We start from the raw sequence: 56,703 nt of genomic DNA, 5'->3' as shown, positions 1-56,703 counted from the left end.
GGCCCATGGCGTCGGTGATGGACAGGTGGAGGGTGTGGGTGTCGAGGCTGTAGTCGTAGGTGTCGCCGGCGATGTCGGAGGCCGGGACGAGGGCGGCGGCCAGGGTGAACTCGGGGGCCTCGCAGCAGGAGGCGGAGGGCAGGAGCTGGCGCTGGATCTCCGCGGAGAGGCTGACCGGTCCTGTGCGGTTGCCCCAGTGGTAGAGATCGGTGAAGCGGCGGTCGGTGACGATGATGTACGCCAGCGCGTGCGCGGCCTCCTGGACCTGGGCACGTACTTCTGGTGAGGCCTGGGTGAGGAACAGCTCCAGGACGCCGATGGTGTCGCCGCGGTTGGTGACCGGGGCGAGCACCCGGTGCCCGTCCTGGCCGTCTGAGGACACCACGAGCTTCTGGCTGCGCAGCACGTCGTCATAGATGCTGCTGCCCGCCAGAGGTACCTGTTCGGCAGGCTGCTGCCCTGGCTCGGCTGCTGTGTCGTGGACCCGCAGCAGGCGTCGGCCCACGATGTCGACGAACAGGAATGACACGTACCTGGCGTCGAACCGGTCGCGTAGATTGCGCGCCACCACATCGAGAGACCGTACGGGCGCGGCGCTCTCGGCTGCTGCCAGCACCTGGCCCAGCCCGATCCGATCCCCCGCCACGGCAGCCTCCCGGAAGACGGCGGCCTCTTCTGCCTGCGGGGCAGGAGTGGGCCAGGCGTAAACGGTCAGTAGCTGGTGCACCCCGCTCAGGCGTAGCAGGCGGGCGACCGGGCGGCTGAGGGCGGTCAGTACGAGCGACTTTCCGGCCTCCAGGGCAAGCCGGTTAAGGTCCAGCAGGATGTGCAGGCCGGTGGTGTCGCAGAAGGTGACGGCGGACAGGTCGATGTCGAGGCCGTCGCGGCTCGAGTTCAGAGCCGCGATGAGGTCCCCGCGCAGGCCATGGCCATCGTCCATGTCGATCTCGCCGCGCACGCGGGCCAGGACCCGCTGCGGTCCCGGTACGAAGACCACACCGGTGGCCGAAGGGTGCGTGGTGCCGCTGATGTGGCCCGCCGCATGGACGGGCAGCTGGTCGGGAAGAGCGGTCATGGCCGGCTCCCTTCAAACCCCGATGCCTCGGGAAGAGGCCTGGCAGCGGACGGCGGCACGGTGGGCGCGGGTCCCGCACCGTCGCGGGGGTCAGCTGTGTGGTTCGCGCTCACGGTGGTCACCGTCCGTGGAAGGGGGGCCGGTCGCTCCGGCCCGGGGGTCGAGGTCGACCAGCAGGTGCAGGAGGTCCGCGATCTCGTGGTGGCCCTCGGCCGGATGACGGAAGAGAGTCCCGGGCGTGACCTTGTAGTGGTTGCGGCGCCCGCGGCGTACCCGGGTGAGGTATCCCGCGCCCTCCAGATCGCGGACGATGGCCCCAGCCGCTCGTTCGGTGAGCCCGCAGCTCCCGGCCAGGTCACGCAGCCGGATCTCCGGATCACGCAGGATCATCGCGAGGATCCGGGCGTGGTTCGTGACGAACGTCCAGCTGGTCCGAGGCTCCAGCGACTGCATGCCCCGAATTATACGATTTGCGATTCCGGTTTCGCCAGACCTGAACCCGGAATCCTGCGAGGCACCTCGAGGGAAGTGCTGATCGCTCATCCCGGCCTGAGGTGTGATCCGCACTTTCGAACGCGAAGGGGCCAGCCGCGGAAGTCCGAGAACAGAACACCGCAGCCAGAGCGCAGATTCTCCAGAACTCCGCCGACAGCCGCGAACCGACCCCCAACCCGAAGGGCCCCCAACCCGAGGAACGGGTGAGGGCCCTTCGATTTGTACGGCTCAACTACGGCGCCGGGTGAACTCCTTGTCCGTGCCACCACAGCCGGTTGGTCACGGGCCGGGCGGCCGGCACGGTGGAGGGTGGGCGCCCGGTGGCCGGGGTCAGCGCAGGGACTTCCAGAAGTCGTACCGGTGGTCCCTGGCGAAGTCCACGGGATGGATGCCGCCGGGCCCCGAGGTGAGCGACTGTACGTTCGCAGCCACGGGGGTGGTGGGCTTCCAGTCCGCCTTGCCCGTGCGGGCGAAGCCGGTCCAGATGCGGATCATCTCGTGGGACAGGCCCTGCTGCGCCGGGGTGAGCGACTCGTAGGCGTCGAGCGCGAAGAGGTACGGGAGCTCGAACGTGTGCGCCGCCCCTACGTCGAACCCGGGCTTCTGGTACCGGGCATCCGAGTACCAGGGGACTTCGCTTTCCGCGAACTCGTACGTGTACGTGGGTGTGTGACGGGACAGCGCCCGGCCGCTGTCGACGGAGGGGCGCGCCCAGTTGCCGTCGGTCAGGGCCGCCCCGAGGGCAAGGGCCGGCGAGTTGCCGTACGCGCTGACGGGGTACCGGGCGGCCACGGCAGGGGCCTGCTCCTTGAAGATGTCCTTGAGGTGGTGGTCGTAGTCGGCCTGGTCGAGCTGGGCGGCCGGGTCATGGGTCGTGGCCTTCTTCTCCAGCTCGAAGCCATAGACCCGGCCGCGCTCCTCGTAGCGGTTGATCCCCTGCAGTACCGGGACCTTGTTGAACTGCCCGCTCGCGAAGGCCTCCCCGGGATTACGGGGCAGCAGGGTGCCGCCGAAGACGGGCCCGTACTCGGGACCCGTACCGAAACCGTTCACCAGCTGGTCGAGGGGTGCGGTGCGCCAGTCCTTCTGGAGCGTGTCGGTGAGGGCGGTGCCCTTGCGGAGGGCGTCGGCGCGCTCCCGCCGGCCCATGTCGGCCGTGCACGGGGCGCTCTGCAGGATGACCCGGTCGAAGAGACCGGCCGACGACGGGGCGACCATGTGGGCGCAGGTGCTGTAGCCGCCGGCGGACTGGCCGAAGAGCGTGACGTTGTCCGGGTCACCGCCGAAGGCAGCGGCGTTGCGCTGCACCCAGCGCAGGGCCGCCTGCTGGTCGAGGAAGCCGTAGTTCCCGGACTCGCCGCGCTTCTCCAGGTCAGGATGGGCGAGGTAGCCCAGGGCGGCGAGCCGGTAGTTGACCGTCACCACGACGACATCCCCCTCGCTCGCGAGCCGCTGGGCACCGTACATGGCGCCCGAGCCGTCCGTGTGGTCGCCGCCGTGCAGGTACACCATCACGGGCCGCGGCTTTCCGGCGGCGTTGCGCGGGGTGGTGACATTGACGAAGAGGCAGTCCTCGTCGTCGGACCGGCTACCGACCGGCGGCACGGAACCGGTCTGCGGGCAGGCGGCGCCCGGCTCGGTGGCGTTGCGGACGCCGCGCCACTTCTTGGCGGGAGCCGTGGGTGCCCAGCGGAGCTCGCCGGTGGGCGGGGCGGCGTACGGGATGCCCTGGAAGCTGCGCACGGTTTCGGTCACCGTGCCTCGTACGAGACCCTTGTCGGTCCGTACCAGGGATGGGTTGCCGAGGTCCGCTGCACCAGCGGGGGCGGCGATGGTCAAGGCGCCCAGGGCGAGGGCGCCGGCGATGGCTGCGTGTGCTGTCCGCTTCAACATGTAGACAAGCGTATGAACTTGGTGATCTCCCGAGCAGCCGGTCAGCTACAGGCCGGAGGGTGGGGCTATCCCCACCCTCAGCCTCCGCATGCCTCGCGATGACCTGAATCGGGGAACGTCCTCGGGCGTCACGTCCAGGCGTAGCCGCTTGAAACGCAGGGGGTGGCGGAAGATCCCGCCGTGGTCGATGGCCCGGTCGGCGCTGATCTCCGCGACCATGTCCGGGCGGACCAGGGCGGCGTCCAGGACGTCACGGGACCCCCACGATGCCGCGAACCGCACGCCGGTCCACGGGTGACCGCGGTCGGTGGCCGCAAGGTGTCCGGCGACCTGGCGGGCCTGGTCCGGGCGCAGCGGTACCGTGCGACCGACCGCGCGCAGCCGGCCCGTCTCGTCGTGGCGGCCGAGGATCAGGAGCTGCGGGCGGGACAGGGTGCCGGTGATCGCCTCAGTGGTGTCCCGACATCGCCGGAGCCGTCCAGTACCGCCACCTCGGCATCCAGATGTTCGAGGGCTACGCCGGCACCAGCGACTCCGGCTTCCGCGCCAAAGTCGAAGTCGAAGTCGAAGTCGAACAGTCCATGCAGCGCGGCGGACACCTCCCCACCCTCACCACCGACCACCAGCACGACCTGAGCGGTCCCGCCGCCCACGTGGCAGCCGTCCGGCTCGCCGACTTCCACCACCGCACCGGGTTCACCGGCTCCGTCGTCAGTCACTCATGTCAGTAAGGCGGGCTGTCATCATGCTCGGATGGCCCATAACACAGTCTTCTTCCTTGCCCCCGACGACGAAGCTGCAAGTGCGGCGCGCCTGCTGGGACCTGGCGCAGCCTTTGAGTCTGTGACCTGCCGTTTCGTTGAGCCGGACAGCGCCATGGCCGAGTGAGACATGTACTTCCAGAAGCCTTCGGCCGAGGCCCCACCGGTCGAGCAGCTCCTTGGGTGAGCGTGGCCGAAGTGGGTCACCGCCCCCCCCTGAACGATGGCGTTGAGGTGTTCGCTCTGCCGAAGCGACTGACCCGAGCACTGGCCAGCCGCGAGCTCCGGCGAACTCGAAGAACTTGCAGGCCGCTGGACCACGCGCCTCCGATCCGCGGACGGAGACGACATGACCGACGATGACCTACTGGCGGTCCTGCAGGGAGTGACCCGGCTTGCGGCGGCGGTGGACATGGGTGGCGGCCTCTACGACGCGGCCGGCGCTCGCAAGAAGAAGCCACGTGTCCCGAAAAAAGAACGACGCCTCGGCACCACCGCCTCGACGAAGGACTCGGACGGTCTCGGGGCGGCTTGACCTGCAAGATTCACCTCGCGGGTGAAGGCGGCTGCAAGCCGTTGGCCTTCCTGGTCACGCCCGGCCAGTGGGGCGACGCGCCGCAGATGATCGAGGTCCTCGAACGGATCCGCGTTCCTCGCCCCAGGGCGGGCGCCCCCGCACCCGGCCGGACCACTTGGGCGGCGACAAGGCATACAGCTCACGTCGAAACCGGCGCTACCTGCGAAGACGCCAGATCAAACACACCATCCCCGAGCCCAAAGACCAACGGGCCAACCGCAAACGCCGCAGTGGGGGCGGCCGGCCCACCGGCTTCGACGGCGAGATCTACAGACGCCGCAACGAGGTCGAGCGGACGATCAACCGGCTCAAGAACTCCCGGGCCGTCGCCACCCGCTACGACAAGAGGGCCTACGTCTTCCACGGCACCGTTACCACCGCGGCTGTCCGGCTATGGCTCCGGGGCTGAGCCGGCCTGCAGTCTCAGTCCCCGAGGAACCACAGGTACAGGCTCTGTCCGTCGAGAACTACCTGACTCAGCTCGATCAGCTCGCGCGCGAACTCATCAGTCAGCACGCCTGCAGGCAGCCGCGGGACCTCCTCCAACAGGGTCGACACCTGCCGGTGGTTGAAAACGGTGTCCGCGTACGGCAGCAGGTGTCCCAGCATTGGAAACACCGACTGATCAAGACCAGCCAGCTCAGGACCCCAGACCACACCGTGCTTCGCGCGGGCCTCGATCGTGCCGTTCTCGCCTCGGACCTGGAGGTTAATCACGGTCAGACCCTACGGCCTCATGATCCGCCGGACACTGCCTACCCGGGTACCGGCTCGTGATGCCGCCTGCGCGACTGCCGCCTGAGAGGCGATGGAGTGCAGCACGCGGTCACGGCATCGCCCGCCTGCACAACCTCGCCCTGGCTGGATAGCGGGGTCGCGGGCAGCCCGCCTTGCCCGAATCGCGTCGCACTGTCCTCGGACAGTGAACCTGGACCGGTCGTCATCGAAGCTGGATCTCGGGACCTTGTCAGTGGAGTGCGCTTTCCTGTCCTCCATGGAGTTCACTCATTCGATGCTCGACAACCTGCTGGCCCGGATCCCTCGGCCGAGCGGGCTTCTGTACCTCTCGCAGGACATCGACCCCCGGGCGCTGGTCGAGAACCTGGCTTCCCGCTACGGGGAACCACGGCGCCTGGCCCTGGACGGCATCACGGACCCGGGCGTGAGCGGGGCGCACGGCGCAGATCTCCTCGACCTTCTCGAAGGCCGTGCCGAGACGGTGATGGCCTGGCCCCATGCAGGGCAGTGGCTCGGCGCGGGGACCGCACTGGATGCGCAGGGCGACATCGTGCCGGTGCTGGCGGTCACCCCGCGGCAGGCACAAGCGCTGCCCGTGGGGGGAGCCGGCCAGGACGAGGACTGGGTCGAGCGGCTCATCGGCGTCACCGGCTGGACTCTGCCGCCCCGGCGACCGGACGTCGACTGGGCGCAGATCGAAGAGCGCATGGGCACGCGCCTTCCCTGCGACTACAAGCGCATGGTGGAGACGTTCGGGGCGGGGGCCTTCGACGCGTATCTCCATCTGAACCAGGAACCGTGGACCGACTGGAAGGAGGACGGCCTGCTCGTCTGGGCGAACACCGAGCACGAGAATCTGTACTGCTGGCAGATCGACGACAGAGACCCTGATCACTGGCCCGTCGCCATGCGGACATGCGACGGCGAGAGCGTCCCATTCGGCTGTTCGACCGCAGAGTTCGTCTGCCGCATCCTCCTTGAGAAGGACCACCCCTTCACGATGGCCCGCTACTTCGACACCCACTGGTTCATGACCTATCGCACGAACGAATGAAGCCTCCCGCCACGGCCACGGCCACGCAGGAAGCCGGTCCAAGTACGGTGGCAACCAATCCGTGGCGGATGGTGACGGGACAGCCTTTCGTACTCCAGTGTGACTTCGCGATCTCCGCGCTCGAGGGGGCGAAGAGCCGCTGCCGGTAGTGGCTGCGGCGTGCCGAAGCTTGGTGGCTCTGCGCCAGTTCGACCAGTGCCGGAGTGCGTTCAGGGCTGTGATCCGCGGGCTGGACAGTGCGCCGATCAGGCAGCGGATCTCCGGGACGGTCAGGTCGACCGGGTCTCCGCTTCGGGCCGGGCGGCTCGCATCCGCACGTCTGGTCGGCCTCGCGTCGTCGACTGCCGCGGCAAGGAACGCGAGTGCGAGCATGGTCAGGGTGACGTGCCGGTGCCAGGCAGAGGCAGGCAGGCGGAAGGCGGCCTCCGTCCCGGACGTGCTCACTCCGGCGTCCCACGCCTGCTCGATCGTCTGCGGGGCGAGACGGGGCTTGGGCGACGTCCTCGGGTACTCCGGCTCTGCGGCGGCGCTCGTGGTCCCGGCTCCATGTGTGTTCGGGCAGGTGGAGACGGCGGTCGATCAACGCCCGCCCTCTACTGAGGCGTAGGCGAGGAAGACGCCCACCTGGCTGTTCTCGATCCGCCCGGCGGTGCCGGTGTACTGCCGCTGGACACCCGCCGGACCACGACCCTTCTTCAGGAAGCCCGTCTCATCCGCGATCAAGGCACCGTCACCGGGCGCCGAGATGGTCCACGGCGTAGCGGCGGACCTCGTCGCGCGCGGACCGCAGCAGCCGCTGCATCGGAACGGGACGGCTACGGCCGGCGTGCTCCGCCAGCTGCCAGCAGTTCTTGCGCTCGGTCCCGGACAGCAACCCGAGCAGAGGCCTGCTTGCGGTAGGCCCCCGGCGGCGATCCGAAGTGTCGTTTGAAAGCCTTGGCGAATGCGAACTCCGACGTGTACCCCGTCTGCTGCGCGATTGTGCTCAGCGGGCTCGGCGACTGGTGCAGCAACCGCGCCGCGGTGGCCATCCGCCAGTTGGTCAGGTAGGTCAACGGCGGCTCGCCGACCACCGAGACGAAGCGGCGGGCGAACGCCGCGCGGGACAGCCCGGCGCGGGTGCCCAGGGACTCCACGGTCCAGGGATGGCCGGGATCGTCATGGATCGCCTTCAGGGCCGGGGCGACCGCCGGGTCGGTCAGCGCGGCCGCCCAACCCCGGGTCCGCTCCTTCGGCAGTTCGGCGTACCACGAGCGGAGGATGTACAGCAGCAGCAGATCGATGAGCGCCGTGACGACCGCGTCCGAGCCCGGCTGCGGCGCGTGGAACTCGGCGCACAGCTGATCGACGGCCGAGCGCAGCACCGGGTGGCGGCCGGGAACCGCGGGGAGGTGGATGACCTCCGGTAGATCGCCGAACAGCGGATGCGGGCGATCGACGTCGATCGCGTACGCGCCGCACACCAGCACCGTGCGCGGCCCCGGTCCGTCCACGGTGACCTGGCCGATCGGCGAGGAACGGTCCACGCGGTCCGGTACGAAGTCCACCGGATCGCTGTCCGGCACGTCGCACAGGGTGTGTCCGCTGCCGCGCCGCAGGAACACGATGTCGCCGGGTCCGAGCGCGAGCGGTTGGCCGTGCGGTGGCAGCAGGTGGCAGTGCCCTTCCACGACCACGTGGAATCCGGCTCCGGAGAGGGGTTGGAACTTCAGGGCCCACGGGGCGTGCGCGTCGGTGCGGGTCACCATCGGGCGTCCCGTGCGCAGGACTTCGAGGGTGTCGCTCAGGATGTCCATGGCGCCACTCTAGTGCCGGTGCGGCGAGACGATATGACAGGGAATCGAGATCACTAGGCATTCATCGTCTCGATGTGGAGGCGTACGTTCTTGCCATGGCGGTCGCCGAACCCCGGCACCGCATCGACGAAGGAGCGGATCCCATGTCTCTGGCCGGCAAGAAGATCGTGATCATCGGTGGAACCTCCGGCATCGGCTTCGCGGTAGCCCAACAGGCCGTGGCGGCCGGTGCGGCCGTCGTGGTCGCCTCCAGCAATCAGGACCGCGTGGACGCCGCGACGAAGCGGTTGGGCGAGTCGGCCGAAGGCCGCCGCCTGGACGTCGCCGACGGCAACGCCATCGCCGCGTTCTTCGAGCAGGTCGGGGAGTTCGACCACCTCGTCTACACCGCGGGCGAATCCCTGCTGATCAAGCCGTTGGTCGACACCACCCCGCAGGAGGCCAGGGCCGTCTTCGAGCGCCGGTTCTGGGGCGCGTTCCTCTCCGCCAAGTACGCTGCACCGCGACTGCGCGACGGCGGCTCGATCACTTTCAGCTCCGGCGTCCTCGCGATCCGCCCCCTGTCCGGAACCGCGCTCACGGCGGGTATCACCGGCGGCATCGAGGCCCTGTCCCGGGCACTCGCCGTCGAACTCGCCCCTTTGCGCGTGAACGTGATCCAGCCCGGTGTGATCCGTACCGAGCTGTGGGACGGCAGTGTCCCGGACCCGGAGGCTTTCCTCCAGGGCGCCGGGTCCGAGCTGCTCACGCGGCGTGTCGGCACTGCCGAGGAAGCCGCGGCGGCCTATCTCTTCGTCTTGGCCAACGCCTACGTCACCGGCACCACGCTCGCGATAGACGGCGGCGCGGCACTGGTGTGACATAGCCGCCACGCATACCAGCCAGGGAGCAACGCCGCGCTCGGCACCGGCTCTCCCCCTCCAGTGCGTAGCGTTGGCGGCAGACCTGGACGGCGGCCGGCCCAAGCGGGGTTCGATCGCGCGGCCCGGCGTCCACACGTCGGTGGCGCCGGGACGTACGCGCGCGCCTCGGCCTCGTCCACCCGGCCCGGACGCCCTCCGGCACCCGGGGAAGTTTCGCGCGGAGTTCCTCGTACGGCAGCCGAGGCGGTTCGGGTGGCGGGGCGCACAGCATCAGTCGGCGCATGCGTCCGCGCTCCCCGGGCCGGCCGTCACGCCGCATCAGGGCTGACGGGCGGGGCCGGACGTGCCCCGTTCCGGCGCAACCGCCGCAGGACGACGCCCACGACGAGCAGCAGCAGACCGGTGCCCGCCGCCGCGTGTACGAGGAGCGCGTCGAGCCGGTCCGCCGCCAGGTAGGCGCCGACGGCCAGCGCCACCAGCGCGCACACGCCGCGATCGACGATGGACTCCACCGACAGCAGGGTCGCCCGGTAGGGGGTCGGCGGGATGGCCGCGTTGATCAGGTTGCGTTGGACCGGGTACGCGAGGCCCGCCGCGGCGGCGAACACGCACAGCCACAGGATCGTGCCCGGGCCGCCCGACAGGGTGGTGGCCGCGAGCGTGAGCGCCATGACCACGCTGAGGACGGTCACGACGGTGGTGTCGGACAGTCGGCTGCGCAACCAGCCGGTTCTGGCTGAACCGACGGCCTCGGCGACCGTCATCGCCGACAGCACCGCACCGTGGTCGGCGACGGGGAGGTCCTTTTCGAGGAGCAGCGGTTGGAACAGGTTGACCTGGCAGATGCGGGCGAGCGTGAAGACGGCCACGCCCTGCACCATCAAAGGCCCGAGGGACCGTGACGTTCCGAGCACTTTCGCGGCCTGACGGGCCGAGTGGAGGAGCCCGGCGCGCTCCGCGAGCGGGTGAGCTCCCCCGTGGGGCGCCGCGATCGCCGGGAGGGCGGCGGCGCAGGCCAGCGAGCCGAGCGCGGAAAGGGCGGTCAGCGCGTAAGGGGCCTCGTGTCGGACGTGCATCAGGACTCCGACCAGGGGCCAGCAGGCGATCTTCGCCCAGAGGCCGAGCGCTCGGGCGGTGCCCTCGGCCTGTACGTAGTGTGCGTCCGCGCCGTGCTCGTGCAGGTACTCGTACAGGTAGGCGCTGGATGCCCCGGACACCAGCGAGCGGGCGGCGGCGACGGCCAGGAAGTGTGCCATGAAGCCCGCGAAGGACGGCGAGGCGACCGGGAGGAGGTTCGCCGCGACCATCGCGGCCGCCCCGAGTTGCATGCAGCGACGCTGTCCGATGCGGTCGGCGATGAAGCCGGTGGGTATCTCCAGCAGGCAGAACGCGACGTAGTAGACGCTCTGAATACCGAAGATCTGACTGTCCGACAGGCCCGCCTGTCTCTGGTACTGGTAGAAGACCGGCATCCACCACAGCAGGTTGAACAACAGCTGGAACCCGTTGTTCAGTCGGATCACGCGGAGCACCGCGGCGGGTGGAAGGGCACGGCGCTTCACGTGCGTACGCAGGGACGCGGGCAGTGGCAGGGGCATGGGCGTGGCCTTCGGGTGGACAGTACGAGGGGAAGTACGGGCCGGTCAGGCGCTGTACGGGCGCAGCTGGAGGATGTGGAGGGCGCCTCCCGGCCCGAGCAGCCACTCGATGTCGAGCGGCCCCGCGAAGGTGTAGTCCGTGCCGAAATGGGACTGGAACAGGCGGCCGGCCAACGCCAGCCGGCCCAGGTGGGCCCGCGTCTCCTGGGTCAGGTCCTCGGTTGCCGCGCCCAGCGAGACGGTGCGGCCACCGCCCTCGACCGTGTTGTACAGGTACTGCAGGGGCAGCGTCCGGCCGTCGACGACATCGGCCGTGGACCCGTGCGCGCAATTGAGGTACACGTTGCGGAAGTCGGCCCGGTTGGTCGGATTGCAGGTGACCATGACGCCTCCGAGCGGGGACGGCTCGTAGCGCTGGACGATCACCCCCATGTAGGTGTCGTCCAGGGAGATGCCGGCCTGATGACGCAGCCGCACGCTGCGCGGGGAGAGCAAGGAGGCCCATACCCGGCGGATGGCGTCCAGCAGCCCCGGCAGGTCGGTGACCTTGGTGTGGGACTCGTAGATCCCGGCCGCGGAGAAGCCCGGCAGGTCCTCGGCGTTCGAGGACGACCGCACGGCGAAGCGGCCCGTGCCCGCCAGGTGCTCGACCAGCTGCGTGTCCAGGGCGCGCACCAGGTCCTCGGGCACCGGGAGGGTGCGCACCAAGTGCTGCAACTGGAGGCAGACCGTGTCCACGGCGTCCATGGCGTTCAGCTCCAGGGCCATCTTCAGCTTGCCGATGCTCTGTTGCACGGCCGGCGAGGAGTCCAGGAAGCGCTGTTGTACGGAGAAGGGGACGGCGATGCCCGCCGGTGCCTGGACGTTGCGGGTCAGGAACTCGCCCGCGTGCTGGGCGAGATCGCCGTTCTCGGGCATCCCCAGCCGGGCGGCCAGGTGGCCGAGCAGGTCGGCCCGGGGCGGGCGGGGCACGGAGTAGTAGCCGGTCAGCCGGCCCGAGCCGTGGCGTAGTACGTGGTGCAGTTCCCCCAGGTTGGCCGCCTTGGTGCCGTAGCGGTTCCGGTCGCGGGCGCGCAACGCGGAGAGCGGCACGAGCGGTACGTCCGTCACGTGCGGAGCGTCGAGGCGGACCCGCTGCGTGTGCCAGGTCGGTTCGGCGAGGTCCGACGGCTCCTCGGCGCGCTCGATGACGTACGCGTCGGCGGTGACCTCGTAGCGGACCCAGGCACCGTCGAGCTTCTCGTCGGCGATCGTGTCGAGGATTCCGCGGACGATGGCGTTGGGGATGCCCCAGCCGGCCGCCAGCATGTTGGTGTGCGACAGCGGGGTGGTGGGCTGGGCGTTGACCAGGCCCGCGAGCCGCGGGATGTCGTCGGGGACCACGGGCATGGCGACGATGTCGTACCAGGTCAGGTCCGCGCGGGCGGCCAGGTACTCCTCGCCGGAGGCGAAGGCGCGGAGCCGGCCGGTGGCCGAGGCGAGCGTCAGCGGTACGAAGGGCGCGGTCGCCAGGAGCGCGTGACCCCTTGCACGGGGCACCACGGTCTCCGGCACCGCCGCGAGGGCGTTCTCCTGCCCGTGGTTGGCCGGTTTCACCAGCAGCTCCAGCGCGGGATCGAGGTGAGACCGTACGAAGGCGTGGAACTCGATCAACAGGTCCGCGCCCATGGTGTCGGCCTCGGTGGTCTCCAGGACCATGAACGGCTCGTCCCGCTCAGGGCCGCCCCCGGAGTGCAGCGACAGGACGCCGAGCAGGAAGCGTCGCGCGGGGTCCTGGTAGACGTCGTGGTTGAAGCGGTCGAGTTCGGCGTCGAGCTGCTCGAGGGTCAGGCCTTGGATCTCGGTGGCTATGTAGTTGACGTGGAAGGAGTGCACGGCGCTGTCGAGAACGTGCCAGAGGCCCTGGTCGCGATCCACGACGACCTTCACGTACGGGTGCCCGCCCAGCACCCCGGCCAGCTGCTCGAACAGGGGGAGCGTGAGCAGGGTGTCCACGGCGGCGCCCCGGGGGGACGGCGTGGCGGGGATGGTTCCGGCGTTCGTCATGCGGTGCTCCCGGGCGTCGAGCGGTCGGCGGACAGGGGGGAGGGCGTGATGGGGGCGGCGGCGGTGTCGGTGGGGGCCACGGGCGGGGCGGCGGGCGTACGGGCGGTGGACGGGGTGGTGAGGGCGGCCGGCAGGGCCGCGATGAGGCGGCGGCAGTCGGCCAGGAGTTCCGGCCCGGACCCGGCGGTGAGGAAGCACAGCGCGGCCATGGAATTGGCCCCTCCCGCCTCCTCGTACGGCGGTACCGGGCTGCCCGGCGCGAGGCTGTGCTCGTGCACCAGCTCCACCCGGGATCCCGGCGCGACCAGGGCGGCCCAGTCGACCGCTTCGAAGTCCCAGGCCGGGAGTTCGGTCCAGGGCCGGCCCTCGGGGTCGACGGCGAGGACGACGAGGGATCCGGCGGCGCCCTCGCCCTCGGTGAGCATCCGCTCCGGGTAGGCGACCTCCCGGCCGAGCAACTGGCGCACCAGCATGCCGATCATGTCGAGGCCGAAGACGGTCTCCACCTGCCGGGTGGTCATCACCCCGCCGAAGCGGGCTGCGGCCTCGATCAGCCACATGGCTCCGTCCGCGCCGAGTTTGATCTCGGTGTGGGTGGCGCAGGTGTCGAGGCCGAGCGCGTCGACGGCGGCGCGCGACACCTCCTCGATCCGGTGCTGCAACGCCTTCGGGAGGGCGGCCGGAGCCAGGCTCGCCCGCTCGGTGAACGGTGCGATCGTCGGCATCCGACCGGTGATGCACAGCGGGTGATAGTGACCGTCGGCGACGATCCCCTCCACGCTGACGTAGTCGCCCCACCCGTCCCCGTCAAACCAGTCGGAGGCCTCTCCGGTCACGATCTCCTCCAGCAGGAAATCGCTGACGCCCTCGTCCGCGGCGTGCAGTTCCGCGTAACCCTGCGCGGAGGAGGCTTCCATGACGGAACGCCCGGTCTTCCAGGCCGCCTCGGCCTGCTGTTCGTTCCACACGCTGAGGTGGGCCGTGGAACCCGCGCTCCAGGCGGCCTTCAGGAGGAGCGGCGGCCTGAGCGTTTCGAAAGCGGAAGCGATGTCCTCCACAGCGTGGATCTCCGCGAACCCCGGTACGGGCACCCCGGCGTCGCGCCAGATCCTGCGCATCAGACGCTTGTCCCGCGCCCCCGCGACCCGCTCTCCGGCGCCGCGCAGCCCCAGCCGCAGGCTCGCGTAGGCGACGGCCACCACCGCGTACTCCGACAGGGTCAGCACCGCCTCGGCGGCGACGCGGCGAGCGTGGGAACAGATCAGGTCGACCAGTGCCACCCCCTCGCTCGGCGCGGCCGTGGTGACCGCCGCGCACCCGGGCAGCCACACCGACTCGGTGCTTCGGGGCAACGGCGCCAGCGCCAGGACGTGCACCTCGGCGTGGGCGGCGATGCGCGGGACCGCGTACTCCAGAGGAGGGCCGCCCTTGGCATAGACGAAGAGGATCGGGGTCATCGTGCTCCTCGGGTCGAGGGGGACGCCGCGTGGCGCGACGGCGTCGTCGGCGGACGGTACGACGCGGTATGACCGCGTACGGACCAGAGGTGACTGGACCGCGACGAAATCGGCGAACGCACGGATGTACGCCTACTCGGTTGGGTGTTCGCCAAACAAACACGATGGCCAAGTGGGGTCGGTACGAGGGTGTTTCAGCCATTCGCGCGGAGCCCCTGGGGATCACGCGTCCGCGGGACGACATCCTCGTGCCTGGCCCGCAGCGGAAGCAGCAAGGACCCGGTGCCGACAGCTCCGGGGGTCGGGGAACTGCGAGGCCGATCACGGGGTTGGCATCGTGGTTCCCCGAGCCCCTGATGATGAGACCGTGCCGTAGGCCCGGAGGGTGGCGGCCGGGTCGCCGGGGTGGCCTCGCAGCGTGGCGTCCAGGAAGGCGAGGGTGGCCGCGGCGACGACGCGCGGGCTCTCGGTGCGGCCCAGGGTGCCGACGATCGAGGGCACCGGCGGCAGGTAGAGCGGGCCGTCCGTGAAGGTGAGGTGCCCGGCGCCGGGGACGGTGAGCCGGTAGCTCGTCGCGGTGCTGTGCTCCAAGGCCTCGGTGAGCCGGGGCAGGTAGCGCGGGTCGGTGCCGGCGGTGATCTCCTGGGTGAGCGCGAGCGCCGGCTGCTCGAGGGCGGGCACGGTGGGGCCGTGGGGGTAGCCGTCCAGGTCGACGACGGCGTCGAACCGGCGGTCCTGCCGGGCCGCCTGCAGGGCGGCGGCTCCGCCCAGGGAGTGGCCGGCCACCGCGGCGCGGCCGGTGTCCAGGCGTCCGGTCAGCGGGTCGGCGGTCTCACCCGTCTCACCGCGGTCCAGTCGCTCCAGTTGGGTGAGGACGAAGCCGAGGTCGGCGGCCCGGACGGCGGTCCAGCCGGCGGCCAGCTCCTCGTCCCTGTCGCGGTCCCCGGAGGAGGCGGTGGTGGCGCGGATCGTGCGACCGTCGGCGAGGACGACGACGCTGGAGTCGTACGGGTGGTCGAGGGCGGCGACCAGGTAGCCGTGGCTGGCCAGCTCCTCCGCCCAGGCGGTGTTCTGGGACCGCACCCCGCCCGAACCCGGGGAGAAGAGGACGACCGGGAACGGCTCTCCCCCGTCGGCCACCGGGGCGTCGACGACCGCGCGGCTGCGGGCCCTCGCGACGCCGCCGACCAGGAAGCCGGGAAGACCGAACCCGTCGGCGAGGGCCGCGGAGACGGTCCGCGCCTCGTCCTGCGTGCGTCCCAGGTACTGGGCGCGGGGTACGCCGGCAGGACTCTTCTGGGCCGGGTACCAGAGCTGGACCACGACGGTGCGCCGGTCGTCGGGGTCGGCGGTGAAGCTCTCGGGGCGGAGCGGGTCGGTCCACTGCAGCACCCGGGTGCCGACCGCGAAGGCGCCCGTCGGCTCGGGGAAGACGGGCACGGGGAAGGCCCAGGCGGCCACCGGGCCGGTGGCGATCAGGCCGGCGCAGGCCAGGGATCCCGGCAGGGCCAGCCACCAGCGGGCCCGCCACGCCGGTCGGCCGGCACCGCGCCGCAGCAGGGGCGGGAGGGCGAACGCCGAGGCTACGGCGGCGCCGGCCAGGACCGGCAGCATGTGCCAGCGGATCCCCACGATGCCCAGCACGATCGCCGACGGTACGAGGACCGCCCCCGCCACGACGGTGACGGGCCGGCGGGCGGCCGGGGGGAGCCAGCGCACCACCAGCAGCGCGACAGCGCCCAGGAGGACGAGGACGTCCGGCAGGGACAGGGGCACGGACAGCCCCGGGATGGTTTCGGTCACCCGGCCATGCTCGGCGCCGGGCCCGCGCCGCCGCATCGGCCCCGGGTCGCCGCCGACTTCGACCGGGATGGCAACCGGGGCGGGCCGCGGTGCGACCGGGGTGGCAACCGGGCACCCCGGAGCGGCGGCCGGTCTGCGACTGCGGGAGGTACGGGTGTCCTCCTGTGGTCGTACGCCTGCCCGGTGCGGCTCCGACGCCGGGCTCATGTGCGCCGCGGACCCGCGGCCTAGGCTGCGGCTGTACGCGGCGGCGGACCCGGCCGGGCCGCCACGACGACCGATCGGCGGAGAGGTGTGACGGTGCGCCACCGGGACCGGGTACCGCCCCTGGTGTGGGACTCGGTACTGCCGGCGTTGCTCCTGCTCCACGTCGTGACCACGTACCCGGCCCGGGAGCTGCCGGTGGCGGCGGCGCTCACGGCCGCCCTGGCGCTGCCCCTGGTGTGGCGGCGCCGGGCCCCGCTCGCGGTGTTCGCCGCCGTGGTGGCCGCGGCCTTCGTCCAGTGGCTGGCGGACGTCCAACTGGCCGCGGACGCCGCCCTGCTGGTGGCCCTGTACACGGCGGCCGCGCACACGGGCCGGAGCGGCACGCTGCTCGCCGCCGCCGTCGTGGAGGGCGGGGCCGTGCTGGCCTGCCTGCGCTGGGCATCGGACGGCGCCTTCCTGACCCCGTTCGTCGCGCTCTCCGCGACGGTGGTCGCCGCCGCCGTCCTCGGGGTGAACGTGCGGACCGGCCGGGCCTACCTCGCCGCCGTGCAGGAGCGGGCCGAACGGCTGGCGCTGCACCAGGAGCAGCAGGCGCGGCTGGCCGTCGCCGAGGAGCGGGCCCGGATCACCCGCGAGATGCACGACATCGTCACCCACAACCTGTCCGTCATGGTCGCGCTCACCGACGCCGCCCTCTACGCGCAGACCAGGTCCCCGGACCGGGCCACCGCCGCGATGCTGCAGATCTCCGAGACGGGCCGACAGGCCCTCACCGACCTGCGGCGCTCTTTGGGCGTCCTGCGGGCCGACGAGCCGGACGCCGAGCGCCACCCGCTGCCCGGCATCGGCCAACTGGAGGCGCTCGCCGACCAGATGGCCGCCGCCGGGCTGCCGACCGCCCTGGAGGTCCGCGGCGGCCACGCCCATGTGCCGGCCACCGCACAACTCACCGTCTACCGCCTGGTGCAGGAAGCGTTGACCAACACCCTCAAGCACACTCCTGCCGGCACCCGCGCGACGGTCCTGGTCGAGTGCTCGGCCGGGAGCGTCGGCGTGGAAGTCACCGACAGCGGCCCCCGGCCGGCGCCTCCCGCCGCCGCACCGTCCGGCCACGGCATCCCCGGCATGCGCGAGCGCGCGGCCGCCTACGGGGGGACGCTGCGGGCCGGACCGCTTCCGAGCGGCGGCTGGGGCGTACGGACCCGGCTCCTGCTGGGCAGCGGCGGGACGGGCGTCGTATGACGATCCGCATCGTGATCGCCGACGACGAGGCGCTGCTGCGGATGGCCTTCGGCACGGTCCTGGAGGCCCAGCCCGACATGGCGCCGGTCGGCGAGGCCGCGGACGGCGCCCAGGCCGTCCGCCTCGCCCGGGAGCTGCGCCCCGACGTCGTCCTGATGGACGTACGGATGCCCGGGACGGACGGGATCGAGGCGACCCGGCAGGTCGTCGAGGTCTCCCCGGGGAGCAGGGTGCTGATCCTGACCACCTTCGACCTGGACGCGTACGCCTTCGCCGCGCTCGGCGCCGGGGCCTCGGGCTTCCTGCTGAAGAACACCCGGCCCGAGGAACTGCTCACCGCGATCCGCAACATCGCGGCGGGCGACGCGGTGCTCTCGCCGCGGATCACCCGGCGCCTGCTGGAGGACTTCCGTCCGCACCTGGCCGACGGGGGCACCGCCGTCCGCGACGAGCGGCTGGACCGGCTCGGCGCCCGGGAGCGCGAGGTGCTCGTCGAGGTCGGTCGCGGCCTGTCCAACGCCGAGATCGCGGCCGCCCTGTCCCTCGCGGAGGCGACCGTGAAGTCCCATCTGGGGCGGATCCTGCTCAAGCTGGAACTCCGCGACCGGATCCAGGCCGTGGTCTTCGCCCACGAGAACCGCCTGATCCCCCGGCCTGACGCCGGCTGAGGGCTCAGCACAGCGGCCAGACCACGCCACGGACCGGGCCGCCCATGTCGCCGACGGGGACGGCACCGCGGGTGGGGCCCGCGTCGCGGTGAGGGCAGGTCTTGGTACGGCTGCGGTGGGTTCTTGGTGACGGGATGACCAGGGGGTAGGTGCCGGGAGTCTTCTGCCTGGGGTGGAGGAAGTGCGCGTGCATCGCGCCGCGGGCTGGTCGATGCCTGTTTCTGGACCCATCGGCGCAGGTCAGCAGGGAGGAGGGGACATACAGGGAGGCACTGGCCGGTGCTGGGCGGGGGCATCGGCGCTCGTGACGGAGCACCCGCGCGGCAAGCTTGTCCTGCACGTCGAGCACGTGGCGGCTGGGCAGGTGAGCCGACCCGCTACCACGTCGGCAGGAGCCCGCCATCGATGGTGATGTCGGCCCCCGTGACATTGCTCGTCCGGTCACTGACCATGGCACCCGCCGCCTTGGCCTTCACGTCCTCCGGTGTCATACCGGTCGCCCGGGACACGGTGGCCGCCACGCCGTCGCCACCCAGCCACAGGTCGGTCTCGACCGGGCCGGGGCTGACCGTGTTCACGCGAATCCCGCGGCCGCCCACCTCCTTGGACACGCCTTGGAGAAGTTCGCCAGCGCCGCCTTTCCGGCGGAGTAGTCGATCACCATCGGGTCGGGGAGCACGGCGTTGACCGAGCAGACGTTGACCGATCGACCCGCTGCCCCTGGCCAGCATCAGCGGCAGGACCTCCCGGGTGACGCGCACAGCCGTCAACAGGTTGAGGTTCATCGCCTGTTGCCACTGCCCGTCCGTGACACTGAGAAATCCACCTGGTCGGACGGTGGCCGCTCCCACGTTGTTCACGAGGACGTCGATCCGGTCCCCGGCCGCCGCGACGGGCTGCCCGGTGAGGCGGTCCTCGAGGCTCGCGGTCCCGGTCGGGGCGCCGAGGCCGCGCAGTGCCACGCGTGCTCCTGCCTGGTCCATGAGGTCGATCGCCTTGTCGGGCAGGAACCGGTCGGTGATGTAGCAGTCGGACAGGGCGGCCGCGGCATCAAGGGCCTCGTCCGTGTAACGGACCTGGTGGTGGGCCTCGTAGGAGTCGCGAAGCCCGCTCAGGATCTCGACCGTCTCCTCGACGGTGGGTTCGCGCACCATGACCGGCTGGAAGCGGCGTTCGAGCGCGGCGTCCTTCTCGATGTACCGGCGGTACTCGTCGATGGTGGTGGCGCCGACCACGCTGAGGTCGCCCCGGGCGAGCGCGGGCTTGAGGATGTTGCCGGCGTCCATGGCGCCCTCGCCGCCTCCGCCGGCGCCGACGACCGTGTGCAGTTCGTCGATGAACACGATGATGCCGCTCTCGGCCTCCGTGACCTCGTCGATCACCTTCTTCAGCCGCTCCTCGAACTCTCCCCGGTACTTGGACCCGGCGACGAGCCCGGCCATGTCGAGGCTCACGACGCGGCGGTTGCGCAGGGCTTTCGGGACTTCTTCGGCGACGATCCGCTGCGCCAGTCCTTCGACGATGGCGGTCTTGCCGACGCCGGGATCACCGATGAGCACGGGGTTGTTCTTGGTGCGCCGGGAAAGGACCTCCACGGTCTGCTCGATCTCCTCCGCCCGCTGCGGGCCTCCTCGGTGAGGTCCCGGCCGTACTCGTCCAAGGTCGGGGTATTGCTGGGCTCGCCCGACGCCGTCCTCCGGCTGGCTTCGCCGCCGCTCCGCAAACCGGAGGAGACTCCCCCAGGTCCCAGCGTGCGTGCGAGGCTGGAATCGTCCAGCAATGCGGCGAGGATGTGCTCCGTACCGATGTACGAGGCACCGGTCGCCTGGGAGTGGGCGTGGGCGTGGGCGGCAAGCAGAGCGCGCTTCACCGCCGGCGTGAGCCCGGGGTCGCCGGTTCCGGTGCCGGCGGGAAGGGTCTCCTGCAGGTCCGCAGCCAGCTGGTCCGGGTCCGCGCCCGCCTGCTCCAGCAACTGCCGGGAGGCCGGCACCTGTGTGGCGGCCCACAGCAGGTGCACGGTGTCGAGATCGGACCCGTCCTCGGCCGCGCCCGGCCGCCTGCCGCCGCCAGCAGCTCGTGCGAGGAATCACTGAGCAGTCGCCCGATGGGCACGCGCTGCACGGCCGGCGGCGAGGCTGCCGGACTCATACCGAAGAAGCGGCTGAAGAGATCGGAGAACGGGTCGCCGGACCCGAAGGGCGACGTTGCCACGAGGATCGTCCCGTCCGGCGGGAGGCACAGCGGCTGTGCGAACGCAGCAGGTGGGTCAAGGGCCACCTCGATCTTGAACAGCCGCGAGGCCGCAGATCCGGCGGTGTCGTCGTCCGCGTCATGCCACGCGTCCTCGCAATGACCGCCGTGATCTGGGATAACGACCACACAGGACAGCCCGTTCTGCGCTCACTGAGCGCATGCGTAGGCCGGTACCAGAACCGGCAAACTCGCCGCTGGGCCGAGACGATCGCCGCGTACGACGGATTCGTCATCGTCACCCCCGAGTGGCCCCGCGGCGCACGGCCCCGGTCGCGGCGACCTCACCCACTCGGCCGCGTCGGCCGATCCCGTATCCGCAGCGCATGGGCTGTGCGTGTCGTGAACTCTGCGTGCACATAAGGTACTTGCCTGTCGGTGACGTGGAGCTTTTCGGAGTGACGTCTGGGCGTGCCTCGTGGTTGGCCGACGCAGTGTCAGGCGCCCCCGACTTCCGAGGGCGACGTCCGAAGGGGAGGCACGTGAAGTACTGGACTCCGCACCTGCCGCGAAGGGGCGGGGCGCGGAAAGCGACCCTCGCGTTAGCCGCCGTCATCGCGGTGTGTGCCCTGCTGGCCGGCTTCCGCTGGTGGTCCGCCGAGCAGCGGGGCGTTCTGGCCGTGGTCGTCAAGGAGCTGCCGAGCGGGGCTGCCGCCGATGTGCTGGTCCAGGGACCCGACGGGTTCGAGCGCCGCATCACGGCCAGCCGAACGTTCGACAAGGTAGCCCCGGGACAGTACACCCTGACCGTCAACCCGAGCCGGGGCCGCGACGCCGACATCCACCCGACGAAGGACCGGCTCACGGCATCCGTCCGGAGGGGCTCCACGACGAACGCCGAGGCCGTCTACGCCAACGTGGTGCCCCACACGACCAAGGTTCTCGACGCGGCCCGGCTGGAACTGGCCGGTCCCGTCACCGACGGCGGTCGACTGGTGTTCGCACAGGCCGCGGGGCAGGCCGGGAATCTGGCGCCGGGCGACGTGGTCGTCGCCGGAATCGGGCCGCATACCCCTTATGGGCTCATGCGCCGCGTCACGGCCGTACATCGGGACGACAGCGGTCAGCTCGTCGTCGACACCGGCCCTGCAACACTGCGGGACGCGCTGCCGAAGGCGCGGATCGACGTCCGCAACCTGTATCCGGTGCCCGGAGCGGTCCAGTCACCAGCCCACAGCATGCAGGCGGCAGCGCATCCGCCCCTGCGCGCATCCCAGGCGTCCTTCCCATCCGCCGGTGGTCGTGGCCTGCCGGCGCGGCCGGCGGCACCACCGGAGGAGGGGAGCGTGCAGACCGGCGGGGACGGAACGTTCTCCATTCTGTCCCCACTCGGCAAGAACGCCGAAGCACCGGTCGGCGGCGGCAAGCTGAGTGCCGAATGCGCCCTGGCCGTCACCCAGCCCCTCAAACCGGTGGAAGAGGTGACGTTCATCGGGGTCAAACCCCACATCGAGGAGCTGTATGCCGATTGGGGCCTGACCGGAATCGACGGGGCGCGATTCTCGATCGGGGTCGAGGAGAAGGCTCAGATCAAAATCTCGCCGCCGGCCGTCGAGGTGAAGAAGTGCGACTGGAGGTGGCAGTTCCCAGCGGACCCCGTCGAGGTGGCGGTCTTCACCATCCCGGTGGGCCCGGTTCCCGTGGTCGTCGCGTGTTCGGTCAGCCTGGTGGGGAGCCTGGGCGCCGGGGGGAAGACGGACCTTTCGCTCGACTTCACCCAGGAGGCGCAGGTGGTCGCCGGGATGGCGTGGCAAGGGGGTCGGGCCAGTCCGATCGCCTCGTTCAAGAACGACTTCAGGCTCAACAAGGGGCCGTCCATCACCACGGAACTGACGGCCAAGGCCGGCGTACGACTCCAGCTGGAGTTCTACGGCGTGGACGGCCCTTGGGTCGATCTCACTCCGGGCGTCAAAGCCGCCGAGGAGGACAAGCTCGGTGTCTCGTCCGAGCGCGTCATCAAGGGCGGCCTCTACACGTCGGCGGGTATCAGTTTCAAGCCCTGGGGACTGGAGGGTCTGAGTGCAGAGATCAGCGACCTGTACCACGTGGAAACGGTGCTTTACTCCCCGAACTCCCCGAACTCCCCGACCACTGGGGCCTCGCCCACGCCGGCTCCGAGCGGCCCGAGCAGTTCGCCCAGCCAGAGCAGTTCACCGAAGCCCGACCCCGCCAAGGAAGCCCCCTGTCCTTCCGACGAGGTCATTCGTACCGGGGTCAAGAAGCTGTTCACCTCGCCCGGCGCTCCGGGATCACCGCATCTGGGGAAACCGAAATGCTGGAACGGGTGGGTAGCGGCGGTCTGGAGTGAGGAACCCGCTTCGGATTTCGTCACCATCAGCGTTTTCACCCGTTCGCAGGACAAGCTCACCTCCGCGGTGAACCTGCTGCCCGTCATGGATGACAGTTCCGATCCCGACTTCCTCCGGGACTGCTCGAAGCTCCGGGGCCTGCGCCCACCGGCCGGCCTGATCGACTTCGTCGGCTGCCCGGGCTGACGGTGTGACGGCGCCGGGGTACCTTGCGGCACCCCGGCGTCTGGCTTGTCATGTCCCGCGCTTGCCCCGAAATCGCCTGCCCTACCAATCCCCCCGCTATGTAATGTCACATGGCATGACGATCTTCCGCCGCGCGGCCCTCATCGCCGCCCTGCTCGGCGTCACCGCGGTCCTGCCTCCCACGGCCGCGCACGCCGCCGCCCCACCCCTCTGCGGGGCCGAGGCCGCCTCGCCCGCCACCGGTCCTGCCGCCGCCCGTGACCCCGAGCAGGCGCGCCTCGCCGATCCGCGGACCGTCGCCTTCGCGGAGCGGGCCGCGTTCGGCGAGTTCGTACGCCGCTTCCCGGCCGCGCTCTGCTCCGCGCGCGACGCCGCCGAGGCCGGCCGCCTCCTCGACGCTTGGGGCGAGGCACTGTGGCAGGCCGCCGTGAACCGGGCGCAAGAGCGCCGCCCCGGCGGGGACCTGGCGGCCGGAGACGACCGCCCGTTGTACTGGACCCGGCTGCGGATGAGCGTCCAACTGGCGGACTGGAAGCCAGGGTTCCCGGTCGACCGGTCGGCCCTGCGCACCCGTTTCGAGGACGCCTCGCGGGGGCTGACCACCAACGACTTCCGCGGCACCCCGGGCGTGCGGCGCCTGTTCGTCAGCGGATTCGACCCGTTCGGCCTGGACACCGAACTGCGCCGGGCCAACCCCTCGGGCTCCGCGGTCCTCCAGCTCAACGGACGCCGCCTCACGCTCGCCGACGGCACCCCTGTGGAGATCCGGGCCGTGGTCCTACCCGTGCGCTACGCCGACTTCGACGCCGGGATCGTGGAGCGCGCGTACGGTCCCCGCCTCGCGGCGGGTCCGCGGGCCGCCGACATGATCACCAGCATCAGCCAGGGCTACCCCGGGATCTTCACGCTGGAGGCGTGGGCGGGGCGTGCCCGGTCGGCCGACCCGTACCCGGACAACGCCGGCGCGCTCTCGGGGGGCACGTACGCACACCCCGTCACGGCGCCGGGCCTCGGCCCGGGAGCGGAGTTCCTGCGCACCACCCTCCCCACCGACAGCATGACCGCCGTCCAGAGCCCGTACCCGGTGCTGCTGAACACCGAGGTCAGTGAGATCCCCGCAGGTCAGGACATCCCCGTGGACCGTGCGGACGGGCCGACTCCCGGCTCCCGCGCCGTTGCGGGCGGAGGCGGCGGCTACCTCTCCAACGAGGTCGCCTACCGCTCCAACCGGCTCCGGACGGAACTGAGCCCCCGGCTGCCCGGCGGCCACCTGCACACGCCCGTGCTCACGGGGCTGCCCGCCGACCCCAACCAGCTGACCGGCCCCGCGTTCGAGCAGAACGAGAGCGCGATCGCCTCCGAGGTGCTGGAGGTGCTCCGGCATTCCGCCCCCGCGGGACCGTGAGCCGCCGGGCAGCCTCCGCCCCGGACAGCCGCGCGCGTACCGACGGAGCGGGAGTCGCGGGTGTCTGCGGCCTTCAACCGTGATGCGCAGCTTGCGGGCCATGCCTCCGTCGGTCCGCAGCGCAGCAGCGCCGCCGTCTGGCGGTTCACGGTCGAGGTATCGAAGCCGGGAGTCTTCGCCAACTCATGCGAAACGATGGGAAGTTGTGGCGCTCGTCAGTAACATCCGACCGGCCAGTAGCACGCCATCCCGGAAGCCACCCTCGAAAGGGTCTCCTGCATGCGCCGGACCTCCCGCTTCGCCCCCGTCGCCCTCTCCGTGGCAGCCCTTCTGCTCGGCGTGCTCCCCGCGCAGGCGGCCCAGGGCCGCCCCGACCGTGTCACGGTCGGGGGCCGTACCTTCATCGCCGACGGCCAGGGCCGCGCGCTGCAGTGGCGCGGTTTCAACCTCGCCGACAAGAGCAGCCGGGGCACCGACGCGTTCGCCGACATCCACGAGAGCGACCTGCGGGACATGGCCGCCCGGGGCTTCAACCTTGCGCGGCTGGCGTTCTTCTGGGACGACCTCGAACCCACCCCCGGGCACTACGACCGCGGTTACCTCACCAAGATGCGTCGCATACTCGACTGGGCCGACCACTACCACGTCAGGGTTGTTCTCGACGCCCACCAGGACGTGTACGGCCCGCACTTCGGCTCCCGTGGCGTTCCCGACTGGGCCACCCGCGACGACGGGTTGCCGTTCACGCCGATACCCGACGACTGGTTCTCCGAGTACTTCGAGCCGTCCGTACAGGCCTCCTTCGACCACCTGTACAAAAACGCCGATCTCCGCGCCGCGCACGCCCGCATGTGGATGACGGTCGCCTCCGCCCTGGGAGGGCACCCGGCGCTGCTCGGCTACGACCTGATGAACGAGCCGTTCGCGAAGTTCCTCGAAGGCGAAGACCTCCCCGCCGCCGCGGCCCGCTTCGAGGCCGGCGAGCTCACCGAAATGTGGAACCGCCTTGCGCGGGCCGTCCGCCTGGTCGACCACAAGTCGTGGGTGTTCGTCGAACCCACCGTCATCGTCGGTCTAGGCGTCCCCACCCGGATGGGCCGGATCGACGACCCGCACGCCGGGTACGCGCCGCACTTCTACGAGACCGGGATGGAAACCGGCGCCGATTACGACCCCAACGGCACCTTCATCCCCGCCTACGAGGCCGCGATCGGCGACTACCCGACCCGCAACCGCATGCCGGTGATCGTCGGGGAGTGGGGTGGCAACCCTTACGTTCCGCACGCGAGCCAGTTCGTGACCGACATGACGGCCTCCCTGGACCGCTTCTCCAGTGGCTGGACGTGGTGGCAGTGGTGCCGGGGCGGCGGCTACTGCTTCCTGGACCAGACGGGCGCGGCGAAGCCCAACGCCCGGCTGCTCATCCAGCCCTACGCGCGGGCCGTCGCGGGTGATCCGCTCGGCTTCGCCTACGACCCCGCCACGCGCACCTACACCCTCACCTTCCGCACCCGCGGCGACGCCCAAGGGCCCACCCAGATCACCGTGCCCAAGGACGTCTACCCGAAGGGCTACCGCGTCACGGTCCAAGGCGGCAACGCCCGGTGGGACGGCCACGGCCAGAGCGTCACCGTGAATACACGGGGACGAACCGGAACCACATACAAGGTCACGATCAGGCCGAGATAGCCCACCGGCGGCTTTCAGGGCGTCAGCACTCCCGCAGGCCCGGCGCGGGGTCGACCGACGTGTGGACGTCCACTGCCGCGACGTTGCCCCACTGGCCGTTGTCCAGCTGGGTCCAGTACCAGACGTTGTTGCCGCCGGCGTGCTGGTCGCCACGGCCCCAGCACTGGAACCAGCTGGGGCTCGTGTTCAGCGGCCCCCGCACCGCGGAGTCGTACCGGCGGTGCTCATAGCCCTTGGCACCGACCCTGTTCCCACACCACAGCTTGCCGTCGGCACGGACGCCGCATTCGGCGGCCGCGCTCTTGCCGGTCGCGGGCGTCGCCTCGGCGGGCCCGGTCACGGTGGCCATGCCGCCCGCCAGCGCGGCAGCGGCGAGACCCAGGGCGATCTTCTTGCTTGCGGACATGTTTCCTCCTCGAAAGGGCTCCCTCGGGAGCCGGGTGGTGGGTGAGTGGGTGAGTGAGTGAGTGGGTGTTCGTGGTCAGGGCTGCGGGTGGCGCTCAGGGGCAGGTGCGTACGCCGTCCAGCCAGGCGGCGCCCCTGATGTAGATGTTGGTGATCCACGCCCCGTACTCGGGCAGGTAGGACCAGGCGTCGTTGGTATAGCCCTCCGCCGTCACCGGTTCGGCGTGCTTCTGGCAGTCGACACGCACCGCGGTCGGGCCGGGAAACCGGTGCACCCGCGGGCTCGCGGTGGACGGCTCCTCGTGCGTCCACACATCGGTGCCCCAGGTGCTGAACGTGCCCGGGGCCGCCGACGCGGCCATACGGACCGCTCCCGCGTAGTCCCCGCCCGGCCGTACGTCGCTGACGGTGATCCGGGTACCCGATTCCCGGGCCTCGACCATCTTCCCGGCGCCGAGGTAGATCGCGATGTGGTGGATGGAGTCCTCTGACCCCCACGCCAGGAGGTCCCCGGGCAGCAGCGGCGCGGTTCCCTCGGCAGCCGTGAACCGCTGTTGCACCTGCGGCGAGTGGAACTGGTGGTGGGCGTTGCCGGCCAGCGGGTCGCCGCCGGCCGCGCGGGCGTAGGCGTACCGGACCAGTCCCGAGCAGTCGAAGCCCAGCCGCTCCGGGTCGTGCGCGCTGTCCGGGTCGCTCGGGTCGACCTGACCGTACGTCGGCCCCGGCTGCGGCCCGTGGCCGCCGCCCCAGGTGTACCAGACGCCGATCTGTTCGCATGCGGCCCGCACGGCTCCCTCCGCCACCGCGGAGGCCCCGGGGGCGAGCACGTCGCATGACCCCGCCGCCTTCGGTCCCGGTGCCGGTACTGCAGCCGCAGCCGCCGAGGTGCCCCAAGGACCTCCCCAGAGAGCCAGGAGAGTCGCTGCCACCGCCGCCGCCCCCACCGTTCTCCTCATCGCCATGTCCGTACCCATCCCCGTCGCGGTGTCCCGCGGTTCGTCTGCTCGTCGTGTTGTTCGCGGCGTGCTCGTCGTACGGAGCACGGACCGGCCGTCCGCCCGGCACTCCGAGACTGGGTCCCCTCACCCCTGCGCGTCGAGGAGGCGCGCGTCGACCACCACAACGGGAAACGGGCAACTTCTGGGAAACCCCCTCTCACCAGGCTCTTCGAGAAGAAGGCTTCGATGTGGGCGGCGCCGGCCTGGCGTTGACCGGTGAAGTAGTTGTGGTTCCCACCGCGCAGCTCGAACTGCTGGAACCCGGCGGTGCTCCGGGCGGTTGCGTCGGCGGTGAAGGAGAGGGCATCACGCCCGACATGGCCGTCGCCCGTCCCCCCAATCGCGGCCAGGGGTACCCCCGTAATCCCGTACGCGGCCATGTCCTCGGTCATGACGTTGTTGTCGTCGCCCAACAGCGACGCGGGTTCGGGGCCGGATCCCCCCTTTTCGTCCCCTTGACGATATCGACGCCCGCAGTTATCGTCTCACTGACGAAATCAAGGGGGTCCACCATGGCCGACATCACCCGGCGCCTCGGCTGGCGTCATCTGCGATCCGCGCCCACCGCGCACATCCGCCACCACAAGCGCGGCCGGCTCGTCCATGACGGCCGGGGGCTCAGTTTCTGGTACCGGTCGCTGTCCGCCGCGCTGTCCGAAGTGCCCGTCGACGACCGGGAGCTGGCCATGGCCTTCCACGCCCGTACGGCCGACTTCCAGGACGTCACCGTGCAGGCCACCGTCACCTACCGGATCAGCGACCCGGCCGAGGCCGCGGACCGGCTCGACTTCTCCGTCGACCCGGACACCGGGAGCTGGCGCGGCGCGCCCTTGGAGCAGATCTCCACCCTCCTCACCGAGACCGCGCAGCAGCACACGCTTGACGTGCTGGCCCGGACCCCGCTGGCCGCCGCCCTGGTGTCCGGCGTCGCCTCCGTACGGCAGAGCGTCGCCGCCGGTCTCGCCGCCGAGCCCAGGCTCCCGGCCACCGGCATCGAAGTGGTGGCCGTGCGCGTCGTCGCGATCCGGCCCGAAGCCGAGGTGGAGCGCGCCCTGCGCACACCGGCCCGTGAGCAGATCCAGCAGGAGGCGGACCGGGCCACGTACGAGCGGCGGGCCGTCGCCGTCGAACGCGAGCGTGCGATCGCCGAGAACGAACTGGCCAGTCAGATCGAACTGGCCCGGCGCGAGGAACAGCTGGTCGAGCAGCGCGGCATCAACTCCCGCCGCGAGGCCGAGGAGAAGGCGGCAGCCGACAGCGTACGGACCGAGGCCGAGGCGGCCCGCAAGGTCCGTCTGGCACGCGCGGACGCCGAGGCGGCGCGCGCGACCGGCTCGGCACGCGCCGAGGCCCAGGCCGCCTGGCTGCAGGTGCACGGCGAGACCGGCCCGGGCACGCTGTACGCCCTGGCGGCGACCCGACTGGCGGAGAACCTGCCGCGGGTCGAGAGCATCACGCTCTCCCCCGACGTCCTCACCAGCCTCCTCGGCAGGCTCGGACGTCCGGACTCAGGGGCGGACGCGTGAGCCTGGCCCCGCGAGCGGTGCTCGTGCACCGCAGGACCGAGTACGAGGAACTGCTCGACCGGCACGGGACGCACGGGCAGGCAGCGTTCTTCCTCTCCAGCCGGGGCCGCTCGATCGACGAGGTGGTCGACCGCCACCACCGGACCCGGCAGGCACTGCGGGAGGCGGCGGCGGCGGTACCCCTCACGTGGCGCAGCTCGCAGGTCGAGCGGGCGGACCTGGACCGCTTCCTGTTCGCGCCGGAGGACGTGGTGGTCGTGGTCGGGCAGGACGGTCTGGTCGCCAACACCGCGAAGTACCTTTCCGGACAGCCGGTGGTCGGCATCGACACCGACCCTGGACGCAACCCCGGAGTCCTGGTCCGTCACCGCTGCGCCGACACGGCCGCTCTGCTGCGTGCCGCGACCAGCGGGGGACGGACGGAGGACCTGACCATGGTGGAAGGCGTCGCCGACGACACCCAGCGCCTCCTCGCCCTGAACGAGATCTACCTGGGCCCGCCCGGGCATCAGACGGCCCGCTATCGCCTGGGCCCCGACGGCGAGGAGGGGCCGGGCGAGGCCCAGGCGTCCTCCGGGGTACTCGTCGGCACCGGCACCGGCGCCACCGGCTGGCTGCGCTCCCTGTGGCTGGAGCGCGGCAGCACCACACCGCTGCCCGCTCCGTGCGACCGCCGGCTCCTGTGGTTCGTACGCGAGGCCTGGCCATCGCCCGCGACCGGAACCTCAAGGGTCTCCGGCCATCTGGAACAGGAGCAGGGACTGCGACTGACCGTGGAGTCGGACCGGATCGTGGTCTTCGGCGACGGGATGGAGGCCGATGCACTGCAGCTGACTTGGGGCCAGAGCATACGGCTGGGCATCTCGGCGACATCGCTGCGCCTGGTCACGTGAGCGCCCTGCCGGGCGGTACCGCCTGGGCGCTGGGCAGGCGTCGGCCGCCAGACTGGGCGCTGTGAGGATTGCCATCATGACGGCGGGGTCGCTCGGTACACGGGCTTGGGCGACGGACTGGTCCGGGCCGATTACGAGGTCGCTTTGGCGACCCACGGCGTGTTCGAACCGCTGGTCGCAGGGTCGGGGGTGCGTTTCCGGGCCGTTCCCGGGGGGATCCCGAGGTCAGAGTTGCACTCGACGCGGGGCCGGGGGCTGCACCGTAGCCGGGCCGGCGAGGAGGGTCGGGCCCGAGATCACGCTCCCAACGCTGCGCGCGGCACGCGAGGCGGACGTCGTGCTGGCCGGAGGGACGGTCGCGCCGCTCGCCTAAGCCATCGCGCAGGGCCTCTCCCGTCCCAGCATGGGCCTCTTCCTGCAACCGCTGCACGAGACCGGCGCGTTCCCGCCGCCCATGCTCGGCACCCGTTCCCTGGGCTCCCTGGGCAACCGGCTCGGCGGTGACGCCGTCGTCGCTGCCGTCGACCACGTCTTCACCCAGGGTGCGCGAACGCTTTCCGCGGACCACGGCCTCCCGGCGAGCCAGCTGTCCTCCGCCCGCCGCGCCCGTGAAGGGCAGGGCCGGCCCGTCTGGCACGGCTTCAGTTTTCTGGTGGCTCCCAGGCCCTGCGACTGGCGTCCGGGCCTGGAGGTCTCCGGCTACTGGTGGCCGCACGACACAGCGACCACCTCCCTCCGGACCTGGAGGATTTCCTCGGCGCCGGCACCGCCCCGGTCTACGTGGGCCTCGCAAGTGCCACCACGCCCCATCCCCGGCGTGTGAGTGCCCACATCGTCACCGCCCTGCGCGCGGCCGGCCTGCGCGACGTGGTCCAGGCCGGCTGGGCAGGACTCTCGGTCGCCCAGGAGGACGTGATCACCATCGGTGAGGTTCCGCATTCCCTGCTCTTCCCCCGCATGGCGGCCGCCGTTCACCACGCCGGGGCAGGTCCCCGTCCAGTTCGACGGCCGCTTCTGGGCCGCTCTCGGCCCCGCGCCCCGGCACACCGTGACCGATCCCTCCTACCGTGACCGCGCCCGGCCCATCGCCCGTCGGCCTGCCTCGGAGGATGGCAGCGCTCGCGTCGCGCCGACGCGCTCGAACTGCCGGCGTGCCGCTGAGGCAGGCCGGCGCGTCCGTGATGTGGTCGGGCGTGCCGGTGCAGCCACCCGGGGGGTCTCCGCCATTCCGGGGCGCTCCGCCGGACAGATCGGAGAGCCGAGGTATACCTCCTCTCGGAGTGGACGAGTAGACGAGTAGACCGAATATCCGCAGCCGGACCGGCGCAGGCGCAGGGAGAACTGGATGACCACGTCGACGATGGCTCGGCTCGCCGTGACCCTGGGGGTCACGACCGTGTTCCTGACGGCTTCGGCCCTCGGCACCGGTGCTGTCGCCCAGACGCCGGAGCCCAAGGCGCCCCGGGAGTTCGTTTCGCTGAGCTCCGTCGACCCCACGATCATCCAGGAAACGCGCTACGCCTCGGCGCACAACTTCATCGGCGAGCGGATCGACGGCTACCGGCAGCCCGTCTGCATCCTCACTCGACCGGCGGCCGAGGCGCTGCACCGGGTCCAGACGCGCCTCCTGCCCCAGGGGTACTCGCTCAAGGTGTACGACTGCTACCGGCCGCAGCGGGCGGTCGACCACTTCGTACGGTGGGCCAAGGACCTGGCCGACGAGAGGAAGAAGGCGGAGTTCTATCCGCGGGTCGACAAATCGCGCCTGTTCAAGGACGGCTACATCGCCGAGAAATCCGGACACAGCCGTGGCAGCACCACGGACCTCACGATCGTCCCGCTTCCGGCGGTCCCGGCGCCCCCGCCGAGGCCGGGGCAGGAGTCCGTTCCCTGCTACGCGCCGCAAGCGGAGCGGTACCCGGACAACTCCGTGGACATGGGAACGGGCTTCGACTGCTTCGACACGCTGTCGCACACCGACGACCCGCGCGTCGAGGGAACACAGCGCGCGCACCGTCAGCTGCTGAAGACGACGATGGCCGCGGAGGGATTCGTCAACCTGCCAGAGGAATGGTGGCACTTCACGCACAAGCCCGAGCTCTTCCCGAGCACGTACTTCGACTTCCCCGTCGCGCGCCGGTCGGTGGCCGGGCACCGCCCCTGACGCACGTGTGCCTGCGTACGAGTCACACCAGGAAGACCCTCACCGGCAGAACTGGCGCCTGCCGGGAACCGAACGGGTAGACCGTCCGCTCCTCCTCCGGATCCAGGACGAGGTCCCGCAAGACGGCCTGCCCGGCCCGAGCGGGAACCGCTCACCCCGTCCGCCCGTCATGTGCACGGGAGTTGCCAGAGAATCAACACCCGTTACGCTCTTCACCACCGAGGTCCGAGGAGATCCATGGTCGACACCGTCAACTCACTGGCCGCCCGTGTTCACGAACTGCTGGTGGAGGTCATGACCAATGGTCCCGCCACGGCGGGCACCGCGGGCTTCCACGACGTCGTCGCGCGCGCCACGGCGCTCGGCCCCGACGGCACGTGGCTCGTCGCCGCCGGCCACTCGAGCCTCGGCGTCATGGCCGTCCTGCGCGGAGAGGCGGACCAGGGAATCTTCCACCTCGACGCCGCGGTGGCAGCCGGTTACAACGACTGCGTGGCGCTCCACGTCGCCCCCATACGTCCGCTGCACGACGATCCCCGCTTCCAGGCCCTGTACCAGCGGATGCGCATCACCCAGGCGGACCTCGACGAGTTCTTCTGGCTGCACCAGGAAACGCAGCTCATGGTGCAGGACGCCCAGACAGCGGCCGTTGACAACATCGGCCGTCTCGACACCGGGGTGTCCCCGCTTCCGCAGGCCCCCATGCCGACCCGGGAACCGAACACCCTCGGCGTCCTGATCACCCGCATCGACCTCGCGGCGACCCAGACCGCACTCCAACAGGCCGCCTTGAAGGCGGAGTTCCAGCGCAGTTCCGGCAATACCAGCCTCAGTCTCATCGACGACTCGTGGGACTACGACCGCGCTAGGCGCGACGCCTGGCACGCCGACGGGTTGGATTCCCAGCGCCTGCGGGCCGCCGAGGCCCGGGCCTTCGTCGAACGCCCCGGCGCCGGCACCATGCTCATCCCCTGCCCGCCGCTGGGCTCGATCACATACCCGGGCTGAGGAGGACCGCACCGGCACGGTGGCCGGTGAGTGGTGAGTGGTGAGAACCGGTTGGAGAGACCGCGACGCCCCCGCCGGCCGACGGGGGCGCGGTGGCAGGTACTCAGGCTTCGGTCAGCCAGCCTTCTTCAAGTCCGCCCAGAACAAACCCGTTCTCGAAGCGCACCCTGTATTTGATCTGAGTGCCGACTCCGGCGTCGAGCCCTCCGTGCCGGATGATCTGCTGACGGAGACTGTCGATCACGCCGGCCGTGTGGCCATCGAACTGGACGCCGCGGACTCGCCGTTCGAATTCCGCGAGCCCGTCCTGAGCCATGCCGCCGCCGGCTTCCTTTGCCGAACCGGTGACGATGCCCTCCAAGCCCTCGGCCAGGCACAGCGGACCGGGGAAGCCGCTCCTGGCCGCCGTGTCGTTCGCGGTGAGCTGCACATCCCTGGTCAGCTTCACCTTCGCGCCGGTCTCGTACGGCATGGGCGTACCCCCCTCGTTCGATCTTGGCTGTGACCATGGCAAGCGTAGTCGGGGATGCGATGGCAGGAATGGGTGTCCGGCAAGATCAGAAGCTTCACGGCGTGCCAGGTGCGCGGACGCCGGCGACGAGGTCCTGCCGGCCGGGGTGCATGGCCTTGAGGTGGGCGGAGTCGGTGGCGTCGATCTGGCTCAGCAGCCGGTGGTGGGGGGCATCAGGTGCTGGGGCACGCCGCTCAACCCGGTCAGGTACCCGCGGGCTGGGCGAGCGCCTCTCTCCGGTAGCGACCGGGAGGCAGGCCGCGTTCGCGGGCGAAGGCCCTGGAGAAGGTGAACTCCGAGGTGTAGCCGACCGCTTCGCCGATGTCGGAGACCAGCCGGTTGGTCTCGCGCAGCAGTCGGGAGGCCATGGTGATCCGCAGTCGGGAGAGATAGGCCAGGGGTGAGACGCCGACCAGCTGCTTGAACTGCCGGGCGAAGGCCGGGCGGGACATCGCCACGTCACGTGCGAGGGATTCCACGGTCCAGGGTTGCTGCGGTGCCTCGTGCATGAGGGAGAGCGCGGCACCGATGCGCGGGTCGCGCAGCGCCGTCAGCCAGGACTGTGGTGTGGGTTGCGGGCCGGTGGCCGCGATGTCGAGCCAGGCACGGATGACCTGGACGAACAGGACGTCGGTCAGGCGGGCGGCGACGGCCCGCGAGCCGGGCCGCTCCCGTGTGCTCTCAAGGGCCAGGAGCCGGATGATCCCCTGGAGTTCGGGGTCGGCGCTCATACCGGGGACATGGATCACCGTGGGCAGGGCGGACAGGACCGGATGTTGCGAGGCGTCGTGGTCGTAGTCGAACTTGCCGCAGACAATGCGTGCGACGGGACCGTGGCCGCCGAGGTCCAGGATGCCGTCGCGGCCGACCGGGTGGGCGGCTTCCAGCTCCGCGTACGGCACGGCCGCCTGCTCCGGGCTGCCGGCCAGGTGATGGGGCTCGCCCTGTGGGAGCAGGACGACGTCCCCGGGCACCAACTGGCGTGGCGGCTGCTCGGCCACGCGCAGCCAGCAGGTCCCCTCGGCAATCAGATGGAATCCGGCAGTGCCCAGCCGCTCCAGGCCGCAGCCCCACCCCGAGCCGCGGGCGCGGAGCTGGGCGAGCAGCACCCCTTTGAACCCGGTGGCTGTCAACACATCCCCAAGAACATCCATACACAGCACCTTACCCTCGCCATTCCTCTCCCCGAGGGAGAGGAATCGTCAAGTTTTCTGAGAGTTGCTGCTATGGAGTGGCCTCAGTTGTCTCCATAGAGTCAATGCCGTGAGGGAGCGCACCGCGAATCCCCACACCCAACATCCACTCCGACCATGGAGAGCAGCATGAGCAAGGTCTGGTTCGTCACCGGCTCCTCCCGCGGCTTCGGCCGCCAGTTCGTCGAAGCAGCCCTGTCCCGCGGGGACAAGGTGGCCGCGACCGCCCGCGACGCCGACACCCTGGCCGACCTGGTCGGCCAGTACGGCGACGCCGTCCTCGCGCTCGACCTGGACGTGACCGACAAGGCCGCGGTCAACGAAAGTGTCCTGCGAGCCAACGAGTACTTCGGCCGCCTCGATGTCATCGTGAACAACGCCGGCTACGGCCTGTTCGGCGCTGTCGAGGAACTGACCGAACAGGCCCTGCGCGAGCAGCTGGAGACCAATCTGTTCGGTGCCCTGTGGGTCACCCAGGCCGCCCTGCCGTACCTGCGCGAGCAGGGCGGCGGCCACATCGTGCAGATCTCCTCCACGGGCGGCGTCGCCTCCTGGCCGCTGGTGGGCGGCTACCACGCCTCGAAGTGGGCATTGGAGGGCCTGAGCGAGTCCCTGGCCCAGGAGGTCTCCGGCCTCGGGATCAAGGTCACCCTGGTCGAGCCCGGTGCCTACGCCACCGACTGGGGCGGCTCCTCCGCCGTCTCCGCCGACCCGATCCCGGTCTACGACGGCGTGCGCGAAGCACTCGGCGCGTTCATGCAGACCCTGGACTTCGGCAGCCCGGCCGCCGCGGGCGCTGCACTGCTCAAGGTCGTCGACTCCGACAACCCCCCGCTGCGCGTCTTCTTCGGCACTCAGGGCAACGACATGCTCCCCCAGGTCTACACCGACCGCCTCAAGACCTGGGCCGACTGGCAGGACCTTGCCGTCGAGGCCCAGGGCAGCACCCCTGCGGCCTGAACGAGCCCCGCGTCGTCCTGACGTCCATCCGGGTGCCTCGTCCGTCCCGTCCGAGGCCCCCGGCGCCCTTTCACCGGCATCACGCCACCCATCCCCCGACCAGGAAACGACACCCATGAAGAACCTCTTCGAGCGCTACTCGCTGCCCTCCACCACCCTCAACAACCGTGTCGTCATGGCACCGATGACCCGCGCCCGCCGCCCCGATCACGTCCCCGGCCCCGACACCGCCGAGTACTACCGCCAGCGGGCCGGCGCGGGACTGATCATCACCGAAGGTGTCTTCGTCTCACCCCAGGCCCAGGGCTACTCCGACGTGCCGGGCCTGTGGACGGACCGGCAGAGGGCCGGCTGGGCCGCCGTCACCGACGCAGTGCACGACGCGGGCGGGCGCATCTTCGCGCAGCTGTGGCACGTGGGACGGGTGTCCCATACCTCCCTCCAGCCCGCCGGAGCGGCACCGGTGGGCCCCAGCGCCCTGCAGGCGCAGGCCCATGCCTGGGTCCAGGGAGTCGGATTCCTCGACGCGAGCAGGCCCCGGGCTCTGAGGACGGACGAGATCCCCCGCCTGACGACCGACTTCGCCGACGCGGCGGCCCGCGCGGTCCAGGCCGGCTTCGACGGAGTCGAGCTCCACGGCGCGCACGGCTTCCTTTTCGAACAATTCCTCAATCCGCACGTCAACGACCGCACCGACCGATACGGCGGCTCCGTCGAGAATCGTGCCCGGTTCCTCCTCGAAGCCCTCGACGCCCTCATCGACCGCATCGGCGCGCAGCGGGTCGCCGTACGCCTGTCGCCGTTCACCCTCGCCAGCGGCCTGCCCGCCGACGACCAGGCCGAAGCCATGTACGCCTACCTCGCGCCGGAACTCGCCCGCCGCCATCTCGCCTACGTCCACCTCAGCGACCTCCGCCTGGGCGGCGCGGCGGACATCCCCGAGGACTTCCTCAAGACGTTCCGAGCCGCCTACGACGGAACGATCCTCCTGGCCGGCGGCCTCGACCAAACCCGCGCCGAAGAGCTCATCGCCTCCGACCTCATCGATCTCGCCGTCTTCGGCAGGCCGTTCATCGCCAACCCCGACCTGGTGGAGCGCATGCGCCACAACCTGCCCCTGGCGACCCCGGACCCCGACACCTTCTACGGCGGTGGCACCGAGGGCTACACCGACTACCCGCACCACGACGGCAGCGCCGCGTGAAGAGGAAAGCTCCGGCGGCGGGGGCCGGGGACCGGGCAGGGCCGGTCGCTTCACACGTCGCGGTGTCGGCCTGCCGCCGCCCCGGCCGCCAGCGCGGCTCCCGCGTACCCGGCCATCGCGAGCAGGGCCGGCGCGGCGTCCAGTGCTGCCAGGTTGGGGAGCATGTACGCCGCCACGTCCCAGGGCAGGAACGACGCGAGCGCCGGCAGCACGAAGAGCAGTGCCGCCAGTGCCGTGAACGTTCCCGCCGTGGACCGGATCAGCGCCCCCAGCCCCAACCCCACCAGGGCGGAGGCGGTCAGCAGCACCCCCTGCTGGAAGGCGTCGGCCAGGCCGGTGGTGGCGGCGATGGGAGCGGGCCGGTGCCCCGTGAGAAGGTGGCCGGCCGCCATGGAGGCGAGCGCGATGAGCTGCCCGGCCAGGAAGCCCAGGGCGGCGACGACCACGGCCTTGGCCGTGAACAGCCGGCGCCGGTCCGGGACGGCCACCGAGCTCGTGCGGAACATGCCGGTCGCGTGCTCTGAGGTGATCGCCAGCGCGCCCAGCGCCGCCAGGCAGAACTGCGCGAACGGCATGACCAGCACGCCGGGGTCGGCGCTGGCGAACACCGCCCGTGCCTCGGGGGTGGAGCCGTCCCAGTCGGCGATCATCGCGGCGGAGATGCCGGCCGCCGGGAGCAGGATCCCGGCACTGGCACCGAGCAGCCCGTAGGTGGAGCGGACGGTGCGCAGCTTCAGCCACTCGGACGCGACGACGCTGCTGAGGGACGCGGTCTTCATCGGTACTCCACGCTGGTCTCGGTGAGGCGGACGTAGGCTTCTTCCAGGGAGCCGAAGCGCCGGGCCAGTTCGGCTACCGGCGCGGAGTCGATCAGCCGGCCCTGGCCGATGACCACGACGTGGTCGGCGGTGAGGGCCATCTCGGTGATCAGGTGGCTGGACATCAGCACGGTCCGGCCCTCGGCGGCGAGCGAGCGCATCAGGCCGCGGATCCACCGGATTCCGTCCGGGTCCAGGCCGTTGACGGGCTCGTCGAAGACGAGGATCCCCGGATCGCCGAGCAAGGCGGCGGCCACGCCCAGGCGCTGCTTCATCCCGAGCGAGAAGCCCTTGACCCGCTTGCGGCCCACTCCTGCCAGGCCGACCTGCTCCAGCACCTCCGGGACGCGTGAGGGCGCGATCGCGTTGCTCCGCGCCAGCCAGCGCAGGTGGTCGGCGGCCCGCCGTCCGCCGTGGACGGCTCCGGGGTCGAGTAGGGCACCCACCTCGCGCATGGGCGAGGCCGAGGTGACGAAGGGGCGCCCGTTGACCAGAGCCTTGCCCGAGGTGGGGGCGTCGAGGCCGAGGACCGCCCGCATGGTGGTGGACTTGCCGGAACCGTTGGGGCCCAGGAACCCTGTCACCCGGCCCGGCTCCACCTCGAAAGACAGCCGGTCGACGGCGAGCGTGTCGCCGTACCTTTTGGTCAGTGCGTTGACGGAGATCATGGGCTGAAGCCTGCCGCCGGGGCGGCCGGCGGCACATCGGAGCAGGGTCGGGGTTTCGGCATCGGACCCTGGTCCGATCCGCGGCTGCGGCCGGTCGGCTACCGTCAGTGTGATGATCCTCAGCCGACAGCGCCTGATCGTGGTCGACACGGTGATCGCGGCCGCTCTGGTCTTCGCCGCCCACCTGGCGGTCCGGGAGCCGCCCGCGCCGGAACCGGTCATGGCGTCCTGGGCGTTGGCCGCGGCACTGGGCGGACCGGTCGCCATACGGCGGGTGTACCCGATGTCCGCTTTCGCCGTGGTGCTCGCGGCGGTCGTGGTCGCCTTCGCCAGCGGGACGGTCCCCGAATACGCTAGCCCGGCGCCGTACGCGTGCCTGGCGGCCGTCCTCTATACGGCGGCGCTCGGCGGGCGGTGGGAGCCCTTGGCGGCATCACTCGTCGCGGGACTGCTCGTCGCGCGGGACGTGGGTCCGTGGCCCTTGGTGCTGCTCACGCTCGCCGTTCCGTGGGGCATCGGCTTCTACGTCCGCGAGCGTCGGGCGTTCGCCGAGCGGACGGCGCTCCAGCTGGTCGAGCGCGCGGTGTCGGATGAACGGCTTCGTATCGCCCGGGAGATGCACGACATCGTGGCCCACAGCCTGTCGGTCATCACGGTGAAGGCCGCGGTCGCCGGACACGTGGCCGCCGTACGGCCGCAGGAGACGCGGGAGGCGCTGCGGCACATCGAGGAGACGGGACGCCAGGCCCTGGCCGAGATGCGTGCCACCCTGGCCGTGCTCCGGACCCCACAGGGCCGGGCGGAGACCGGGGTCGGACCCGCGCCGGGCCTGTCCGATCTGGCCGCGGTCGCCGACCACGCGGCCCGGGCCGGGGTCGAGGTCACGCTGGACCTGGCCGAACTGCCGCCGCTCGCCCCGGGGTTGGAGCTGGCGGCGTACCGGATCGTGCAGGAGGCGGTCACCAATGTGATCAAGCACGCGGCCCCGACCGCCTGCCGGGTCACGGTGACGCCGGATCTGCGCATCACGGTCGTCAACGAGGGTGAGGTGCTGTCCGGACACACACCGGGCCACGGCCTCACCGGAATCCGCGAGAGGGTGGCCATGTACCAGGGCGAGTTCACCGCCGGTCCCCGGCCCGGGGGAGGTTTCCGGGTCTCGGCCCGGCTGCCGTTGGAAGCCGGCGCATGACGCGGGTGCTGATCGTCGACGACCAGGCGCTGCTGCGCGGGAGTTTCCGGGTGCTGGTGGAGACGGCGCCCGGGTTGAGCGTGACCGGTGAGGCGTCGAACGGGGTCGAGGCGGTGGAGCTGGCCGCCTCGGGACGGCCCGACGTGGTCCTCATGGACGTGCGGATGCCGGAGATGGACGGCATCGAGGCGACGCGCCGGATCATCGCGGCCCGGCCGGAGGTCCGGGTGCTGATCCTGACCACCTTCGACCTGGACGAGTACGTGTACGCGGCGCTGCGCGCCGGGGCCAGCGGCTTCCTGCTGAAGGACACACCGCCGGCGGCGCTGCTGGACGCGATCCACGTGGTGGCCTCGGGCGAGGCGCTGCTGGCCCCCTCGGTGACCCGTCGGCTGGTGTCCGAGTTCGCGCGGCGCCCACCCGGCGCGGCGGTGGCGGAGGGCCTGGGCCTGCTGACCGGGCGGGAGCGCGAGGTACTGCTGCTGATCGCAAAGGGCCTGTCGAACACCGAACTCGCCGAACACCTGACACTGAGCCGGGGAACGGTGAAGACCCACATCGGCAGGCTGCTGGCCAAGCTCGGAGCACGAGACCGGGCACAGCTGGTCATCGCCGCCTACGAGACGGGCCTGGTCACCCCCCACACGGCCGCCCCTCCGGCCGCTGAGGACGGGACGGGGGCGGCGGGCGCTCGGGCTGCCAGGCGGTTCGAAGCGATGATGCCCTGGCCGCGCCCCTGATCTCCTCCTGCTGCCCGGCCACGTCCCGCTTCCCAAGCAGTAACGCAGGCACGCCGGCCTCACCCTCACCGAGCAACGGGAGCGCGGGCCGTCCTCACCGTGGTCGAGGAGTCCGTCCAGCAGGTAGGTATCGGTGTCCCGGGAACCCCACAAGCCCGACGGCAGGTCAGGTACCGGTCAACCGGACCCGCGGCCGGCTACACGGCCGGCGCCCGGGCGTCAGCTGTGCGCTGCGGCTACGAACGGCGGCGCAGCGCCGCAACGCCCCCCCCAGCGCGGCGGGGCGCAGCTGCCGAGGGCCTTCTTGACGGAAGAGCTGCCGCATTCGTTCGGCTCCGTTTCGATGCCCCGGCGGCGGCCGGCTCGCCGGAGCATGGCGGTCAGCTTCCACATCTGCAGCTTCGGGGCCAGAGCAGGCGTGGGCGTGACGGCGAGGATGCGACGGGCATCGGGGCGGGTCATGGTTACCGGCTTGTTGTGCCAGAACGCTCGACCGTCGCCGGGAAGAACTCCCCGAGAAGTCGTTGCCATACCGATCATGGAGTCTGCCGATCGAACGGGCGTCTCGATCGTGTGATCGCGGGCACTGCCCGGCATGAGAGCAGGTCCTGGCGGTATACGGGGAAAATCCAGGGGAGCGGACGGCCCCGCACTGCTACGGTCGGGCGCTATGAGCTGGCTCCCCGAGAACTTCGTCCATCCTGTCCTGGTACCGCTGCCGGGTGGTGGTCATCACCTGCGGCCGATCCGAGAGACGGACACCCCGCTCGACTATCCGGCTGTGATGGGTTCGCGCGAGCGGCTGTGGACCATCTACGGCCCAGCCTGGGGCTGGCCCGCTGCCACCATGACCTACGAGGCCGACCAGGCCGACCTGTTGCGGCACGAGAAGGAGATCGCCGCACACCAATCTTTCAACTACGCGCTGTTCGACGCGGCGGAGACAGCTCTGCTCGGCTGTGTCTACATCGACCCACCGGAGAGGGCCGGTGCGGATGGCGAGATCTCCTGGTGGGTGGTGGACGAGCTGGTGGACAGCAAGGTCGAGCAGGCCCTCGACGAGCTGGTGCCGCAGTGGATCGCCGCCGACTGGCCGTTCGAGCAGCCGCGCTTCCTCGGCCGAGAGATCTCCTGGTCGGACTGGCTCGCCCTGCCGGAACACCCCGACGCGTAAGCAGCTTTTGCCGTAATGCTCTGGAGGCTTGGTACTCGAACGGCCATCTCGATTGGGTGGTCGTCGGGTGCTCGGCGTATGCGATGAGCGCCTCGTGAACAGCATCCGCAACACGGCCCGCCGACTTGGGCCTACCCCACCTGGCCGAGCCCTGACCCAGTACGCTCAGCGGGCCGACGAGGCCAAGATGGGCTACGTCGACTTCATCGACCTGGTCCTCTCCGAAGGACTCGCCGTCCGTGACGACCGCCGCTTCCGCCAGGCCAGGGCCTGCGGCTTTCGAAGCACCGCACCACAAAACGCTCGATGACTACGACTTCTCGTTCCAGCCCGAGCTCGACCCCCGCAAGGTCAAAGACCTCGCCACCCTGTCGTTCGTCGAGACCAAGGCCAACGCTGCCCTGCTCGGGCCGCCGCGGGTGGGCAAGACCCACATCGCCGCCGCTCTCGCGGTCGCGGCCTGCCGGGCCGGCTACTCGATCTACTTCACCGTGCCTCGACGACATGGGACGCAACCCCACCGCCGCCGAATCCGCAGGGCGCCTGACCAGCAGACTCGGCAGCTACCACAGCACCCGGTTGCGGGCGCCCGGCGAGGTCTGGTCGGCGGCTTCTAGGCTGGCCCCGTACCTGGTGGGCGGAGAGAAAGGCGTCAGCATGTCGGAGGGCGGGCAGGAGGAGCTGGCCGAGGCGCAGCGTGAGCACTGGCAGCAGACCTATGGCGTGCATCCCTGGATGTATGGCGAGGAGCCGTCCGCGCCGGCCGTGCACGCTGCCGCGGTGTTCCGGGCAGCCGGTGCGCGCGAGGTGCTGGAGTTGGGAGCCGGGCACGGGCGCGACGCCCTGTACTTTGCTCGCGAGGGCTTCTCCGTGCTGGCCACCGACTTCAGCCCGGTGGGGCTGGAGCATCTGCGCGCGGCCGGCGCCGCGCAAGAGGTCGCCGGGCGGGTCACGACGGCCGTCCACGACGTGCGCGAGCCGCTTCCCCTCGCGGACGCTTCGGTGGACGCGGTGTTCGCACACATGCTGCTGTGCATGGCGCTGTCCACCAAGGAGATCCACTCCCTGGTCGCGGAAGTCCGCCGCGTGCTCCGGCCGGGGGGCGCGTTCGTCTACACCGTCCGCCACACCGGAGACGCGCACTACCGGGCCGGTACCGGGCACGGGGACGACATTTGGGAGCACGGTGGCTTCGCCGTCCACTTCTTCCCCCGCGACCTGGTTGACGCCCTGGCCGAGGGCTGGACCCTCGAAGAGGTCCACTCTTTCGAGGAGGGCGGCCTCCCGCGAAGGCTGTGGCGCATCACCCAGACCGTGCCTGTGTGAACCCGGTCCCCAAGGTGAAGTGCTGTCGCATCTCGTGAACATTCCAGCTCCACCGCGACGGCCAGGTGCCACCCGTATTGGTGTAGAAGCGCCGCCCGTTCTCGTGGACAAAGCAAGGCTCCGCTGGGGACATGGAGCCTCTGCATGCACTCACCTGTGTACTCCACGAGCCGCATACCTGGGAGACAGAGTGCTTCCCGCTTGCCGCGTGCGGGGAGGAGGCGGTCGCCGATGATTCTCGCCGCGCCGGAGACGACTACGAGGTCGTCGTACTGGGGCGAGAAGGCGAACGAGTAGATGCTCAGCCCGTAGAGGGCAGTCTCAGCCAGCCACGCGGCTTCCGGCCCTCAGTTGAGAAGAGCGATAGTCGGCAGAGCGCGAAGCCGACGTTGCGGCAGGGAGCAGTGATCGAGACCCAGTCGGCCGTCAGGTGTCGTTCCATGAAGTGTGAGTGAGGCGGTCTCGCCGGTGAAGCAACTGGGTTCGGCGGCCAGTGCCCGGTGTGATGAGTGAGGCATGGAAGACTTACGCGCTGCCCGGTCAGCGGAACGGGCCCGCCTTGGTGTGACAGCACGCTCCGGGAGGCGGCCTCACCCCTTCCAGGCGTTCGCAGACCGGTTACTGGCAGGCTAGCGGGACGGGGCGTGTGCAAGGGCGACGGTGGCTGGCGCGTTGATCCGCGAGTGCTTACGCCGTAAGCACCTCTGCGGATGAATGACCACGGACAACGACCTGTGAGCTTGAGTTGCCTCCCTGAGCGTCGTCGTTGCCGCACGGCGGTGCCCTGCTCTCTCACCCGTGTGCTGACAGGACGTCGTGGAGAGCGAGGGGCGCGCGGCCGGTCAGCTGGGCGTAGTCACTTCGGACGCGATCCCAGCGCTGCTCGCGCACCGAGGCGAACATGGACGAAAAGGCGTAGAGCCACCACGGATCCAGGTTGGCTGCCGCCATCTCGGCACAGTACGTGTCAGCCGGGATGTCCACGTAGGCGACAGGCGTTTCCCACGCCTCCGCCGTGATTGAGGCGATGCCCGCCAGGTCCAGTGACTCAGGTCCCGTGATGTCATGATGACGGCCGGTCGGCTCACCCAGCGCGAGTGCGGCGAGAGCGCGGGCCACGTCGTCGCGCGCCACCAGGACGATCCGGCCGTCCGCTGCCGGGAGCCTCAGCAGCCCGGTCGCGCGCGTTTCGGTGAGCCAGGTTTGGAAGAACTCGATGTACAGCGAAGCCCGGGCGAACGAGCAGGGGATGCCGGAAGCCAGAAGCAGATCCTCGGTGAGCCGGTTGACCACGGCGTAGCAGAACGGGACGCCATGTCGGAGTCAACGCTGCTCAGTGCCGCGACATGGCCGACGCCCTCAGCCGCCACGGCGGCGACAAGGTTGCGGTGGTGTAGCAGCACCCGTGCATCGGGCCCGTCGCTGGAGACGAAGACCAGCGTGTCCACACCCTTCAGCGCCGCACGCAGAGCGGACGGATCGGCGTAGTCGGCTACGGCGACCTCCACCTGCGGCGGCAAGGCCTCGGCAGGCAGCTTCCGCCGGGTCATCGCTACGACGTCCACAATCCGCGGGTGCCATGGCCGGGTCCAGCGCGGGCTGGTGCCCAGATCACGGCAGGTGTTGCGCCAGGTGGCCGCTGCCTATCAAGCGCTCGGTGCCGGTCGAGTCGAAGTACAGGGTGAAGAACCAAGACCGGTCTGCTGCGGCAGTGTTGGCGGTAAGCGAGCGGCCCGGGCGTGCCGGTGCGGGTTCTCACCGTGCCCAAGGGCAAACGGGGCCAGGGCGATTCGTTCGAGGTGAGCGTCTGGCTCACCGACAGCGGCCGCCTGGTGGGCGATGCCGCGCTGCTACGCGTCGCGGAGACGGGCCTCCGCGCTGTCCCGGGGTGGCCCCCGGCCGGCTCGCGCGCCGGCGCGGGCCCGGTCGCCGGCCGGGGCCGGCGGCGGACCCGCGCCGTTGCTGTCAGCGGCCCGGGGCCGCGGGGGTCAGAGCATGTTCTTGTAGATGTTCCACCCGGTGCCGAACTTCACCCGGGGGGCGAAGGTCGCGGTGCCGGTCTTGCCCGTCGAGGTGTACGTGTACACGTCCCCGTTCGGGAGCCGGGCCATCAGGTCGCCCTTGCTGTCGCCGTTGATGTCACCCGGGACGAACAGCGTGTCGTACTGGTTGAAGCCGCTGCCGACCTGCTCCCGGGCGGCGAACGGCGCGCTGGCCGTGCCGGTGCCCTTGTAGAGGAACAGATTGCCTGCGGTGTCCCGGGCTAGCAGGTCGGGCCGGCCGTCCCCGGAGTAGTCGCCCGCCCCGACGAAGGTGTTGTAGGCGTTCCAGCCGGTGCCGACCTTGATGGGCGTGCCGAACTTCGTGTACTTCAGGCCGTCGCCGGGGTGCAGCCACAGGACGCCCGCGGAGTCACGGCTGACCAGGTCGCCCTTCCCGTCGCCGGTGAGGTCGCCGGGGCCGGCCATCATGGTGTAGTTCCACGACGTGGCGACCTTCACGCCGCGGATGTAGAGGTCGGTGCCGATGTTCTGCACGTACGTGGCGTGGTTGTGGCTGTTGAGGCCCGTGGCGTACGTGTTGCGGGAGCCGGGTGTCTCCTTGCCGGCGTCGTAGGGCGGCGACAAGTAGTCGCCGTTGGCCAGGGCGTAGTACTTGGCCAGGACGTTGTCGGCCTGGGTCATCACGTTCTGGCCCTTGCCGAAGAGCGATGTGGTGCCGGCACCGACGATGAACTTGTTGAGTTCGTAGCCGCTGCCGAAGTAGGCGGGTGCGGCGAACTTGCCGCCGCCGAGCGACTTGAACCAGTACTCCACGCCGTCGTGGTCGCGGGCGAGCAGGTCGCTCTTGCCGTCGCCGTCGCCGTCGTCCGAGCCGGTGATCACGTTGTACTTGTTCCAGCCGGTGCTTACCTTGACGCCGGGCTTGAGCGGGGCGGTGGCGCTGCCGGCTCCCTTGTGGAACCACAGCTCGCCGGCCAGGGTGCGGGTGAGGACGTCGCCGATGCCGTCGCCGTCGACGTCGTTGGCGCCCACGACCTGGTCGTAGATCCCCCAGCCGGAGCCGACCTTGACCCGGGCGTTGAAGGGCTTGCTGACCGTCCCGGTGCCGGTGTAAAGCCACAGGTCACCGGCGGGGTCCCGGGCCAGCAGATCGGGGCGGCGGTCGCCGGTGAGATCGCCGGTGGCGATGATGCGGTTGTAGATCTGCCAGCCGCGGCCCGACCACAGGGGCGCCGAGGTGCTCTTCACGCCCGCCTCGTAGAGCGTGAGTACGCCGTCGAAGGTGAGTGAGAGGAGTTCGGGCTGGCTGGTGCCACCGACGTCGCCCACCGGCAGCAGGTCCTTGAACGAGGCCTCGGGGTCGGGGTCGGTCCTGATGACCGTGTACTCGCTCCAGGCCTTGATCGACGACAGGTACACGGCCGTGACCTGGTCGTACTCCATGACGATCATGTCGCTGACGCCGTCGCCGTCGACGTCGTGCCGCGGCTTGGCGGCAGCGGCCGCCTCGGCCGGGGCTTCGACCCGGGCCGGCATGACGACGGTCGGGAGCCCTTGGCCGCGGGCCGTTCCGGTCACGGCCGACGGTCCCGGCGCCGGCACGGCCGGGCTCGGCACGGCCGTACCCGGCGCGGTGACGCTCGGTGCGGCCGGGCTCGGCGCGGCGACGCTCGGTGCGGCGGCCAGGGCGCCAGCGGCCAGGACGAGAACACTCCCGGCGGCCAGGGCGCGCAGCCGTCTGCGCTGCGGTGACGTGCGGTGCGATGTAGTCAAGATCCCCCCTGAGGATCGAGCCGTGGGGCTCTGCCCTGGCACACGTCAGGTGTGTGTCAGGCATCACGCGTCCGTACGTGAACGGCCCCCCGCTTCCGTCCGTGCACGCCGAGCCCCGTCACCGGCCTTCACGTCGGCACGATCCCTCCGGTTCCCGTTCCCGGCACATCAGTTGGGCTTCCTGCACCGGGCGCGTGAGGCGGGTGTGCCGGCGCGTCCCCTGCTCAGGGGCGGGCGGTCGGGTGCACGTGGACGGTCGTGCCGCGCTCGGGACCCGGCCGGACCTCGACCGCGTCGGCCAGCCGTGCCCCTTCCCGCCGTCAGTGCCGCCGTCGGCCGGCCGGCGCCGCGCCTCCGGATGCCGTGCGCGGGAGATGCCGGGAGCAACGCATCAGCCTTGTACGAGGTCAAGCGTGCCAACCCGAGCGATGCCGGGGTCGGCGCGCGTATCGAGGCGCCGGCCTGTCGTACCGGATCGCGGCAGCAGAGAGCGAGGAACTGCTCGCACCCAAGCCCGAGGAGCATGTCCCAGCGCTCCTGCGCCAATACTCGGGCGATGTGCATCACCAGCCGAGCGGCGAAGAGGTGATCCGGGACTCCGTCTCTACCGCGTCGACCTCGGCGACGCGGCTCGGCGCCCTCAGCCAGAACCCCGACAACTGGTCCACCGTCGTCATCGTGCCCACCTCCGCCAGGGCACAGGTTCGATCGCCATCTCCAGCGACCTGCACCCCTCCGGATTCGGGGAGACCATGCCCAAGACCTCGCGGCGACGCGGCCGTCAGCCAGAGCGAGGCCCCTCCGCGCCGGCAGGGGACTGCACCGTTGGCGAGCCGGCCGGATCCGCTGATCCCGCCTGCCGTTCCTCCGGCAGGCCGGCACCCTACCCTGCCGCATGCACGTTCGGTTAGGCTGGCCTTACCTCGCACTCGGCGTGCAGGTTCGGGTTCCTGCGTCGCAGGGGGAACCCGTGGGACGGAACGGGTAGAGGCAGGACACAGGTGAGAGACGTTGACCGGGCTTGCGCCCGCTGGGGTGGGACGCCCACGCGGGTGGCGGGCGTCCTGGCTTCCGGCCCTGAGCCCGGGACGAGGCGTCGTGGATAAGATCGCGCTCACGGCCGGAGCCCTGTATGCCCTCATCCTGCTCCGCGCCGGAGGAACGTTCGCCATTGGGTGGCTCGCCGGCGCCGGTGCCCGGCGCAGCAGGTTCGCCGGGCGGATCTCCTCGGCAAAGTTTCAGCGCGTTGAGCGGGCGATCCAGCGCTGGGGCGCGCCGGTGGTGGCCGTCTCCTTCCTGACCATCGGTTTCCAGAGCGCCGCCAACTTTCTCGCGGGCAGCATGCGCATGCCGTTGCCGCGCTATCTCCCCGCCCTGTTCCTGGGCGGAGCGGCCTGGGCGCTGATCTACGCGACCGCGGGGCTCGGCGTCCTCGAAGCGCTGGGAAGGCTCTTCGCCCAGCACACGGCCCTCGGGGTCTTCGCCGTGGCCGCCCTCCTCATGGTGTGCGGAGCGATGGTGTTCCGCAGGAGAAGGGCGGCCCTGCCCCCCGGTGACAGCGTGGCCGAGGAAGCGTAGGGCGGGCCGGCAGCAGCGGCCGCCGCGGCGCTGCGAGACGGACGCGCGGCTCAGCTCTCCCCACTGGGGGTACGTAGGGCGAGGTCGTACGCGAGGCCCCCGCCAGCCTGCCCGTCCTCCGTATGCGACCTACCGCGGCTTCCTCGCCGAGCTGCTAGTTCCTGCGGACCTTCGGCTTCGAGGCGAACCCGAATATCGACGCGGCCGTCATCCGTACCCTCGTCAGCTGCGAATGGTTCAAGAGAGGCCAGCCGATGTGCCTGATCGTCGACTCCGCGGCCGGCAAGTCCCGCATGCTGATCGTCCTGGGAACCGAGGCGGCTATGGCCGGCTAACGGGTCAAGTACGTGCCGGCGACGGAGCCGGTCAACGAGCTCGTCGAAGCCGCCGACGAGAAGCAGCCCTCCAAGACGATCGCGCGCTACGGCCGCGTCGACCTGCTCGCATCTGACGAACTCGGCTACATGGAACTCGACCGCGACCGGCGCCGAACTCTCTCCCAGGTCCTGACCGAACGCGAGGAAATGAGCAGCTTCGCCAGCGCCTCCAACGGGCGGCGGTGGCCTTAGAGGGCGATCAGCCCTGCTGGTGTCTCCCGGAAGCCACAGGCATCGACATAGAACGAACGCAGATGTTCCTCGAAGTCGACGTGAAGCCACTCGCACTTCGCGGCACGGGCTTCCTTGGCCGCAGCTGCGACAAGTGCGGTGCCGACCCCTCTCGACCGAAGATGCCGGGCTACCACCGTGTCCAGGATGAAGGCGTGCGCTCCGCCGTTCCAGACAACGTTGACGAATCCGACCAGAGAGCCGTCTTCCCGCGCGCAGACCCAGCCGAGGCTGTGGCGCTCAAGTCGTGCTCGCCAGTCGGTCTGAGTGGTCGGGGAGCCAAAGCCGTCGGTGTGCAATGCGGTGAGGGATGCGTTGTCGAAGTCAGCCCGCCACTCATACTTGATCGCCACGGCCGGATCATAGTGCGCCGTCGCGGTCGATGCCCGCGGCGAGGGCGGCCGCGCCATCACGGGACGTGGCGAGGTGCGTTTCAGGCAGGGGTAGCCACGAACGCGCTGTAGCCTGACGGGAATCGGTCGCCGTCTCGACCTGCCCGGACTGTGAAGCGCGCTTCTCAGTGGCTGCTCAGATCAGCCCCGGCTGGCCAGCCACGCTGGGATGGCTCAGGCACCGCTTAGATGGTTCGCGGCGCTCGTTCTCGACGCCGAGACCTGCGCCGACTCCTTCGCCGTGGACGGAAAGTCGACGACCTGTACTTCGTGGCCATCCGGGGGTGAGCCACGGGCACCGGGGATATCGCGCACCATCGCGTACTTCTCGGCCGGATCCACGCCAACGAACCGCAGGAGCCCAGGCTCAGCAACCCTCGATGCCGTTGGCGCAGCCGCGCACGTCGGAGGGCTGGAGTGTGCTGAGGTTCCAGGCGATCAGGCCCATAGGTGTCGGCTGCCCTGTCGTCGGTGTGACGGTCACGGTGACGGGCGGCCCTGCGGGGAAGTTGACGCGGAGGACGTCGCCGCCGGTGCAGGAAACGTCGAACTGTTGCTGCGACGAGCCTCGGACCAGGACGAGCTTGACCTGGGGAACGTCGTCGCTGTCGCACACGATGTCGAAGCGGTACGGGCTGCTCCCGCTGGTCTCCACGGTTTCGTTGATGCCTGAGGCCACATGGGGTGCGCCAGACCGGGTGCGGTGTGTCGGCGTGTCGTCGTCCTTCAAGGCCGCTTGCGCCCTTTGCAGGGCGTCGTCGGGCTCCCATTCGGTTCCCGGTTCGTAGGGTGGCGTCTGGGTGCTCGCGCAGCCGGTGAGAGCGGCGGCGACGGCTAAAGCCACAAGGGGCCTCGGTATGCGCATGACAGCGTCCTCGGGTTGTGCCTTGGGACCCGCAGGTCGGCGTGCCCCACGGCTGCTCGTTCTCAGTGGTTACCGCGGTACGGTTCCGGTCCACACACCTTCGCACGGCGGTCGTCCGGCCGGGGTGCTGGTGAGGGCGGTCGGCCGCGGCACAGGTTGCTGACGCCGCCAACGGCGCGTGGGCAACAATGACGCCGTGGACCCAACCGGTCGGATCATCGTTGCTTTGGATTTCGACAACCGCCGAGCGGCTGACGAGGTCGTCGACCGGCTTGGTGACGAGTGTCGTTTTTACAAGGTCGGGATGGAGCTGCTCACGGCGGCCGGGCCGGACGTGATCGAGCACCTCGTCGCCAAGGGCAAGGAGGTCTTCCTCGATCTGAAGCTCTTCGAGATCCCGAACTCTGTGGCCGCAGCGGTTCGCGCCGCCGGCGCTCTGGGTGTCTCGATGGTGACCGTCCACGGTATGGGCGGCACGGGCATCATGGCCGCCGCGGTCGCTGCCGCCCGCGACTTTCCACGTCTTCGCGTGCTTGCCTTGACGGTCGTCACGAGCATGACGAGCTCCGATCTCGCTGATGTCGGCGTCACCGGCTCACACTCGACCGAGGAGCAGGTGTTGCGGCTGGCCCGGCTGGCAGAAGGCGCCGGTTGCCATGGTGTGATCGCGTCGCCGCAGGAAGCCGGGCCGCTGCGTGGTGTGCTGGGCGCCAGTGCCCTGATCGTCACGCCGGGAGTCGCGCTTCCTGGCGAGTCCCCAGGGGAGCACGCCCGGTCTGACACCCCGCGTGCTGCCGTTGCCGCTGGTGCGTCGCATGTTGTCGTGGGCCGGACGGTCACCCGTGCCGCCGACCCGGCCGCCGCATTCCGGCGCGTCCGCGCCAGCCTGGAGCCGTGAGCGGAAACGACCGCCGGAGTGGATGATCAGGCCGGTGTCGGCGCGAGCGGCCGACCGCTCCAGCCGATCCCCACAGGTCGATACCCTGTACGTGCCGATGCCCAGGGCCTCTTCGAGGGCATTTTGGCGCGGTAGCCGAACCCCTGGAACCGGGCCGGCTCCCCCCACACGGCTACGACGCCCTGGCCCGCTCGGCCCGCGATCTTCGACCGGCTGTGGCGGAGTGTGCCGCGACGCTCGGCACAGATCGCGTACGGGACAGGGGGCCGGGCTGCGGACCGTCGTACCGGCCGAGGCCGCCTACCCGCTGGGCGCTGCAAGTCGGCTCGGCGGGGTGTGGCCGGGCGGCCACGAACGGGAGCTTTCGTCATCGGCGGTACTGAGGCGGCGGCGATGGGTCTCGGGGTTCCGCCCGTGCGCGGTGTTCCTGTGCCGGTGTGCCCGATCGGACTGGGAGGTGCATGGCGAGTTGCTCCCACTGGTGCGCCGGCGGGGAGTTGGGCGTGGCGGTCGTGAGGTGGAGGCTGACGTGGTCGGCTCCGGCGTCGAAGTGCTTCTGCAGGCGTTTCCGCGGGGCGGGCCGCGGGCGTCGCTATGGAGCGGGAGTCGCGGGTGCCCGGGGAGCAGAAGTCGGGGGGTCGTGCGGGAGCTACGGGTGGCGTGCGGCGCGGGTGTCTTCCTCCGCGCGCGGCCAGTACCGTCCTTCGAGGGCCTCGGCGCTGCGGTTGAGCCGGACCAGGGCGTCCTCCAGCTCTCGTACTTCCTCAGGGGACCAGTCGGCGACCACACGGGCCAGGCAGGACCGGTTGACCTCACGGTCTTCGGCGAGCCGGCGCCCGCCTTCCACGGTGATGCACAGCTTGCGGGCCATGCCACCGTCCGGGTCGGCGACGCGCTCAGCCAGCCCGCAGCGCAGCAGTGCGGCCGTCTGGCGGTTCACGGTGGAGGTGTCGAGCCCGAAGGCTTCTGCCAACTGCCCGATGGACATGGGGCCTTGTGTGTCGATCCGGCTGAGCAGCAGGTACGCGGACCGCTCCAGGCGTTCGGGGTCGCGCTCGCGCCGGGCAAGCACCTGGTGCCGCGAGAGCAGCATCAGCTCCCGCTCCAGTTTCTCCAGCACTGCGCCTCCCACTCCTTCCGGCGCTCCATTATCGCGGACACGCAAACCCGGCGGACCGGCGGACCCCTGCACGGCTCGACCCGCGGCGGGCTCCGCACGACGACACGCGCCGGACTATGCATGATACATATCGTGTGTACTATGCACTCCTCGTTGTCACTCCGACGAGACGAGCCACAGCCTCAACCCGGAGGACCCGCATGACCGTCACCACGTCCACCGCCTCCCGCGCGGCCGAGATCCTGTCCCGGCCCGTCACGCTGAACGGCCTGACCGTCCCCAACCGCATCGCGATGGCGCCGATGACGCGGATGTTCTCCCCCGGCGGCGTGCCCGGCGAGGACGTCCAGGCGTACTACGCCAGCCGGGCCGCCGGGGGTGTGGGCTTGATCGTCACCGAGGGCACCTACGTCGGTCACGAGTCCGCCGGGCAGAGCGACCGGGTGCCGCGGTTCCACGGCGAGGACCAGCTGGCGGGGTGGGCGAAGGTCGCCGCGGCCGTGCACGAGGCGGGCGGCACGATCGTGCCCCAGCTGTGGCACATAGGCATGGTGCGCAAGCAGGGCGAGGCACCGTACGCCGACGCGCCCGCCGTCGGCCCCTCCGGCATCCGCGTCGACGGCACCGAGGGGACCGGCAAGGCGATGACCCGCGCCGACCTCGACGACGTCATCGGCGCGTTCGCCGACGCCGCCGCGGAGGCCGAGCGGATCGGGTTCGACGGGGTCGAACTGCACGGCGCTCACGGCTACCTGCTCGACCAGTTCCTGTGGGAGCGGACCAACCGCCGCACCGACGCCTACGGCGGCAACGCGGCGGCCCGTACGAAGTTCGCCGCGGAGATCGTGGCCGCGGTCCGCGAGCGCGTCTCGGCCGGCTTCCCGGTGATCTTCCGCTACTCGCAGTGGAAGCAGGAGGCCTACGACGCCCGGCTGGCGCAGACCCCGCAGGAGCTGGAGGCGATCCTGGCCCCGCTGGCGGCGGCCGGCGTCGACGCGTTCCACGCCTCCACCCGGCGCTACTGGATCCCGGAGTTCGAGGGCTCGGACCTGAACCTGGCGGGCTGGACCAAGAAGCTCACCGGCCGGCCGACCATCACCGTCGGGTCGGTCGGCCTCGACGGTGACTTCCTGCGCGCCTTCGCCGGCGAGGGTGCGGCGCTGGGCGACATCGACAACCTCCTGGACCGCATGGAACGCGGCGAGTTCGACATGGTCGCCGTCGGCCGCGCGCTGCTTCAGGACCCGCAGTGGGCGGCGAAGGTCCTCGGCAACCGCTTCGACGAGCTGAAGCCGTACGACGCGGCGGCGCTCAGGTCGCTCAGCCGGTAGCCGGTAGCCGGAACCGTCCGGACGGCCGTCCGTCCGTCCGTCCGTCCGTCCGAGGACGCCCCGCGACCCCGGTCCGCCGAGGTCACGGGGCGTTCGCGGCAGTCCGGTCAAAAACCGCCGAGCGTCGCCAGCCGGTGCCACCCATCGCCGCTTGGGCCTCGGGGCGTTTGACGCCTTTGCCGGCCTCCGCCACCTCAACGGCCACCACGTGGACGTCGAACAGCTCCCACGCAACAAGTCTCCCGAGCGCTCCACCGCCTGGTGGTCCGCCTCAGTCCAGAGGCCTTTCGGTCAGTGGCAAGACGCCTGGCTCCCCTGACGGGTGAATGGCTGAACCGAGTGCTGGCTGCACCCGGCAGTGGCTCCTACGATTTCGCTGTCCGTCCCCCCGGATCGCCATGCTTGTCATGGTCATGGCATTCATTGCACCCGTCGCAGTCATGGAGAGCTCCACGACTGCCCGACACAGCTTCCGCCGGCTGTCACTCCCCCACCCCGCGTAACCCAGACCGCGGCCGCCCCCTGCGGCCCGGTTTTTCGAAGCAGCGGATTGGAGAAGTCATGGCCGGAGGTTTTCTGGTGAGCGGCGCGATCGGCCTGCTGCTCGCATCGGCCCTGCCCGCCCAGCACAGCCCCTCGGCGATCACGGACCCGCCGCCGGACCGGATCGTCATCGACGTCGCGACGGTCAACGGGTCCGGATGTCCGAAGGACACGGCAGCCGTCGCCGTGTCCCAGGACAACACCGCCTTCACCGTGACCTACAGCCAGTACGTCGCCCAGGTCGGCGGCGGCGCACCGCCCACCGCCGCGCGCAGGAACTGCCAGCTCAACCTGATCGTGCACGTGCCCCAGGGCTTCACCTACGCGATCGCCAGCGCGGACTACCGCGGCTACGCCGCTCTCGCGCCCGGCGCGAGCAGCACCACGAAGGCCTCGTACTACTTCCAGGGCTCGCCGCAGACCGCTGCCCGGGAACACGCGTTCAACGGCCCCTACGACGACAACTGGCAGGTCACCGACGAGACCGACTGGGCGCAGTGGGTGTGGGCACCGTGCGGCGTGCAGCGGAACTTCAACATCAACACCGAACTCCGCGTCCGCAAGGGCACGTCGGCTCCCGCGTCCAGCAGCTACATGACCATGGACTCCACTGACGGTGACATCAGCACCGTTTACCACCTGGCCTGGCGGGAGTGCCCCAAGACCTGACATCTACCGGGCGGGGGCGCGCCGAGCCCCCGCCCGTTCCGCGTGCGGGCAGGTCCGGCCTCGGTAACCCGAGTCGGGAGTTTGAGGCGTACTCGGCCCGTGCGTGGCACGTCGCGCACGGCTTCAGCCCATGGCCTCCAGCGCCTTGCCCTTGGTTTCCGGGATGAAGGCGAGGACGAAGGGGATCGCGAGGGCGGCGAAGGCGGCGTAGATCGCGTAGGTGGCGGACAGGTTCCAGGCGGAGAGGTCCGGGAAGCTCACCGTGATGGCCCAGTTGGTGATCCACTGAGCGGACGCCGCGACGCCGAGGGCCGCGGCGCGGATGCGGCCCGGGAACATCTCACCGAGCAGTACCCAGACCACCACGCCCCAGGACGCCGCGAAGGACAGGACGAAGAGGTTCGCGGCGATCAGGGCGACGGTGGCCTGGGTGGTGGGGAGGGCGAAGGCGCCACCGGTGTCCTGCCGGTAGGAGAAGGCCCAGGCACACGCGGCCAGCGCGAGGGTCATGCCCGCGGCGCCGGCGAGGATGAGCGGGCGGCGGCCGAGGCGGTCGACCAGGCTCATGGCGATCACGGTGCCGGCGATGTTCACGAGCGACGTCTCGAAGGAGTAGAAGAAGGAGCTGGTGGGGTCGATGCCGATCGACTCCCACAGTTGGTTGCTGTAGTAGAAGATCACGTTGATGCCGACGAGCTGCTGGAAGACCGACAGGCCGATGCCGGTCCAGACGATCGGCAGGACGCCGACGCGGCCGCCGAGGAGGTCGCGGAAGGTGCCCGCGCCGCGGTCGCTGTGCATGGCGCGGCGGATCTCGGCGATTCGCGCCGCGGTGTCCGTGCCAGGGCCTTCGAGCTCGGCGATGATCCGGTGGGCATCGGCCTCGCGACCGGTGGCGACGAGGTGGCGGGGGGATTCGGGGATGACCAGGCTCATGACGCCGTACAGGACGGCCGGGACGACCATCACGCCGAGCATCCACTGCCAGGCCTCGAGGCCGGCCAGCGGATCACTGGGGTTGCCGCCGGCCATGGTGAGGAGGGCCCAGTTGACGAGCTGGGACGTGGCGATGCCGGCCACGATGGCGGCCTGCTGGAAGGAGCCGAGGCGTCCTCGGTAGGCCGGCGGAGCGACTTCCGCGATGTAGGCGGGGCCGGTGACCGAGGCCATGCCGATGCCGAACCCGCCGATGGCCCGCCACGCTCCCAGCTCCCATAGGGCGAAGGGCAGTGCCGATCCGAGGGCGCTGGCGGTGAAGAGGACGGCGGAGATCCGCATGACGCGGATGCGGCCGAGCCGGTCGGCGAGGCGGCCGGCTGCGGCGGCGCCCGCGGCGCAGCCCAGCAGGGTGATGGCGACGACCGTGCCGAGTTCACCGTCGCTGATCCGGAACCGTTCCTGGATGGCTTCGCCGGCGCCGTTGATGACGGCGCTGTCGTAGCCGAACAGGAAGCCGCCGAGCGCTGCGACGGCGGCGATGAACACCACGCGCCCGAGGCCGACAGCCGTACCGGGCAGGTGGCCTGTGCCGGGATCCCGCTGCGAGGTGGTCATGCCACCCATCGTCCGCGCGGTACCGGCCGTGCACCTCCGCAGCGCGTGCACCCGAGTGGGCGTCCATGTACGACGCCGGGCCGTCGGGTCGCGGCGCGGCAAGGCAGCTGATCCACTGGGGGCCATGGACGGCACACGGTCGGGCACCGTGGTGGTGGCTGATGACGAACCGATGGTTCGCCGGGGGTTGCGGGCGTTCGTGGAGTCCACGGGCGAGTTCACGGTGGTGGCGGAGGCAGAGGACGGCGCACGTGCGGTGGAACTCGTACGGACGCACCGGCCGGACATCCTGCTGCTGGACATCCGGATGCCGGTGTTGAACGGACTCGAGACCACGGCCGCTCTGCGGGACGCCGGCACGGAGACGGCGATCGTGGTGATGACCACCTTCGGACTGGACGAGTACGTCGAGCAGGCACTGGCCCTCGGCGCGGACGGTTTCCTCCTCAAGGACACGCCGCCCGATGAGCTGCTGGC

The 56,703-nt window shown here is 70.7% G+C and carries 47 protein-coding genes and 6 pseudogenes (2 of these 53 running past the window's edge); 28 read left to right on the top strand and 25 right to left on the bottom strand.

Annotated elements, in window-relative coordinates; all coding sequences use genetic code 11:
- From ACFTXQ_RS07200 to ACFTXQ_RS07185, 4 genes and pseudogenes are all read right to left on the bottom strand, one after another.
- Positions 1–646, bottom strand: partial view of a PP2C family protein-serine/threonine phosphatase gene (locus ACFTXQ_RS07200; protein ID WP_382636764.1) — the 5' portion only. The gene continues 608 nt to the left of window position 1, outside the view; 646 of the gene's 1,254 nt are visible here — the first part of the coding sequence; it begins with the start codon at positions 644–646; its stop codon lies off the left edge, out of view.
- A gap of 69 nt (positions 647–715) precedes the next feature.
- A pseudogene (locus ACFTXQ_RS07195) lies at positions 716–1,075 on the bottom strand (STAS domain-containing protein); the annotation flags it as partial.
- 90 nt (positions 1,076–1,165) lie between these two features.
- Positions 1,166–1,528 carry a helix-turn-helix transcriptional regulator gene (locus ACFTXQ_RS07190; RefSeq protein WP_382636675.1) on the bottom strand — a complete coding sequence of 121 codons (363 nt, stop codon included), beginning with the start codon at positions 1,526–1,528 and terminating at the stop codon, positions 1,166–1,168.
- Between the two features lie 372 nt (positions 1,529–1,900).
- Entirely contained in the window at positions 1,901–3,463 is a 1,563-nt protein-coding gene (locus ACFTXQ_RS07185; protein WP_382636673.1) for a carboxylesterase/lipase family protein, read from the bottom strand.
- Positions 3,464–3,966: 503 nt separating this feature from the next.
- Between ACFTXQ_RS07185 and ACFTXQ_RS07180 the strand changes: the two genes are divergently transcribed.
- The 3 genes and pseudogenes from ACFTXQ_RS07180 to ACFTXQ_RS07170 all read left to right on the top strand — a co-directional run.
- On the top strand, positions 3,967–4,194 hold the full coding sequence (locus ACFTXQ_RS07180; protein WP_382636671.1) for a hypothetical protein: 228 nt from the start codon (positions 3,967–3,969) through the stop codon (positions 4,192–4,194).
- Positions 4,195–4,573: 379 nt separating this feature from the next.
- Positions 4,574–4,759: a hypothetical protein gene (locus ACFTXQ_RS07175; protein WP_382636669.1), complete on the top strand. Its 186-nt coding sequence runs from the start codon at positions 4,574–4,576 to the stop codon at positions 4,757–4,759.
- Positions 4,708–5,210: pseudogene (locus tag ACFTXQ_RS07170) on the top strand (IS5 family transposase); the annotation flags it as partial. The gene ACFTXQ_RS07175 and the pseudogene ACFTXQ_RS07170, both read left to right, overlap by 52 nt.
- A gap of 14 nt (positions 5,211–5,224) precedes the next feature.
- Here the strand turns inward: ACFTXQ_RS07170 and ACFTXQ_RS07165 are convergent.
- Positions 5,225–5,518 carry a hypothetical protein gene (locus tag ACFTXQ_RS07165; protein ID WP_382636668.1) on the bottom strand — a complete coding sequence of 98 codons (294 nt, stop codon included), beginning with the start codon at positions 5,516–5,518 and terminating at the stop codon, positions 5,225–5,227.
- Positions 5,519–5,813: 295 nt separating this feature from the next.
- Between ACFTXQ_RS07165 and ACFTXQ_RS07160 the strand changes: the two genes are divergently transcribed.
- Complete coding sequence (locus ACFTXQ_RS07160) at positions 5,814–6,593, top strand: hypothetical protein (RefSeq protein ID WP_382636666.1); 780 nt, start codon at positions 5,814–5,816, stop codon at positions 6,591–6,593.
- Positions 6,594–7,013: 420 nt separating this feature from the next.
- Here ACFTXQ_RS07160 and ACFTXQ_RS07155 read toward each other — a convergent pair.
- A pseudogene (locus ACFTXQ_RS07155) lies at positions 7,014–7,470 on the bottom strand (transposase); the annotation flags it as partial.
- On the bottom strand, positions 7,409–8,389 hold the full coding sequence (locus ACFTXQ_RS07150; RefSeq protein WP_382636664.1) for an AraC family transcriptional regulator: 981 nt from the start codon (positions 8,387–8,389) through the stop codon (positions 7,409–7,411). The gene ACFTXQ_RS07150 and the pseudogene ACFTXQ_RS07155, both read right to left, overlap by 62 nt.
- 95 nt (positions 8,390–8,484) lie before the next feature.
- On the opposite strand from ACFTXQ_RS07150, the gene ACFTXQ_RS07145 reads away from it, so the two are divergent.
- On the top strand, positions 8,485–9,249 hold the full coding sequence (locus ACFTXQ_RS07145) for an SDR family oxidoreductase (RefSeq protein ID WP_382636662.1): 765 nt from the start codon (positions 8,485–8,487) through the stop codon (positions 9,247–9,249).
- Between the two features lie 311 nt (positions 9,250–9,560).
- Here the strand turns inward: ACFTXQ_RS07145 and ACFTXQ_RS07140 are convergent, their stop codons facing one another.
- The 4 genes from ACFTXQ_RS07140 to ACFTXQ_RS07125 all read right to left on the bottom strand — a co-directional run bounded on the left by ACFTXQ_RS07140 (position 9,561) and on the right by ACFTXQ_RS07125 (position 16,192).
- Positions 9,561–10,775 carry an MFS transporter gene (locus ACFTXQ_RS07140; protein WP_382636660.1) on the bottom strand — a complete coding sequence of 405 codons (1,215 nt, stop codon included), beginning with the start codon at positions 10,773–10,775 and terminating at the stop codon, positions 9,561–9,563.
- A 120-nt stretch (positions 10,776–10,895) separates the two neighbouring features.
- A complete protein-coding gene (locus tag ACFTXQ_RS07135; RefSeq protein WP_382636658.1) occupies positions 10,896–12,896 on the bottom strand; it encodes a PEP/pyruvate-binding domain-containing protein in 2,001 nt (666 codons plus the stop codon).
- A complete protein-coding gene (locus ACFTXQ_RS07130) occupies positions 12,893–14,353 on the bottom strand; it encodes an acetyl-CoA carboxylase biotin carboxylase subunit family protein (RefSeq protein WP_382636656.1) in 1,461 nt (486 codons plus the stop codon). The genes ACFTXQ_RS07135 and ACFTXQ_RS07130 overlap by 4 nt, the downstream gene beginning before the upstream one ends.
- A 321-nt stretch (positions 14,354–14,674) precedes the next feature.
- Positions 14,675–16,192, bottom strand: a complete 1,518-nt coding sequence (locus ACFTXQ_RS07125) for an alpha/beta hydrolase family protein (protein ID WP_382636655.1) — start codon at positions 16,190–16,192, stop codon at positions 14,675–14,677.
- Positions 16,193–16,456: 264 nt separating this feature from the next.
- On the opposite strand from ACFTXQ_RS07125, the gene ACFTXQ_RS07120 reads away from it, so the two are divergent.
- Both ACFTXQ_RS07120 and ACFTXQ_RS07115 read left to right on the top strand, forming a co-directional pair.
- Positions 16,457–17,605: a sensor histidine kinase gene (locus tag ACFTXQ_RS07120; protein ID WP_382636654.1), complete on the top strand. Its 1,149-nt coding sequence runs from the start codon at positions 16,457–16,459 to the stop codon at positions 17,603–17,605.
- Positions 17,602–18,273, top strand: a complete 672-nt coding sequence (locus ACFTXQ_RS07115) for a response regulator (protein ID WP_382636652.1) — start codon at positions 17,602–17,604, stop codon at positions 18,271–18,273. Before ACFTXQ_RS07120 ends, ACFTXQ_RS07115 begins: the two co-directional genes overlap by 4 nt.
- Before the next feature lie 377 nt (positions 18,274–18,650).
- Here ACFTXQ_RS07115 and ACFTXQ_RS07110 read toward each other — a convergent pair.
- A pseudogene (locus ACFTXQ_RS07110) lies at positions 18,651–20,421 on the bottom strand (SDR family oxidoreductase).
- A gap of 584 nt (positions 20,422–21,005) precedes the next feature.
- Between ACFTXQ_RS07110 and ACFTXQ_RS07105 the strand changes: the two are divergent.
- The 3 genes from ACFTXQ_RS07105 (at position 21,006) to ACFTXQ_RS07095 (ending at position 26,112) form a co-directional block, all read left to right on the top strand.
- Positions 21,006–23,018 (top strand): hypothetical protein, encoded by a 2,013-nt coding sequence (locus ACFTXQ_RS07105; RefSeq protein WP_382636651.1) that lies wholly within the window; start codon positions 21,006–21,008, stop codon positions 23,016–23,018.
- Between the two features lie 115 nt (positions 23,019–23,133).
- Positions 23,134–24,423, top strand: coding sequence for a pyroglutamyl peptidase (locus ACFTXQ_RS07100; RefSeq protein ID WP_382636649.1), 1,290 nt, complete (start codon positions 23,134–23,136; stop codon positions 24,421–24,423).
- Between the two features lie 279 nt (positions 24,424–24,702).
- A complete protein-coding gene (locus ACFTXQ_RS07095) occupies positions 24,703–26,112 on the top strand; it encodes a cellulase family glycosylhydrolase (protein ID WP_382636648.1) in 1,410 nt (469 codons plus the stop codon).
- Positions 26,113–26,134: 22 nt separating this feature from the next.
- Here ACFTXQ_RS07095 and ACFTXQ_RS07090 read toward each other — a convergent pair whose 3' ends face one another.
- The gene (locus ACFTXQ_RS07090; protein WP_382636646.1) at positions 26,135–26,518 is read right to left on the bottom strand and encodes a hypothetical protein; all 384 of its coding nucleotides are present in this window, start codon (positions 26,516–26,518) and stop codon (positions 26,135–26,137) included.
- 94 nt (positions 26,519–26,612) lie between these two features.
- Entirely contained in the window at positions 26,613–27,305 is a 693-nt protein-coding gene (locus tag ACFTXQ_RS07085) for a C40 family peptidase (RefSeq protein ID WP_382636644.1), read from the bottom strand.
- Positions 27,306–28,027: 722 nt separating this feature from the next.
- Here ACFTXQ_RS07085 and ACFTXQ_RS07080 point away from each other — a divergent pair.
- From ACFTXQ_RS07080 to ACFTXQ_RS07060, 5 genes are all read left to right on the top strand, one after another.
- Positions 28,028–29,041: an SPFH domain-containing protein gene (locus tag ACFTXQ_RS07080; protein WP_382636643.1), complete on the top strand. Its 1,014-nt coding sequence runs from the start codon at positions 28,028–28,030 to the stop codon at positions 29,039–29,041.
- Positions 29,038–29,934: a hypothetical protein gene (locus ACFTXQ_RS07075; protein WP_382636641.1), complete on the top strand. Its 897-nt coding sequence runs from the start codon at positions 29,038–29,040 to the stop codon at positions 29,932–29,934. The genes ACFTXQ_RS07080 and ACFTXQ_RS07075 overlap by 4 nt, the downstream gene beginning before the upstream one ends.
- A 403-nt stretch (positions 29,935–30,337) precedes the next feature.
- Positions 30,338–30,757: a hypothetical protein gene (locus ACFTXQ_RS07070; protein WP_382636640.1), complete on the top strand. Its 420-nt coding sequence runs from the start codon at positions 30,338–30,340 to the stop codon at positions 30,755–30,757.
- Between the two features lie 522 nt (positions 30,758–31,279).
- Positions 31,280–32,098: a M15 family metallopeptidase gene (locus tag ACFTXQ_RS07065; RefSeq protein ID WP_382636638.1), complete on the top strand. Its 819-nt coding sequence runs from the start codon at positions 31,280–31,282 to the stop codon at positions 32,096–32,098.
- Between the two features lie 237 nt (positions 32,099–32,335).
- The gene (locus ACFTXQ_RS07060; protein WP_382636636.1) at positions 32,336–33,106 is read left to right on the top strand and encodes a hypothetical protein; all 771 of its coding nucleotides are present in this window, start codon (positions 32,336–32,338) and stop codon (positions 33,104–33,106) included.
- A 103-nt stretch (positions 33,107–33,209) separates the two neighbouring features.
- Here ACFTXQ_RS07060 and ACFTXQ_RS07055 read toward each other — a convergent pair whose 3' ends face one another.
- Together ACFTXQ_RS07055 and ACFTXQ_RS07050 are read right to left on the bottom strand one after the other, a co-directional pair.
- Positions 33,210–33,578 carry a hypothetical protein gene (locus ACFTXQ_RS07055; protein ID WP_382636634.1) on the bottom strand — a complete coding sequence of 123 codons (369 nt, stop codon included), beginning with the start codon at positions 33,576–33,578 and terminating at the stop codon, positions 33,210–33,212.
- Between the two features lie 242 nt (positions 33,579–33,820).
- Positions 33,821–34,771 carry a cupin domain-containing protein gene (locus ACFTXQ_RS07050; protein ID WP_382636632.1) on the bottom strand — a complete coding sequence of 317 codons (951 nt, stop codon included), beginning with the start codon at positions 34,769–34,771 and terminating at the stop codon, positions 33,821–33,823.
- 168 nt (positions 34,772–34,939) lie between these two features.
- On the opposite strand from ACFTXQ_RS07050, the gene ACFTXQ_RS07045 reads away from it, so the two are divergent.
- Entirely contained in the window at positions 34,940–35,770 is an 831-nt protein-coding gene (locus ACFTXQ_RS07045; RefSeq protein ID WP_382636762.1) for an SDR family NAD(P)-dependent oxidoreductase, read from the top strand.
- A gap of 115 nt (positions 35,771–35,885) precedes the next feature.
- The gene (locus tag ACFTXQ_RS07040; protein ID WP_382636630.1) at positions 35,886–36,974 is read left to right on the top strand and encodes an alkene reductase; all 1,089 of its coding nucleotides are present in this window, start codon (positions 35,886–35,888) and stop codon (positions 36,972–36,974) included.
- Between the two features lie 50 nt (positions 36,975–37,024).
- On the opposite strand, the gene ACFTXQ_RS07035 is transcribed toward ACFTXQ_RS07040, so the two are convergent.
- Both ACFTXQ_RS07035 and ACFTXQ_RS07030 read right to left on the bottom strand, forming a co-directional pair.
- Positions 37,025–37,753: a hypothetical protein gene (locus ACFTXQ_RS07035; protein ID WP_382636628.1), complete on the bottom strand. Its 729-nt coding sequence runs from the start codon at positions 37,751–37,753 to the stop codon at positions 37,025–37,027.
- Entirely contained in the window at positions 37,750–38,460 is a 711-nt protein-coding gene (locus ACFTXQ_RS07030) for an ABC transporter ATP-binding protein (protein ID WP_382636626.1), read from the bottom strand. Before ACFTXQ_RS07030 ends, ACFTXQ_RS07035 begins: the two co-directional genes overlap by 4 nt.
- A 112-nt stretch (positions 38,461–38,572) precedes the next feature.
- Between ACFTXQ_RS07030 and ACFTXQ_RS07025 the strand changes: the two genes are divergently transcribed.
- From ACFTXQ_RS07025 to ACFTXQ_RS07005, 5 genes are all read left to right on the top strand, one after another.
- A complete protein-coding gene (locus ACFTXQ_RS07025) occupies positions 38,573–39,652 on the top strand; it encodes a sensor histidine kinase (protein ID WP_382636624.1) in 1,080 nt (359 codons plus the stop codon).
- The gene (locus tag ACFTXQ_RS07020) at positions 39,649–40,392 is read left to right on the top strand and encodes a response regulator (protein ID WP_382636623.1); all 744 of its coding nucleotides are present in this window, start codon (positions 39,649–39,651) and stop codon (positions 40,390–40,392) included. The genes ACFTXQ_RS07025 and ACFTXQ_RS07020 overlap by 4 nt, the downstream gene beginning before the upstream one ends.
- A gap of 670 nt (positions 40,393–41,062) precedes the next feature.
- Positions 41,063–41,566 (top strand): N-acetyltransferase, encoded by a 504-nt coding sequence (locus ACFTXQ_RS07015; protein ID WP_382636621.1) that lies wholly within the window; start codon positions 41,063–41,065, stop codon positions 41,564–41,566.
- A 239-nt stretch (positions 41,567–41,805) separates the two neighbouring features.
- Positions 41,806–42,183, top strand: a complete 378-nt coding sequence (locus ACFTXQ_RS07010) for an ATP-binding protein (RefSeq protein ID WP_382636619.1) — start codon at positions 41,806–41,808, stop codon at positions 42,181–42,183.
- Between the two features lie 40 nt (positions 42,184–42,223).
- On the top strand, positions 42,224–42,892 hold the full coding sequence (locus ACFTXQ_RS07005) for a class I SAM-dependent methyltransferase (protein WP_382636617.1): 669 nt from the start codon (positions 42,224–42,226) through the stop codon (positions 42,890–42,892).
- Between the two features lie 792 nt (positions 42,893–43,684).
- On the opposite strand, the gene ACFTXQ_RS07000 is transcribed toward ACFTXQ_RS07005, so the two are convergent.
- The 3 genes and pseudogenes from ACFTXQ_RS07000 to ACFTXQ_RS06990 form a co-directional block, all read right to left on the bottom strand.
- The gene (locus tag ACFTXQ_RS07000) at positions 43,685–44,185 is read right to left on the bottom strand and encodes a hypothetical protein (protein WP_382636616.1); all 501 of its coding nucleotides are present in this window, start codon (positions 44,183–44,185) and stop codon (positions 43,685–43,687) included.
- 56 nt (positions 44,186–44,241) lie between these two features.
- A pseudogene (locus ACFTXQ_RS06995) lies at positions 44,242–44,442 on the bottom strand (NAD(P)H-binding protein); the annotation flags it as partial.
- A 438-nt stretch (positions 44,443–44,880) separates the two neighbouring features.
- Positions 44,881–46,668, bottom strand: coding sequence for an FG-GAP repeat domain-containing protein (locus ACFTXQ_RS06990; RefSeq protein ID WP_382636615.1), 1,788 nt, complete (start codon positions 46,666–46,668; stop codon positions 44,881–44,883).
- 1,098 nt (positions 46,669–47,766) lie between these two features.
- Between ACFTXQ_RS06990 and ACFTXQ_RS06985 the strand changes: the two genes are divergently transcribed.
- A complete protein-coding gene (locus ACFTXQ_RS06985) occupies positions 47,767–48,246 on the top strand; it encodes a DedA family protein (protein WP_382636613.1) in 480 nt (159 codons plus the stop codon).
- A 161-nt stretch (positions 48,247–48,407) separates the two neighbouring features.
- Positions 48,408–48,797: pseudogene (locus tag ACFTXQ_RS06980) on the top strand (ATP-binding protein); the annotation flags it as partial.
- Positions 48,798–48,811: 14 nt separating this feature from the next.
- Here ACFTXQ_RS06980 and ACFTXQ_RS06975 read toward each other — a convergent pair.
- Entirely contained in the window at positions 48,812–49,207 is a 396-nt protein-coding gene (locus ACFTXQ_RS06975; RefSeq protein ID WP_382636612.1) for a GNAT family N-acetyltransferase, read from the bottom strand.
- A gap of 406 nt (positions 49,208–49,613) precedes the next feature.
- A complete protein-coding gene (locus ACFTXQ_RS06970; RefSeq protein ID WP_382636610.1) occupies positions 49,614–49,901 on the bottom strand; it encodes a hypothetical protein in 288 nt (95 codons plus the stop codon).
- A gap of 406 nt (positions 49,902–50,307) precedes the next feature.
- Here ACFTXQ_RS06970 and pyrF point away from each other — a divergent pair, with 406 nt between their 5' ends.
- Positions 50,308–51,009, top strand: coding sequence for an orotidine-5'-phosphate decarboxylase (gene pyrF / locus ACFTXQ_RS06965; RefSeq protein ID WP_382636608.1), 702 nt, complete (start codon positions 50,308–50,310; stop codon positions 51,007–51,009).
- Positions 51,010–51,658: 649 nt separating this feature from the next.
- Here pyrF and ACFTXQ_RS06960 read toward each other — a convergent pair.
- On the bottom strand, positions 51,659–52,102 hold the full coding sequence (locus ACFTXQ_RS06960; RefSeq protein WP_382636760.1) for a MarR family winged helix-turn-helix transcriptional regulator: 444 nt from the start codon (positions 52,100–52,102) through the stop codon (positions 51,659–51,661).
- A gap of 227 nt (positions 52,103–52,329) precedes the next feature.
- Here ACFTXQ_RS06960 and ACFTXQ_RS06955 point away from each other — a divergent pair, with 227 nt between their 5' ends.
- Positions 52,330–53,460: an NADH:flavin oxidoreductase gene (locus tag ACFTXQ_RS06955; RefSeq protein ID WP_382636606.1), complete on the top strand. Its 1,131-nt coding sequence runs from the start codon at positions 52,330–52,332 to the stop codon at positions 53,458–53,460.
- A 561-nt stretch (positions 53,461–54,021) separates the two neighbouring features.
- A complete protein-coding gene (locus tag ACFTXQ_RS06950; protein WP_382636604.1) occupies positions 54,022–54,672 on the top strand; it encodes a DUF4360 domain-containing protein in 651 nt (216 codons plus the stop codon).
- 123 nt (positions 54,673–54,795) lie between these two features.
- Here ACFTXQ_RS06950 and ACFTXQ_RS06945 read toward each other — a convergent pair whose 3' ends face one another.
- On the bottom strand, positions 54,796–56,226 hold the full coding sequence (locus ACFTXQ_RS06945; RefSeq protein WP_382636602.1) for a sugar porter family MFS transporter: 1,431 nt from the start codon (positions 56,224–56,226) through the stop codon (positions 54,796–54,798).
- 124 nt (positions 56,227–56,350) lie between these two features.
- Between ACFTXQ_RS06945 and ACFTXQ_RS06940 the strand changes: the two genes are divergently transcribed.
- Positions 56,351–56,703 carry the 5' portion of a response regulator gene (locus tag ACFTXQ_RS06940; protein WP_382636600.1) on the top strand. 328 nt of this gene lie beyond the right edge of the window, so only the first 353 of its 681 coding nucleotides appear in the window; its start codon is at positions 56,351–56,353; the stop codon falls past the right edge of the window.

The sequence above is a fragment of the Streptomyces sp. NPDC057010 genome (genome assembly GCF_042673805.1).
In the GTDB taxonomy this organism is placed as follows: Bacteria; Actinomycetota; Actinomycetes; order Streptomycetales; family Streptomycetaceae; genus Streptomyces.
The sequence above is the reverse complement of the archived record's forward strand: the minus strand, read 5'-3'. Positions and strand labels throughout refer to the sequence as shown.

Coding starts and splice junctions, on each gene's coding strand:
- ACFTXQ_RS07190 (WP_382636675.1), bottom strand. CDS start 1,528: ATGCAGTCGCTGGAGCCTCGGACCAGCTGGACGTTCGTCACGAACCAC.
- ACFTXQ_RS07185 (WP_382636673.1), bottom strand. CDS start 3,463: ATGTTGAAGCGGACAGCACACGCAGCCATCGCCGGCGCCCTCGCCCTG.
- ACFTXQ_RS07180 (WP_382636671.1), top strand. CDS start 3,967: ATGTTCGAGGGCTACGCCGGCACCAGCGACTCCGGCTTCCGCGCCAAA.
- ACFTXQ_RS07175 (WP_382636669.1), top strand. CDS start 4,574: ATGACCGACGATGACCTACTGGCGGTCCTGCAGGGAGTGACCCGGCTT.
- ACFTXQ_RS07160 (WP_382636666.1), top strand. CDS start 5,814: ATGCTCGACAACCTGCTGGCCCGGATCCCTCGGCCGAGCGGGCTTCTG.
- ACFTXQ_RS07150 (WP_382636664.1), bottom strand. CDS start 8,389: ATGGACATCCTGAGCGACACCCTCGAAGTCCTGCGCACGGGACGCCCG.
- ACFTXQ_RS07145 (WP_382636662.1), top strand. CDS start 8,485: ATGGCGGTCGCCGAACCCCGGCACCGCATCGACGAAGGAGCGGATCCC.
- ACFTXQ_RS07135 (WP_382636658.1), bottom strand. CDS start 12,896: ATGACGAACGCCGGAACCATCCCCGCCACGCCGTCCCCCCGGGGCGCC.
- ACFTXQ_RS07130 (WP_382636656.1), bottom strand. CDS start 14,353: ATGACCCCGATCCTCTTCGTCTATGCCAAGGGCGGCCCTCCTCTGGAG.
- ACFTXQ_RS07125 (WP_382636655.1), bottom strand. CDS start 16,192: ATGCGGCGGCGCGGGCCCGGCGCCGAGCATGGCCGGGTGACCGAAACC.
- ACFTXQ_RS07115 (WP_382636652.1), top strand. CDS start 17,602: ATGACGATCCGCATCGTGATCGCCGACGACGAGGCGCTGCTGCGGATG.
- ACFTXQ_RS07100 (WP_382636649.1), top strand. CDS start 23,134: ATGACGATCTTCCGCCGCGCGGCCCTCATCGCCGCCCTGCTCGGCGTC.
- ACFTXQ_RS07095 (WP_382636648.1), top strand. CDS start 24,703: ATGCGCCGGACCTCCCGCTTCGCCCCCGTCGCCCTCTCCGTGGCAGCC.
- ACFTXQ_RS07090 (WP_382636646.1), bottom strand. CDS start 26,518: ATGTCCGCAAGCAAGAAGATCGCCCTGGGTCTCGCCGCTGCCGCGCTG.
- ACFTXQ_RS07080 (WP_382636643.1), top strand. CDS start 28,028: ATGGCCGACATCACCCGGCGCCTCGGCTGGCGTCATCTGCGATCCGCG.
- ACFTXQ_RS07070 (WP_382636640.1), top strand. CDS start 30,338: ATGGGCCTCTTCCTGCAACCGCTGCACGAGACCGGCGCGTTCCCGCCG.
- ACFTXQ_RS07065 (WP_382636638.1), top strand. CDS start 31,280: ATGACCACGTCGACGATGGCTCGGCTCGCCGTGACCCTGGGGGTCACG.
- ACFTXQ_RS07060 (WP_382636636.1), top strand. CDS start 32,336: ATGGTCGACACCGTCAACTCACTGGCCGCCCGTGTTCACGAACTGCTG.
- ACFTXQ_RS07055 (WP_382636634.1), bottom strand. CDS start 33,578: ATGCCGTACGAGACCGGCGCGAAGGTGAAGCTGACCAGGGATGTGCAG.
- ACFTXQ_RS07050 (WP_382636632.1), bottom strand. CDS start 34,771: ATGGATGTTCTTGGGGATGTGTTGACAGCCACCGGGTTCAAAGGGGTG.
- ACFTXQ_RS07045 (WP_382636762.1), top strand. CDS start 34,940: ATGAGCAAGGTCTGGTTCGTCACCGGCTCCTCCCGCGGCTTCGGCCGC.
- ACFTXQ_RS07040 (WP_382636630.1), top strand. CDS start 35,886: ATGAAGAACCTCTTCGAGCGCTACTCGCTGCCCTCCACCACCCTCAAC.
- ACFTXQ_RS07035 (WP_382636628.1), bottom strand. CDS start 37,753: ATGAAGACCGCGTCCCTCAGCAGCGTCGTCGCGTCCGAGTGGCTGAAG.
- ACFTXQ_RS07030 (WP_382636626.1), bottom strand. CDS start 38,460: ATGATCTCCGTCAACGCACTGACCAAAAGGTACGGCGACACGCTCGCC.
- ACFTXQ_RS07025 (WP_382636624.1), top strand. CDS start 38,573: ATGATCCTCAGCCGACAGCGCCTGATCGTGGTCGACACGGTGATCGCG.
- ACFTXQ_RS07020 (WP_382636623.1), top strand. CDS start 39,649: ATGACGCGGGTGCTGATCGTCGACGACCAGGCGCTGCTGCGCGGGAGT.
- ACFTXQ_RS07015 (WP_382636621.1), top strand. CDS start 41,063: ATGAGCTGGCTCCCCGAGAACTTCGTCCATCCTGTCCTGGTACCGCTG.
- ACFTXQ_RS07005 (WP_382636617.1), top strand. CDS start 42,224: ATGTCGGAGGGCGGGCAGGAGGAGCTGGCCGAGGCGCAGCGTGAGCAC.
- ACFTXQ_RS06960 (WP_382636760.1), bottom strand. CDS start 52,102: ATGCTGCTCTCGCGGCACCAGGTGCTTGCCCGGCGCGAGCGCGACCCC.
- ACFTXQ_RS06955 (WP_382636606.1), top strand. CDS start 52,330: ATGACCGTCACCACGTCCACCGCCTCCCGCGCGGCCGAGATCCTGTCC.
- ACFTXQ_RS06950 (WP_382636604.1), top strand. CDS start 54,022: ATGGCCGGAGGTTTTCTGGTGAGCGGCGCGATCGGCCTGCTGCTCGCA.
- ACFTXQ_RS06945 (WP_382636602.1), bottom strand. CDS start 56,226: ATGACCACCTCGCAGCGGGATCCCGGCACAGGCCACCTGCCCGGTACG.